The 57,671-nt window shown below is 65.3% G+C and carries 42 protein-coding genes (2 of these 42 cut by a window edge); 20 read left to right on the forward strand and 22 right to left on the reverse strand.

The window, feature by feature from the left end; genetic code table 11:
• The 3 genes from kdgD to ACFPN5_RS23050 all read right to left on the reverse strand — a co-directional run.
• On the reverse strand, nt 1-714 hold the 5' portion of the coding sequence (gene kdgD / locus ACFPN5_RS23040) for a 5-dehydro-4-deoxyglucarate dehydratase (protein ID WP_379786183.1). 201 nt of this gene lie to the left of the window's left edge; the window shows 714 of its 915 coding nt (coding positions 1-714); it begins with the start codon at nt 712-714; its stop codon lies off the left edge, out of view.
• A 268-nt stretch (nt 715-982) separates the two neighbouring features.
• On the reverse strand, nt 983-2,824 hold the full coding sequence (locus ACFPN5_RS23045) for a glycoside hydrolase family 28 protein (RefSeq protein WP_379786184.1): 1,842 nt from the start codon (nt 2,822-2,824) through the stop codon (nt 983-985).
• A 67-nt stretch (nt 2,825-2,891) separates the two neighbouring features.
• Entirely contained in the window at nt 2,892-3,623 is a 732-nt protein-coding gene (locus ACFPN5_RS23050; RefSeq protein WP_379786185.1) for a FadR/GntR family transcriptional regulator, read from the reverse strand.
• A 163-nt stretch (nt 3,624-3,786) separates the two neighbouring features.
• Here ACFPN5_RS23050 and garD point away from each other — a divergent pair, with 163 nt between their 5' ends.
• The 3 genes from garD (at nt 3,787) to ACFPN5_RS23065 (ending at nt 7,944) form a co-directional block, all read left to right on the forward strand.
• Nucleotides 3,787-5,382, forward strand: coding sequence for a galactarate dehydratase (gene garD, locus ACFPN5_RS23055; protein ID WP_379786186.1), 1,596 nt, complete (start codon nt 3,787-3,789; stop codon nt 5,380-5,382).
• Nucleotides 5,383-5,608: 226 nt separating this feature from the next.
• Nucleotides 5,609-7,048 carry an MFS transporter gene (locus ACFPN5_RS23060; RefSeq protein WP_379786187.1) on the forward strand — a complete coding sequence of 480 codons (1,440 nt, stop codon included), beginning with the start codon at nt 5,609-5,611 and terminating at the stop codon, nt 7,046-7,048.
• On the forward strand, nt 7,045-7,944 hold the full coding sequence (locus tag ACFPN5_RS23065; RefSeq protein ID WP_379786188.1) for an SMP-30/gluconolactonase/LRE family protein: 900 nt from the start codon (nt 7,045-7,047) through the stop codon (nt 7,942-7,944). Before ACFPN5_RS23060 ends, ACFPN5_RS23065 begins: the two co-directional genes overlap by 4 nt.
• Nucleotides 7,945-8,065: 121 nt before the next feature.
• Here ACFPN5_RS23065 and ACFPN5_RS23070 read toward each other — a convergent pair whose 3' ends face one another.
• Nucleotides 8,066-8,605 carry a hypothetical protein gene (locus tag ACFPN5_RS23070; protein WP_379786189.1) on the reverse strand — a complete coding sequence of 180 codons (540 nt, stop codon included), beginning with the start codon at nt 8,603-8,605 and terminating at the stop codon, nt 8,066-8,068.
• A 283-nt stretch (nt 8,606-8,888) separates the two neighbouring features.
• On the opposite strand from ACFPN5_RS23070, the gene ACFPN5_RS23075 reads away from it, so the two are divergent.
• Complete coding sequence (locus ACFPN5_RS23075) at nt 8,889-9,707, forward strand: class I SAM-dependent methyltransferase (protein ID WP_379786190.1); 819 nt, start codon at nt 8,889-8,891, stop codon at nt 9,705-9,707.
• Between the two features lie 53 nt (nt 9,708-9,760).
• On the opposite strand, the gene ACFPN5_RS23080 is transcribed toward ACFPN5_RS23075, so the two are convergent.
• Nucleotides 9,761-12,610: a M16 family metallopeptidase gene (locus tag ACFPN5_RS23080; protein WP_379786191.1), complete on the reverse strand. Its 2,850-nt coding sequence runs from the start codon at nt 12,608-12,610 to the stop codon at nt 9,761-9,763.
• A 565-nt stretch (nt 12,611-13,175) separates the two neighbouring features.
• Here ACFPN5_RS23080 and ACFPN5_RS23085 point away from each other — a divergent pair.
• The gene (locus ACFPN5_RS23085; RefSeq protein WP_379786192.1) at nt 13,176-13,874 is read left to right on the forward strand and encodes a PEP-CTERM sorting domain-containing protein; all 699 of its coding nucleotides are present in this window, start codon (nt 13,176-13,178) and stop codon (nt 13,872-13,874) included.
• Between the two features lie 67 nt (nt 13,875-13,941).
• Here the strand turns inward: ACFPN5_RS23085 and ACFPN5_RS23090 are convergent, their stop codons facing one another.
• Nucleotides 13,942-15,156: a DUF4861 family protein gene (locus tag ACFPN5_RS23090; RefSeq protein ID WP_379786193.1), complete on the reverse strand. Its 1,215-nt coding sequence runs from the start codon at nt 15,154-15,156 to the stop codon at nt 13,942-13,944.
• 16 nt (nt 15,157-15,172) lie between these two features.
• Complete coding sequence (locus ACFPN5_RS23095) at nt 15,173-16,579, reverse strand: glycoside hydrolase family 88/105 protein (RefSeq protein ID WP_379786194.1); 1,407 nt, start codon at nt 16,577-16,579, stop codon at nt 15,173-15,175.
• A 158-nt stretch (nt 16,580-16,737) separates the two neighbouring features.
• Here ACFPN5_RS23095 and ACFPN5_RS23100 point away from each other — a divergent pair, with 158 nt between their 5' ends.
• Genes ACFPN5_RS23100 through ACFPN5_RS23110 form a run of 3 tightly spaced genes read left to right on the forward strand, consistent with a single transcriptional unit; the run spans nt 16,738 to nt 19,471 of the window.
• Nucleotides 16,738-17,559: an NAD-dependent epimerase/dehydratase family protein gene (locus ACFPN5_RS23100; RefSeq protein WP_379786195.1), complete on the forward strand. Its 822-nt coding sequence runs from the start codon at nt 16,738-16,740 to the stop codon at nt 17,557-17,559.
• 17 nt (nt 17,560-17,576) lie between these two features.
• On the forward strand, nt 17,577-18,461 hold the full coding sequence (locus tag ACFPN5_RS23105) for an aldose 1-epimerase (RefSeq protein WP_379786196.1): 885 nt from the start codon (nt 17,577-17,579) through the stop codon (nt 18,459-18,461).
• Nucleotides 18,462-18,478: 17 nt separating this feature from the next.
• Nucleotides 18,479-19,471 carry an alpha/beta hydrolase fold domain-containing protein gene (locus ACFPN5_RS23110; RefSeq protein WP_379786197.1) on the forward strand — a complete coding sequence of 331 codons (993 nt, stop codon included), beginning with the start codon at nt 18,479-18,481 and terminating at the stop codon, nt 19,469-19,471.
• Between the two features lie 55 nt (nt 19,472-19,526).
• Here the strand turns inward: ACFPN5_RS23110 and ACFPN5_RS23115 are convergent, their stop codons facing one another.
• From ACFPN5_RS23115 to ACFPN5_RS23125, 3 genes are all read right to left on the reverse strand, one after another.
• Nucleotides 19,527-23,012 (reverse strand): pectinesterase family protein, encoded by a 3,486-nt coding sequence (locus tag ACFPN5_RS23115; protein WP_379786198.1) that lies wholly within the window; start codon nt 23,010-23,012, stop codon nt 19,527-19,529.
• 59 nt (nt 23,013-23,071) lie between these two features.
• Entirely contained in the window at nt 23,072-23,875 is an 804-nt protein-coding gene (locus ACFPN5_RS23120; protein WP_379786199.1) for a rhamnogalacturonan acetylesterase, read from the reverse strand.
• Nucleotides 23,876-24,027: 152 nt separating this feature from the next.
• Nucleotides 24,028-26,853, reverse strand: coding sequence for a TonB-dependent receptor plug domain-containing protein (locus tag ACFPN5_RS23125; protein ID WP_379786200.1), 2,826 nt, complete (start codon nt 26,851-26,853; stop codon nt 24,028-24,030).
• A gap of 443 nt (nt 26,854-27,296) precedes the next feature.
• Between ACFPN5_RS23125 and ACFPN5_RS23130 the strand changes: the two genes are divergently transcribed.
• The 3 genes from ACFPN5_RS23130 (at nt 27,297) to ACFPN5_RS23140 (ending at nt 33,508) form a co-directional block, all read left to right on the forward strand.
• Nucleotides 27,297-27,878, forward strand: coding sequence for a PEP-CTERM sorting domain-containing protein (locus ACFPN5_RS23130; RefSeq protein ID WP_379786201.1), 582 nt, complete (start codon nt 27,297-27,299; stop codon nt 27,876-27,878).
• Nucleotides 27,879-27,949: 71 nt separating this feature from the next.
• A complete protein-coding gene (locus ACFPN5_RS23135) occupies nt 27,950-31,492 on the forward strand; it encodes a pectinesterase family protein (protein ID WP_379786202.1) in 3,543 nt (1,180 codons plus the stop codon).
• A 183-nt stretch (nt 31,493-31,675) separates the two neighbouring features.
• Nucleotides 31,676-33,508 carry an ABC transporter ATP-binding protein/permease gene (locus ACFPN5_RS23140; RefSeq protein WP_379786203.1) on the forward strand — a complete coding sequence of 611 codons (1,833 nt, stop codon included), beginning with the start codon at nt 31,676-31,678 and terminating at the stop codon, nt 33,506-33,508.
• A gap of 22 nt (nt 33,509-33,530) precedes the next feature.
• Here the strand turns inward: ACFPN5_RS23140 and ACFPN5_RS23145 are convergent, their stop codons facing one another.
• The 4 genes from ACFPN5_RS23145 to ACFPN5_RS23160 all read right to left on the reverse strand — a co-directional run bounded on the left by ACFPN5_RS23145 (nt 33,531) and on the right by ACFPN5_RS23160 (nt 39,287).
• Nucleotides 33,531-34,229, reverse strand: a complete 699-nt coding sequence (locus tag ACFPN5_RS23145) for a FadR/GntR family transcriptional regulator (RefSeq protein WP_379786204.1) — start codon at nt 34,227-34,229, stop codon at nt 33,531-33,533.
• Nucleotides 34,230-34,346: 117 nt separating this feature from the next.
• Nucleotides 34,347-35,099: a FadR/GntR family transcriptional regulator gene (locus ACFPN5_RS23150; RefSeq protein ID WP_379786205.1), complete on the reverse strand. Its 753-nt coding sequence runs from the start codon at nt 35,097-35,099 to the stop codon at nt 34,347-34,349.
• A gap of 188 nt (nt 35,100-35,287) precedes the next feature.
• Nucleotides 35,288-37,501 carry a S8 family serine peptidase gene (locus tag ACFPN5_RS23155; protein ID WP_379786206.1) on the reverse strand — a complete coding sequence of 738 codons (2,214 nt, stop codon included), beginning with the start codon at nt 37,499-37,501 and terminating at the stop codon, nt 35,288-35,290.
• A gap of 385 nt (nt 37,502-37,886) precedes the next feature.
• Nucleotides 37,887-39,287, reverse strand: coding sequence for an aminotransferase-like domain-containing protein (locus ACFPN5_RS23160; protein WP_379786207.1), 1,401 nt, complete (start codon nt 39,285-39,287; stop codon nt 37,887-37,889).
• Between the two features lie 183 nt (nt 39,288-39,470).
• Here ACFPN5_RS23160 and ACFPN5_RS23165 point away from each other — a divergent pair, with 183 nt between their 5' ends.
• Nucleotides 39,471-39,656: a hypothetical protein gene (locus ACFPN5_RS23165; protein WP_379786208.1), complete on the forward strand. Its 186-nt coding sequence runs from the start codon at nt 39,471-39,473 to the stop codon at nt 39,654-39,656.
• A 178-nt stretch (nt 39,657-39,834) separates the two neighbouring features.
• Here the strand turns inward: ACFPN5_RS23165 and ACFPN5_RS23170 are convergent, their stop codons facing one another.
• Nucleotides 39,835-44,172, reverse strand: a complete 4,338-nt coding sequence (locus tag ACFPN5_RS23170; RefSeq protein ID WP_379786209.1) for an Lhr family helicase — start codon at nt 44,170-44,172, stop codon at nt 39,835-39,837.
• A gap of 139 nt (nt 44,173-44,311) precedes the next feature.
• On the opposite strand from ACFPN5_RS23170, the gene ACFPN5_RS23175 reads away from it, so the two are divergent.
• From ACFPN5_RS23175 to ACFPN5_RS23190, 4 genes are all read left to right on the forward strand, one after another.
• Entirely contained in the window at nt 44,312-46,687 is a 2,376-nt protein-coding gene (locus tag ACFPN5_RS23175; protein WP_379786210.1) for a DNA polymerase II, read from the forward strand.
• Between the two features lie 57 nt (nt 46,688-46,744).
• Nucleotides 46,745-47,548, forward strand: a complete 804-nt coding sequence (locus tag ACFPN5_RS23180; protein ID WP_379786211.1) for a ferritin-like domain-containing protein — start codon at nt 46,745-46,747, stop codon at nt 47,546-47,548.
• Between the two features lie 53 nt (nt 47,549-47,601).
• Nucleotides 47,602-48,189, forward strand: a complete 588-nt coding sequence (locus tag ACFPN5_RS23185) for a flavin reductase family protein (protein WP_379786212.1) — start codon at nt 47,602-47,604, stop codon at nt 48,187-48,189.
• 185 nt (nt 48,190-48,374) lie between these two features.
• Entirely contained in the window at nt 48,375-49,076 is a 702-nt protein-coding gene (locus tag ACFPN5_RS23190) for a pirin family protein (RefSeq protein WP_379786213.1), read from the forward strand.
• Nucleotides 49,077-49,092: 16 nt separating this feature from the next.
• Here the strand turns inward: ACFPN5_RS23190 and ACFPN5_RS23195 are convergent, their stop codons facing one another.
• The 3 genes from ACFPN5_RS23195 to ACFPN5_RS23205 all read right to left on the reverse strand — a co-directional run bounded on the left by ACFPN5_RS23195 (nt 49,093) and on the right by ACFPN5_RS23205 (nt 51,920).
• Nucleotides 49,093-50,004, reverse strand: coding sequence for a LysR substrate-binding domain-containing protein (locus ACFPN5_RS23195; RefSeq protein ID WP_379786214.1), 912 nt, complete (start codon nt 50,002-50,004; stop codon nt 49,093-49,095).
• Nucleotides 50,005-50,062: 58 nt separating this feature from the next.
• The gene (locus ACFPN5_RS23200; protein WP_379786215.1) at nt 50,063-50,665 is read right to left on the reverse strand and encodes an outer membrane beta-barrel protein; all 603 of its coding nucleotides are present in this window, start codon (nt 50,663-50,665) and stop codon (nt 50,063-50,065) included.
• Between the two features lie 157 nt (nt 50,666-50,822).
• Nucleotides 50,823-51,920 (reverse strand): branched-chain amino acid aminotransferase, encoded by a 1,098-nt coding sequence (locus tag ACFPN5_RS23205; protein WP_379786216.1) that lies wholly within the window; start codon nt 51,918-51,920, stop codon nt 50,823-50,825.
• Nucleotides 51,921-52,077: 157 nt separating this feature from the next.
• Between ACFPN5_RS23205 and ACFPN5_RS23210 the strand changes: the two genes are divergently transcribed.
• Both ACFPN5_RS23210 and ACFPN5_RS23215 read left to right on the forward strand, forming a co-directional pair.
• Nucleotides 52,078-52,944: a MaoC/PaaZ C-terminal domain-containing protein gene (locus ACFPN5_RS23210; RefSeq protein ID WP_379786217.1), complete on the forward strand. Its 867-nt coding sequence runs from the start codon at nt 52,078-52,080 to the stop codon at nt 52,942-52,944.
• 96 nt (nt 52,945-53,040) lie between these two features.
• A complete protein-coding gene (locus tag ACFPN5_RS23215; RefSeq protein WP_379786218.1) occupies nt 53,041-53,517 on the forward strand; it encodes an acyl-CoA thioesterase in 477 nt (158 codons plus the stop codon).
• A 13-nt stretch (nt 53,518-53,530) separates the two neighbouring features.
• Here ACFPN5_RS23215 and ACFPN5_RS23220 read toward each other — a convergent pair whose 3' ends face one another.
• The 4 genes from ACFPN5_RS23220 to ACFPN5_RS23235 form a co-directional block, all read right to left on the reverse strand.
• Nucleotides 53,531-53,920, reverse strand: a complete 390-nt coding sequence (locus tag ACFPN5_RS23220; RefSeq protein WP_379786219.1) for a c-type cytochrome — start codon at nt 53,918-53,920, stop codon at nt 53,531-53,533.
• Nucleotides 53,917-54,540 (reverse strand): TetR/AcrR family transcriptional regulator, encoded by a 624-nt coding sequence (locus tag ACFPN5_RS23225; RefSeq protein ID WP_379786220.1) that lies wholly within the window; start codon nt 54,538-54,540, stop codon nt 53,917-53,919. The genes ACFPN5_RS23220 and ACFPN5_RS23225 overlap by 4 nt, the downstream gene beginning before the upstream one ends.
• A gap of 15 nt (nt 54,541-54,555) precedes the next feature.
• The gene (locus tag ACFPN5_RS23230; protein ID WP_379786221.1) at nt 54,556-55,038 is read right to left on the reverse strand and encodes a hypothetical protein; all 483 of its coding nucleotides are present in this window, start codon (nt 55,036-55,038) and stop codon (nt 54,556-54,558) included.
• A 101-nt stretch (nt 55,039-55,139) separates the two neighbouring features.
• A complete protein-coding gene (locus ACFPN5_RS23235; RefSeq protein ID WP_379786222.1) occupies nt 55,140-55,511 on the reverse strand; it encodes a hypothetical protein in 372 nt (123 codons plus the stop codon).
• Between the two features lie 230 nt (nt 55,512-55,741).
• Between ACFPN5_RS23235 and ACFPN5_RS23240 the strand changes: the two genes are divergently transcribed.
• Both ACFPN5_RS23240 and ACFPN5_RS23245 read left to right on the forward strand, forming a co-directional pair.
• Nucleotides 55,742-56,887, forward strand: coding sequence for a branched-chain amino acid ABC transporter substrate-binding protein (locus ACFPN5_RS23240; protein ID WP_379786223.1), 1,146 nt, complete (start codon nt 55,742-55,744; stop codon nt 56,885-56,887).
• Nucleotides 56,888-57,025: 138 nt separating this feature from the next.
• Nucleotides 57,026-57,671: the 5' portion of a putative bifunctional diguanylate cyclase/phosphodiesterase gene (locus ACFPN5_RS23245; protein ID WP_379786224.1), read on the forward strand. It continues 1,472 nt past the right edge of the window; 646 of the gene's 2,118 nt are visible here — the first part of the coding sequence; its start codon is at nt 57,026-57,028; its stop codon lies beyond the right edge, outside the window.

Consider the following 57,671-nt stretch of genomic DNA (forward strand, 5'->3'; position numbering starts at 1 on the left):
GGTGGCGAAGTCGTCGGTACGGACGGCTTCGTAGAACTCGATGGCGGTCTTCGGGATGAAGTTGAACACGGCCGACGAGTAGACCGGCACGCCCAGCGCCTTGTAGGCTGCTGCGTAGACTTCCGCGGTCGGCAGGCCGCCCAGGTAGGTGAAACGGTCGCCCAGCTTGCGGCGGATGGTGACCATCGATTCGATTTCGCCGACGCCGTCCTTGAAGCCGATCAGGTTAGGGCAGCGGTCGGCCAGCTTCAGCAGCGACTCCGCGTTCAGCTTGCAGCGGTCGCGGTTGTAGACGACGACGCCGAACTTCACTGATGCGCAGACGGCAGCGACGTGCTCGACCAGGCCATCCTGGCTCGCTTCGGTCAGGTAGTGCGGCATCAGGAGGATACCGTGGGCGCCCAGGCGCTCGGCTTCCTGTGCGTACTTGATGGCCATGCGGGTCGGGCCACCGGCGCCGGCCAGGATCGGCACCTTGCCGCGGCAGGTTTCAACGGCGACCTTCACCACCTGCGTGTAGTCTTCCGGCGTCAGCGAGAAGAACTCGCCCGTGCCGCCGGCCACGAACAGCGCGGTCGCGCCGTACGGCGCCAGCCACTCGAGACGATGGACGTAGCCTTCAGGCTCGAAGTTGCCCTGTGCGTCGAAGTCCGTGATCGGGAACGACAGCAGGCCGGAGGAGAGGATTTGTTTGACGTCTTGTGGAGTGAACATGATCGCGTGCCTTGAAGGTTGAGGTAAAGGGCGAAGGTCTTTTGCCTCGCCAGTTATCAGTCATCGTACAACATAAAAACCAGGACAGCAAGTGGTCAGGCCAATTAATTCTGGCGGGTTTTCGTAGATGGGCTCTGCCCACGCGGTATGGCACCGGGGAGTGTCGAATCGCGGGCCAGAAACGAAGAACGCCGAAGCAAACGCGTTTGCTCCGGCGTGTCGACATGCCAGGCTGCCATGCAGTGTGGACTCACGAGTCCACCCTACGTTACGTCGACAGGGTCGTGTTATGCACCTTGCCGCCGATGGTCACGTTGGTGAGCTTCACGTTCTTCACGTTGTAGGTGAACCATGGCTGGGCCGCGTTCACCGGCGTGCCGAAATCGCAGTCGGTAATCGTCACGTCGCGAATCGGCAGGATCTCGGCCGGCTTGTCGCCGTTGTAGTCGAAGGCGACGGGGCCGAGCAGCAGCAGCGCCTGGAAGCACGAGAACGAGCCATCCTTCGTTTTGACGTTGCCGACCTTGACGCCCGAGATGTGGATGTTCTCGACGACCGGCGGGCGGGTGCGCACGTTGTCGGCGTTCGGGTCGTAGTCGCAATCGATCGTGACCACCGCGCCGGACGAGGAGCCGACGGACTTCGGCTGAATCGGCGAGCCGGGCAGGGGCTTGTAGTAGCCCGGTTTCAGGTTCACGCCGTTCGGCATGGTCACGTTGCGCACGTAGAAATGGCGCAGGAAGCCGCCGCGGTTCATGTTGGTCTTCATGCGGATCGCGGTGTTGAGCGGGTCGGTGGCCCAGTTCGCGTTGCGGAACTCGATGTTCTGCGCATACACGTGCTGGATGCCGCCCGACATCTCGCTGCCGAGCGTCACGCCGCCGTGGCCGCTGTTCATGACGCAATTCTGGATCACCACGTTCTGGGTCGGGCCGAACTGGATGTCCTTGTTCTTGCCGGCCTTGATCGCAATGCAGTCGTCGCCGCTATTGAAGGTGCAGCCGTCGACCAGCACGGTGTTGCAGGCTTCCGGGTCGAAGCCGTCGCTGTTCGGTCCCAGGCTGTCCAGGAGCACGTTGCGGAACTCGACCCTGGTGCAGTTGACCGGGTGGTGCAGCCAGAACGGCGCGTGGTTGATCTGGTAACCCTGCATCAGCACGTTGGTGCAGCTGATGAATTCGACCATGCACGGACGCAGGTAGTGGCCGCGGCCGAAAATGCGCTTGGCCACCGGGACGCCCGCTTCCGACAGCGTCGGCAGGAAGACCTCGTCGGTACGCCATCTGTCGGTCGTCCCTTCCATCAGCGCGACCTGGGCCGGGGTCAAGCTTGGCACGATCGCCTTGATCGAGGTTGGCGTGCGCGGGTTGACGATGGTTTGCGCCTGGTTCTGGTTGGGGCCGGGCTTGCGCTTGCCCTTCCAGTCCCACCAGGTGTCGCCATTGGCTTGCGGGACACCGCCCTGGCCGTCGAGGATACTGGTCCAGTCTTCGCCGGTGAGGGCGATATTCGTCTGGTTGTAGGCGTACACCAGCGGCGAATAATTCAGGCAGTCGTTGCTCTGCCAGCGCGAAATCACGAGCTTGCCGTTCGGGCCGCAATCGTAGTCGCCGTACTTGGCGAAGTCGTTCGGATCGTTGCTGAAATAGACGTGGGCGCCCTTGGCCAGGTGCACGTTGACGTTCGACTTGAGCACGATCGGGCCCTTCACCAGCCAGTTGCCGGCCGGGATGACCACGCGCCCGCCGCCGGCCGCGCTGCAGGCGGCGATGGCGTCGCGAATGGCTGCATAGCAGTCCGGTGCGTCGGCGGCCGGGGTGCTGACCTGGCCTTCTTCGTGGTGGGCGACGTAGCCGCTCACCATCCGCGCCTGGCACGGTTTGGCGCCGTAGGCGGTGATCACGAAGTCCTGCTTGCGGAAGGCCAGGGGTTTGCTGAACTGCTTGATGATGCCGTCGGCACGGCCCCAGGCGTCTCCCGCGGCGGCAAGGCTGGTCGCGCCAGTGGCTGCGCAGCCCACCGCGCCGGCGCCGAGGCCCAGGCCGGCGGCCGATACGGATGCGGCGCGCAGCAGCGAGCGGCGTTGCGGGTTCATTTGCTTCAGTTTCATTCTGTCTCCAAGTAGTGGTGCTTCTTCTGCTCGGGCCGCCAGGGCAGCCGGTCTTATTCTAATGTGTCTATCCGCGCGAGAAAGTGCGCGTCACCCGCTCCAGGTGGGCCCGCATCGCGCTGCGCGCGGCTGCCGGGTCGTGGCTGGCGATCGCGCTGAAGATGCGGCGATGGTCTTTTAGTGTCTCCTTGCGCAGTTCCTCGGTCTGGAAGTGTTCTTTCAGGCGGTTCCAGAGCCGGCCGCGCTGTTCCCACAGGTAGGCGACGGTGCCGACCAGGGCACTGTTGCCGGTAGCGCGCGCAATGGCGAGGTGGAATTCGCGGTCCGCGGTTTCGTTGCTGGCGTAGATGTCGTGGTTGCGTTCCATCTCTTCGACCGCTTTCAGGATGGCGTCGATGGCGCTGTCGGTGGCCATGCGCGCGGCAATCGCGCACACTTCGGCTTCGATCAGGCGGCGCGCGGCCAGCACCTCGAAGGGGCCCGGGCCGGCCTCGACGATGACGGCAGGGGCACTGGCGCAGAGGTAGACACCGGAGCCGCCGCGCACTTCGATGCGCCCGCCGAGTTCCAGGGCAATCAGGGCTTCGCGCAGCGAGGCGCGGCTCACGCCGAGGCGGGCGGCCAGCTCGCGCTCGGCCGGCAGCCGCGTGCCGGGGGCGAGCCCCTCGCTGCGGACCAGGGCTTCGATGCGGTCGGCGACGACGCGATAGAGACGTGGCTCAGGACGCGGCTCGGAACGCAGCTGAGCCAGTCCTGTCTCCTGCGCGCCATGTGGTCCAGCCGGTACTCGCTTAAGCATGAGGGTTCGATCGCGTTTTTGGTCAGGCCATTCTAAATTGGTTTGACCAATTGTGCAATGCGGACTAGCCAGATCGTTTTTTTGGTGTCATACTCGATCCGACTAAACAAGGTCGGTGCCCCTATTCCCTCCGGCCATATCCATTACTCTGGGCAGGTCCACTATGCAAAGCATTCAAATCGTCCGCGCCGGCCAGGACGGCGCGGCGGCGGCAAGCGCCGACACCCCGCGCTATATCCGCATGCACGCCAACGACAACGTGGCGATCGTCGTCAATGACGGCGGCCTGCGGCCGGGCGCCACCTTCGCCGACGGCATCACCCTGCTCGACGCCGTGCCGCAAGGGCACAAGGTGGCCTTGAGCGCGATTCGCGAGGGCGAGGCGGTCACGCGCTATAACGTCACCATTGGCTACGCCGCACGCGACATCGCGGCAGGCAACTGGGTCTCGGAAGCGAACCTGCGCATGCCCGACGCGCTCGAACTGGCCGGCCTGCCGATCGCCACCCGCGCCGCGCCGGTGATGGAGCCGCTCGAGGGCTTCACCTTCGAGGGCTACCGCAATGCCGACGGTTCGGTCGGCACGCGCAACATCCTGGCCATCACCACCACCGTGCAATGCGTTTCCGGCGTGGTCGACCACGCGGTGCGCCGTATCAAGGAAACCCTGCTGCCGCTGTACCCGAACGTCGACGACGTGGTCGGGCTCGAGCACAGTTACGGCTGCGGCGTCGCCATCGAGGCGCCCGGCGCCGACATCCCGATCCGCACGCTGCGCAACATCAGCCAGAACCCGAATTTCGGCGGCCAGGCCATGGTCGTCAGCCTCGGCTGCGAGAAGCTGCAGCCGGCGCGCCTGTTCCCGAAAGGCTCGATCCCGATCCTGAACGGGCGCGAGCCGGCCACCGTGTGCCTGCAGGATGCGGGCCACGTCGGCTTCATGTCGATGATCGACTCGATCGTCGCCACTGCCGACGAGCAGCTGAAAGTGCTGAACGCGCGGCGCCGCGAAACCTGTTCGGCGGCCGACCTGGTGGTCGGCGTGCAGTGCGGCGGCAGCGATGCGTTTTCGGGCGTGACCGCCAACCCGGCGGTCGGCTATGCAACCGACCTGCTGGTGCGCGCCGGCGCCACCGTCATGTTCTCGGAAGTGACCGAGGTGCGCGACGGTATCGACCAGCTGACCTCACGCGCGGCGGACCCGGAAGTGGCCGCCGCCATGATCCGCGAGATGGAATGGTACGACGCCTACCTGAAGCGGGGCGGAGTCGACCGTAGTGCAAATACCACGCCGGGCAACAAGGCGGGCGGCCTGTCGAACATCGTCGAAAAGGCGATGGGCTCGATCGTGAAATCGGGCTCCTCGGCGATTTCGGGCGTGCTGTCGCCGGGCGAAAAGCTGGGCGGCAAGCGCGGCCTGATCTACGCGGCGACGCCGGCCTCCGACTTCATCTGCGGCACGCTGCAGGTGGCAGCCGGCATGAACATCCACATCTTTACGACGGGGCGGGGCACGCCTTACGGCCTGGCCCCGGTCCCGGTGATCAAGGTCGCCACGCGCAACGACCTGGCGCGCCGCTGGCACGACCTGATGGACGTGAACGCCGGGCGCATCGCCAGCGGCGAAGCGAGCATCGAAGATGTCGGCTGGGAGCTGTTCCGCCTGATGCTCGACGTGGCCAGCGGGCGCCAGACCTGGGCCGAGCACTGGAAGCTGCACAACGCCCTGACGCTGTTCAACCCGGCGCCAGTGACCTAATCCACCGTGCATGCACACACCGCCGGCGCGCACCAGCAGGAGCCGCCGGCGGCGTTTCAATCACCTGAATGATCCGATCCGATCACAGAATAGTTGCCCAATCAGGGATGCTGTTGTACGATGACTTATGACTTTCCGAACAGACCGATCGAGTCCACCGGCAAGCCAGAGCAGCCCGCAGTAGCCAATACGCCAGTAGCAAATACAACGACAACGACGAGACTCCATGCGAACCGAGACCATCAAGCAACCGGCCGCAGCCGGGCAGGCAAACCAGTCCACCCAGGCAGACCCAGCAACGACCGGCAAGATCGGCGGCTATCGCTGGACCATCTGCGCACTCCTGTTCTTTGCCACCACCGTCAACTACCTCGACCGCCAGGTCCTGAGCCTGCTGTCGCCCGAACTGTCCAAGGAATTCGGCTGGTCGAATACCGATTACGCCAACATCACCGCCGCCTTCCAGTTCGTCTACGCGATCTCGATGCTGTTCGCCGGACGCGTGGTCGACCGCCTCGGCACCAAGGCCGCGTTTGCGCTGGCGATCGTCGTCTGGTCGATCGGCGCCATCATGCACGCCGGGGCCATCGGCATGGGGAATGGCGCCAACTCGATTCTGACGACGCTCGGCATGGCCGCGGTGCCGGTCTCGGTGATTGGCTTCATGATCGCCCGCGCCGTGCTGGCCCTGGGCGAAGCCGGTAACTTCCCGGCCGCGATCAAGGCCACCGCCGAATACTTCCCGAAGAAGGACCGCGCGTTCGCGACCGGCATCTTCAATTCCGGCGCCAACGTCGGCGCCGTGCTGGCGCCGCTCACCGTGCCGCTGATTGCCGCCACCTGGGGCTGGCAGGCGGCATTCGTCATCATCGGCGCGATCGGTTTCGTCTGGCTCGGCCTGTGGATGGTCTTCTACGAGAAACCGACCGAGCAGAAGCGCATGGGCGCCGCCGAACTGGCCTACATCACCCGCGACGACGCACCACTGGCCGCCGACGGCACCGAGACCGGCCGTGCTCTCTCGTGGTGGGCACTGCTCGGCTACCGCCAGACCTGGGCCTTCGCCTTTGGTAAATTCATGACCGACGGCGTCTGGTGGTTCTTCCTGTTCTGGCTGCCGAAATACCTGGCCGCGCAGTATGGCATGTCCGGCAGCGAACTCCAGTGGCCGCTCGCCATCCTGTACAGCATGACCATGATCGGCAGTATCGGCGGCGGCTGGTTCCCGACCTATTTCATCAACAAGGGCGCTTCGCCGTATGACGGCCGCATGAAAGCCATGCTGCTGATCGCCCTGTGCCCGCTGGTGGTGCTGCTGTCGCAACCGTTCGGCTACCTCAGCTTCTGGGTCCCGGTGATCCTGGTCGGTGTCGGCGCCGCGGCGCACCAGGCCTGGTCGGCCAACCTGTTCACCACCGTCTCGGACATGTTCCCGAAACGCTCGGTCGGCTCGGTGGTCGGCATCGGCGGCCTGGCCGGCGGCATCGGGGGCGTGCTGGTGACCAAGATCGGCGGCTGGCTGTTCGACCACTACGGCGCGCTGGGCCAGATCCAGACCGGCTACACGATCATGTTCACGTTCTGCGCCGTCGCTTACCTGATTGCCTGGGGCGTGATGAAGACCCTGGTGCCGCGCTACGACGAAATCCGCGAGCCGCAGGCATGAGTGGCGAAACCCGCGACATCCACCTGGAACGGGTAAGCAAGGGCCGTAGCCTGGTGGGCGAGTGCCCGGTGTGGAGCGCGGTGCAGGGAGCGTGGTACTGGGTCGACATCCCGGCGAAAACGATCTGGTGCCTGGACTTCGGCGGCGAGCTGGCCAGCTGGTCGGCAAGCGAGATGGTTGCCTGCATCGCACCGGCCGCCGACGGCAGCATCATCGCCGGCATGGAGACGGGCATCTTCCGCCTCCAGCTCGGCGCGGGCGGCACGGTCGGCCAGGAACGCCTGGCGACGCCAAGCGCACTCGGCGAGGGCATGCGCTTCAACGACGGCCGCTGCGACCGCCAGGGCCGCTTCTGGAGCGGCACCATGTTCATGGACATGTCGGCGAAACGGGCGATCGGCCAGCTGTACCGGTATTCGCTTGAGGGCGGTCTGTCGGAGCCGGTGGTGTCGAACCTGCTGACGCAGAACGGGCTGGCGTTTTCGCCCGACGGACGCACGATGTACCTGTCGGACTCGCATCCCGACAGCCAGCAGGTGTGGGCTTTCGACTACGATACGGACACCGGCACGCCGTCGAACCAGCGCCTGTTCGTCGACATGCGCAGTCATCCGGGGCGGCCGGACGGCGCGGCCGTCGACGCCGACGGCTGCTACTGGACCTGCGGCAACGACGAAGGCTGCATCCTGCGCTTCACGCCGGAAGGGAAGCTGGACCGCAAGATCGACCTGCCGATGGCCAAGCCGTCGATGTGCAGCTTCGGCGGGCCGGGGCTGGATACCTTGCTGGTGACCTCGATCAGCGCCGGGCAGGATCCCCTCGATCCGTGGGCCGGCGCCACCATCCTGCTGCGCCCGGGCGTGCAGGGCGTGGCGGAGACGCCGTTCGGCGGATAAGACGGTTTCAGAAGCAAAACAACAAAAAAACGCCGGCGCGAGCCGGCGTTTTTGCGTGAGCCAAGCCGTTTGCATTCCCCAGGCTCGGTATGGCACGGGGAGGCGCATCGGCCGGGCCTTGTCAGCGCTTTTCCCTGCTGATCGTTTGCACAAGCTTGAACGCTTCATGCTGGATCATCGGTTCCGCATCCGCGAGTTCCTTGCTCGCCAGGACATAGGCGGCTCGCTTGCGCTCTTTCTTTTCTTCCGGGGGAACCGCTTCCTTCGTGCCCGGCCAGACGACGCCCGCGCTGCTGTTGTACTTCCTGTGGATGACCTGCTTGCCATAGGGGGACTTGTAGAAACGGGTCATCTCGATGGCGGTATCGGCCGAAATGACGCGCGCCAGCGCTGGCGCCAGGCGCTGGTGCACCTCTGCAGGCGGCATCTTCTGGAGCCTGGCGAATACGGCCTTGCGCTGGTCTTCGCTCGGGAAGCGGCTGCGGGCGGCGACGCCGCGCAGTGCGTACTCGACGTGGATTACGCCAAGCAGGTCCTGCACGGCTTGCACGTGCGCGGCGCCGGGCACCCCGGCCTGCGATGCGGGCGCGGCAGCGGCCGCCAATCCCGGTTCCACGAAAGCCAGCGATAGGCCGAGTACGGCCTGGACTACGAACTTCATACGTTTCCCTTCGAATGACGAATGTCGATTGAGGCCATACCAGGCGACACGACAGCGACAGTCTGCGCCTAGCTGGCGTCTACTTTTGGTAAGCGAAGAGTGTAACGGATTTGTTGCCACTGAGTAAATAACTATTTGGCGGCGTTGCAATTGAGCATTTTTTTCTGTTTCCCGCCCCTGCCAATCTCACTTGACCTGCCTCAGCCAAGCCGACTTCGACTATGTGAACATGCACAGCCGAGTGTCGACATGGCTCGACCACCAATAACCAGGAGACAGGCGCATGACGACGCTGACAAACGAAAATTTTCAGCAAGAGATGAAGGCGGGTGAACGGTTCGCGTTCGGGGAAAACTGGAGCCGGTTCTTGCGCGTCCTGGATGAGGAACGCATCGTCCAGGCCATCGACAGCCTCAAGAACATGCTGGAGGTCGATGACTTGAAGGGAAAAACCTTCCTCGACATTGGCAGCGGCAGCGGTTTGTTCTCCCTTGCCGCCAAACGACTGGGAGCGAAGGTATTTTCTTTCGATTACGATCCGCAGTCTGTCGCCTGTGCGACGGAACTGAAAAGGCGCTATTTCGACAACGACCCTGACTGGCAAATCCAGCAGGGTTCCGTACTCGACCTGGACTACATGAAAAGCCTGGGTAAATTTGACATCACCTATTCGTGGGGCGTGCTCCACCACACTGGAGCCATGTGGCAGGCGCTGGGCAACGCCAGCGAAACCGTCGGCGAAAACGGAAAGCTGTTTATCGCCCTATACAATTTCCAACCCTTCCTGAGCAAATACTGGACCTTCGTTAAGCGCACCTACAACAAATTCCCGATTTCACGGCCCCTGTTTGTGGCGATCTATACGCCGAACATGTTGCTGCTGATGTTGCTGAACGCTCTTCGAAATCGACAATATGCCCGCGGGATGAGCGTCCGCTACGATTTATACGACTGGCTCGGTGGTTACCCCTTCGAAGTATCCACGCCCGAGGAGATTTTCGACTATTTCAAAGCCAGGGGCTATCTGCTCGGGAGGATCAAGACGGCTGGCGGAAGGATGGGCTGCAACGAGTTCGTTTTTCAGCGCCAGGATGATGCTTGAGGGAGATATCAATAGAAAGGTCGTCGTCAGCAACGCTCGCATCGTAGCCATGCTCATTCCGGTTGGCCTGAGGTGGATTGCCACCACTTCTCGGGATTCATCACGACCTGTACATAATTGCCGGTGTTGAAGTACAGCCGGGCGGCGGCCTTGATGTCGTCCACGGTCAGCTCGCCGATCTTGCTGTCCTGTGCCAGCCGCTCGGCAGGATCGGTGTCCGTCAACAGTGCTCCCTCCAGCAGGGCGGCCCAGGCACCGTTTTCCTTGAGCGAGCGCTGGTGCCCTTGCAGCGCGGCTTGCTGTACCTTCTGCAGATCCGACGCATCCGGTCCCCTGGTTTTGAGCGCCTCGATTTCGGCAAACAGCATGGCCAGCAGCCGGTCCACCTTGTCCGGCGCGGTCGGCAAGCGTGCCGCCACCTGGTAGTGGCCATAGGGAAGGTGCGACAGGGTGCCGTTCAGGTTGACGCTGTAGACCAGCGACTTGTCCCGCAACACAGCCGTGAGGCGCAGCCTGGCGATCTCGACCAGGGTGCGAAAGCGTACCCGTTCCGCGCTGGAATAGGTGGCCGGACCGGTAAAGTTCAGCGCAATCACGCTCTGATCGTTCTTTCCGCGCCGCACTTCTTTCTTGACGACTCCCGTGACGGGACGAAAGCCCAGATCCCTGAACCCGACTGCGATCTCGCCAGTCGGCAAGCTGCCCAGGTAAGTGGCCAGCAGCGGCTTGAAAGTGACCGGGTCGAAATTGCCTACAAAAATGAACGTCATGTCCCTGGCGCTGGAAAAACGCTCCTTGTACAGAGCAATCGAGCGGTCGAGCGCGACGTTCCTGAGCGCCTCCGGAGTCGGCATGCGCGCCACGCGTGGGTGCCTGTCATACAATGTCATGCGCATGGCGTCGTCGATCACCATGGCCGGGCTCGCCATGGCGTCGCGGGTGCCTTCGATCTGCTTGTTGATGAAGGACTTGAACAGATCCTCGTCGCGCCGCACGGTAGTAAAGCGCAGGTAGATTGCTTGCAGCAGCGTTTCCAGGTCGGCCGGGGCGGCGCCGCCGGTGACGTGTTCGGTGTGTTCGCCCATGTTGATGGCCAATCCCAGCGACTTGCCGGCCAAAATATGGTTCAGTGCCACGGGTGAATGGGCTCCCCAGCCCATGGTCGACACGAGCGCGGTGGACAAGCGACCGTTCAGGTCGTCCTCCGGCTTGTACAGTGTGGTGCCGCCGAAGCGGACCGCACGCATGACGACCTGTTCATTGCGAAAGTCGGTCTTCTTCAGAATCACCTTGACGCCATTCGACAGGGTCAGGCGTGTGAGGCCCACTGCCGCATCCTGCGTTTCGACAGCGATCGTGCCTCCTGTGGGGGTGGAGTCGAGCAAGCTGCTGGCAAACCCCTTTTCTTCACGCGCGGTGACAGGAGCCTTGTCGGCCGCAGCCAGGGCAGCGAGCAGCTCGTGCCTGCTCGGCGCCGGCGCCTCCGGTTTGTCCTTGCCCGTGAACGCCAGGATCCGTGGGGCATTGGCCGGCAGCGTGGCGCGCGCATATTGCTGAATTTCAGCCAGGTGAATCGTCGGCAGCAGTTCGCGGGCGAACCGGTAGATATCTTCCAGGCCAGGCGACACCTCATCATTGAGGAAGCTGCCGACGTAGGCGCCGACAAAGGCGGACGAGCTCACCTTGTCGCGGTCGGCATACTGCAGTTCCACGTTGCGCGACATGCTTTTCCTGGCGGTGTCCAGTTCACTCTGGCTGAAGCCGAACTCACGCACCCGCGCGCTTTCCTGGGTCAATGCAGCGATGGCCGGAGCGGCCCCGCCCCTGGCCAGCGTCGCATCGATCGCGAAGGCCTGATGGCCTTTTCCCATGGGGTGGTACGCCGTCTGCGCTCTCAGGAAGGGCGGCTCGGGCAGCTGTGTCAGTTGCTGAAGGCGCCGGTTCAGCATGAAGTTAAACAGGTTGCGGACCTGCAGTGCGCGATAGTCGCCCACGGTGCGCCGCGGCGGCCGTTCAGCCAGCGGATAACGGATACTCAAGCTGTTGGTCGTCGCTTCCACATCAGTGGCGACCCTGGCGTTGGTACTGCGGTGCGCGACCATATTGGTGTAAACGCGGGGGCGCGGCTTGGCGGGCATGGCCATCGCACCAAAATGGGTTTCAATCATTTTCTCGGCAGCGGCCGGATCGATGTCGCCCACCACGATGACCGCCATCAGGTCGGGACGGTACCAGTCCTTGTAAAAGCGCCGCAGCGCTTCCGGGGGCGCGTTCCTGATAATGTCTTCCTGGCCAATCGGTGTGCGTTTCGAATAGCGTGATTCTCCGATCCCGAACCAGTTGGACGACAGCGAGCGATGCATGCGGTAGGTCGCGCCATTGCGTTGGCGCGCTTCTTCCAGGATCACGCCACGTTCGGCGTCGATGGCTGCGGCGTCGAGCGTCATGCCCTGGGCCCAATCCGACAGGACCAGGAAACCCTTGTCCACATGTTCCTGCCTGCCGGTGGGGATCAACAACTTATAGACGGTTTCGTCGTAGCTGGTACGCGCGTTCAGGTCGGGCCCGACCTTGACACCGATCGATTGCAGATAGGAGAGAAGCTCCGTTTTCTTGAAGTTGGCCGATCCATTGAAGCCCATGTGTTCGACGAAGTGCGCCAGTCCCTGCTGATCGTCGTCTTCGACGATCGAGCCGACCTTGACCACCAGTTGCAGCTCCAGCTGCTTTTCCGGCCGCGCATTGCGTTTGATGTAGTAGGTCAGGCCATTTGCCAGTTTGCCGACCTTGAGCTCGCGCTCGAACCGGAGCGGTTCGGTCAAATCGACAGCCGCGTCGGCGCTGCCCAGGCACAGGGAAAGGGCTGCGATCGAGCAGACGTGGCGCAGGACAAGAAAGGGCATCGGCAACCTTACCAAAAGTTAAGTTGGCAGATTCTACGCTGCTTATTTACTTACGCCATTTGTTTTTAGTGTATCGATCAGCAGCCTGATTGATCCTCGCGCAGCTTGTTCATGTTTGCGCGCAAGCGCGCTGGAGCCGGCACCAGCACCACCACCGAGGTGGACCGGCAAACCCTCGAGAATGCACAGATGAGCAACGCCGGTACCAATCACGGGCGCTGACATCCGATGGGCCGTCATGGTCGCCAAAAAAACGCCCGCGTTTTTGCGTTATGGGCACTCTGCAACCGAACGGAAAATCCTCCTCGCCCGAAGCGCAAAATAGTGCTGCGCAATGACAGCCTGTAGTGCCGGGCAACGTATAATTAATACCAGAAATACTGACAACAATGCGACTTGTTGTCGATAAAACTTACACTGTGGGCGCGATCTGCGCCATGCCTGGCGCATATGCCCCGTATTTACAAATGGCACGCGTCTTGCTGCAGAGCCTAGGCCAGCACTGGCAGACAACCCTTGGGAGAGAAACGTGTCAGCTATTACAAAAATCGCGTGCGCAGTCGCTATGACCGTCTTGTTTGCCGGCAGTGCAGCGGCTGTCCCCATCGTGCTTGACTTTGAAGGGGTCGCAGACCGTGCCTCGGTCAATGATTTCTACAACGGTGGCACCGACTCTGCAGGCAATAGGGGAACCAACTACGGGATTAACTTCTCAAGTAGAACCCTGGGTTCGATCGACCTGGATGCCGGCGGTACCGGTAACGTCGCCAACGAACCTTCGGCGAGCACCGTCATCGCTTTCCTGGAGGGTGGTAGTGCGATGATGAACGTGGCGGCCGGTTTCGACACGGGCTTCTCGTTCTTCTATAGCAGCGAGGAGAACGGATTTATCGAGGTTTACGAAGGACTGAACGGTACGGGCAGCCTGCTGGCGTCCCTGGAACTGCATGACAATATCGATAACTGCAGCGGCGATCCGAGTGGCCTCTATTGCCGGTTCAGTCCGGTCGGCGTCACGTTCGCCGGGATTGCGCGCTCGGTCGACTTCCGCGGCGCGACGAACAACATCGCCTTCGACAACATTACATTAGGAAGTGTCAATCCGGGCGCTCCATCCGACCCGGGCGACCCGACCGACCCGACCGACCCGACCGACCCAGGCGACCCGACAGAGGTGCCGGAGCCAGCGACCCTGGCCTTGTCGGCACTGGGATTGATCGCTCTGGCCGCTTCTGGTCGCCGGCGTAACCGAAATAAAGTTTGATTGCTTGCGGGTCGGGGCCGCACCGCCGGCCCCGACTGTTCGGGTTGATGCCTGGGCGGCAGCATGTTCAGCGTGCGCCCAGCGTCACCTTCACCGGATTCTTCGCCCGCGCCGCGGCCTGCGCCACGTAAGCCGTCCACGCCTCTTGCGAGACGATGTGCCCGGCCCGGTCCCAGACCGCGCCCGCGTAGTAGCGCAGCGGCTTGCCTGACTCGACTTTCGCCAGGACCAGGTGGTTCAGCGCATCTTCGGCAAACCCGCTGGCCGAGGGCAGCACGATCGCGGTGCCCATCGCCCCGTTGCTTGCCTGCTGCACCCACTGCAGCAGCGAGGGGTCGCGCTCGTTCTTCACGACCGCGATCTTCGGATCCTGGTTCTTGTCCGACGGGTTCTTGTTCAGCCCGACCGCGACCGTGATCTCGCGCGGGCCCGCGAACGTAAACGTGCTGTCGATCTGGTCGAGCTGGTGGCCGGCGTCGACGGTGAAGCGTTTTACTTCCGTCACTTTGGTGCCGCCCGCGTCCCAGCCGTCATAGGTCAGCTCGAAGACGGCGCGCACCGGGCCGTTGGCCAGCACCTTCCACGACTTGTAGTTAATGCTGGTGAAGAGCGCGCTGCCGTCCCAGACGCCGGTGCCGCCGCAACCACGCGACTTGCCGACCTGGTACATGTCCATGCCTTCGCCTTCATCCTTGTGGTAGTGGTCGTGGCCCTTGTTGTACCAGCGGTCGACGACCGGGTAATCCACCCGCTTGAACCAGACATCGAGGCCGCTCGTGACCAGCACTTCCTTGCCGCTGCCCGGTTCCGCCGGCGCCGCGAGGGCAGGGCCGTAGGTTCGGTGCGCAACGCGGTCGTTTTCCCAGGCGAAGTCGTCGAGGCGCTCCTGCACGTAGCGCGCGGACACCTTGGCCGGGAACACCGGCGCCAGGGTCTCGCTCTTCTCGACGGTGAAGGTGGCCGCCTTTTCGCCGGCGGCGAAGTTGTGCTGGAAAATCAGCTCGCCATAGGCCGCGCCGATGTTCTTCGGGTCCTTCGCCTGCGGCGCCACGTTGGTGACCTGGTGCGGCAGCACGCGCCCCTTGCTGTCCTTAACGACGATGCGCTGGATCAGAGCGCCGGGCAGGGCGCGATTGACCTCGGTCCAGGGGATCGTGATCGTTTCCGATGGACGCGCAATTGCCAGGTCGTGGCTGACCGTAACGTTCAGGCGCTCGGCAGCCAAAGCCGCCGTCGGCAGCAACAACGTGCCGAGGGTGAAATGCAAAAGCATCGAATTCATGCAGCTCTCCGGTGGATCAGTGATGTTCGCGGTAGTTGGTCTGCCCGCCCTTGGGCACGAAATGGTAGGTACGCACGCGGTGCTCGATGTTAAAGGCCGGGTTCTTCACCAGCTTGATGATTTCGGCGCCGGCCAGCAGCGTGGGGCCGTAGCCGTGCAGGGCGGCGGTGCTGGTCGGGCGATTGTAGTAATACACTTGGTCGCTGGCGAAGGTGGTGCCGACGCAGGTACCTTCGACCTGGCCCTTGTCGTTGATCTTCGTCGACAGCCCGGCCCAGCCGGCCAGTGCGATCGAACCATAGGTGGTCGGGCTGATCCAGCCTTCGTTGATCGCGTGTGCGTAAACGTAGGTGAAGATGGCGCTGGCCGAGGTCTCGAGGTAGGAGTCGTTCCGGTCCAGCATCTGGTGCCACAGGCCCGTGCCCGACTGCAGCTGGGCGATGCCCTTGAGCGACTTGCGCAGCTGTTCCAGCACCTTCGGATATCCCGGGTGGTCCTTCGGCAGCACGTCGAGCAGGTCCGACATCGACAGCACGGCCCAGCCGTTGGCGCGGCCCCAGTAGAACTGCGGCGCGTCCGGGTGGTTTGCGTTCCAGCCATGCGTGTAGAGGTTGAGCTGCGGGTTGAACATGTAGCCCGACATCTGCAGTACGTTCTTGACGGCGTCGTCATAGTAGGCACGGTCGCCCGTCATGCGGCCCAGTTCGGCCAGCGCCGGCACGCCCATGTACATGTCGTCGGCCCACAGCGACACAGCCTGCGGCCGCTCGCGCGCCAGCGTGCCGTCCTTCAGGCGGAACTGCTGCTTCGCCACCCAGTTGCCGCAGACCTGGATCTGCTTCGACAGGTCCGGGCCGATTTTTGCCACGCGTGCGCGCATCATCGCCGCGCACATCGAACCGGCGTCGTCCAGCGAGCGCGGGTCGATGAAGCGCGAGAAGGCGTTGGCGCGCTCGAGCTTGAATTGCTGTTCCTGCGCGCGGAAGTAGGGCAGCTTGTCGGCGAAGAACTGGAAATGGCGCGCGGTCATGGCGGTGAAGCGCTTGTCGCCGGTGACTTCGGCAGCCTTCAGCATGCCGGCGTGGACCACGCCCATCTCATACACCTGCAGGCCGAAGTCGGCATCGCCCTCGGCCATCACGGCGTCCTTCACCGGAACCTTGAAGTCGGTGATCGGGGCGCGCGTGGACTTGCTGACCACGTTTGACGGCGTCTGCGCTTCCATGTAGCCGCGGATGCGGTGCAGGGCGGCGGTGATCTCGGCTTCGACCGGCTTCTTGTACGGCACCGGGTACGTGCCTTCGCCCGCGTCCTTGAGGGCATTCTTGTTGTCGGGATTGCGGTAAGGGCCGTCGGCGAGGGCATCGCCATTGAACACGGCAAGGGCAACGAGGGTAGCAAGCAGCTTGGTCGGCAGGTTCACGGTGGTCTCGGTGGTTGTTTTAATGTTGATCGGTTAATTTGGTCAGGCCATTCTAATGTGGTCTGACCGCATGTGCAAGGCGGACTAGCCGGTTAGTGTTTTTTCATGGCATACTTCCGGCACAGGCATTTTTACCTAACCCGACAGGAAGAACCGGCATGACTCAATCCCCACCCTCCAAACCCTTCAAGCGCATCCTGCTGACCGGCGCTGCTGGCGGCCTCGGCCGTATCCTGCGCGAGCGCATCAAGCCGTGGGCCGAGATCGTCCGCCTCTCCGACGTGGTGGACATGGGCGAGCCGGGCGCCAACGAGGAAATCGTGCGCTGCGACCTGGCCGACAAGGCCGCCGTGCTGGCGCTGGTGGAAGGTGTGGACGCGGTGCTGCACTTCGGAGGTATCTCGACCGAGGCGCCGTTCGAAGACATCATGCAGGCGAACATCCTGGGCGTCGCCAACCTGTACGAAGCGATCCAGAAGCACAATGTGAAGCGCGTGATCTTCGCCAGCTCGAACCATGCGGTGGGCTACTACAAGACCACCGACATGCTGGATGCCAGCATGCCGGCCCGTGCCGACAGCATGTACGGCATCAGCAAGTGCTTCGGCGAGACCATGTCGCGCTACTATTACGACCGCTTCGGCGTCGAGACCGTCTGCATCCGCATCGGCTCGAGCTTCCCGGAGCCGGCCAACAAGCGCATGATGTCGACCTATTTCAGCTACGACGACCTTACCGAGATGCTGCGCTGCTCGCTGTTCGCACCGCGCGTCGGCCACACCATCGTCTTCGGCATGTCGGACAACCCGAGCGTCTGGTGGGACAACCGCTATGCGCGCCACCTCGGCTACAAGGCCAAGGACAGCTCGGAGCAGTTCGCGGGCAAATTCCCGGACACGTCCGAGTTCCCGGAAAAGGATGACGTCACGACGATCTTCCAGGGCGGGAAGTTCCTGCTCGACGGTCCGATGTACCGCTAAGGCCTCAGGGATCCACTATGCAGGTCATTACCCTGCGCAGCAGCGTCCTGCATGCGGAGGTGCTGCCCACGGCCGCCGGCGGACTCGCGCGCCTCGACTGGTTGCACGGCGGCGCTGTGCACTCGCTGCTGCGCCCCTATGTGCACACACCGGGCGCCGCGGCGCCTACCACCTCGCAGCTGGCCTGCTTTCCGCTCGTGCCATGGTCGAACCGCATCGACCCAAGCGGTTTCGTCTTCGAAGGACGCGCCGTGACGCCGGCGCCGAACCGGCCGGGCGAGCCGTGCGCGATCCATGGCGACGGCTGGCAGCATCCCTGGAGCGTGCAGGCGCGGTCCGACTCGGGCGTGAGCCTGCTGCTGGACCAGCGCGACGGATCGCCTTTTTCCTATGTGGCGCGCCTGCGCTACATGCTGCTCGACAGCGCCCTGAACGTGACGCTCGAGGTGACCAACACCGGCAGCGCGCCGCTGCCGTTCGGCCTCGGCCTGCATCCTTGGATCGAGCGCCGCGACGGCGTGGTGCTGCGCGCCCGTTCGCGCGGCACCTGGACCCGCGGGCCGCTCGGCCTGCCGGAAGATGAAATCGCGGTGCCGCCCGAGTGGGACTTCAGCGCCGGGCAGGCGCTGCCGCAGGGGCAGGTCGACCACGTGTTCTGCGGCTGGGACGGCGAGGCCGAGATCAGCTGGCCGAATACGGGCGTGAAGCTCGCCGTGCAGGCGGACATGGCTTACTACATCCTGTACGCCCCGGCTGGCGCGAATTTCTTCTGCTTCGAACCGGTCGACCATGCGATCAACGCGCACAACCTGCCGGGAGGGACCGCGCGCAATGGGCTGACCACGCTTGCCCCGGGACGCACGCTTGCGCGGCGGGTCAGTTTCCGCGCCGGCGCTGTTTAGGAAAGGACGGACTTCCCATGCGCTCGACCGGTTCAAAACTGTTCTTCGGCTTGTTCGCAGGCTCCGTCTGCGCTGCCTCTCCTGCGCAGCCTGCGGCGCCCGCGGCCGACAGCTACACGGCCCACACCACTTTCGCCAAACTGGTGCCGAAGTACCCCTTCATCAAGGTCGCCAGCGCCGAGGTGCCGCCGTCGGTACAAGCGTACCGCGACATCACCTATACCAGCATCGGGGCTCGGCCGCTGCAGCTCGACCTGTACCTGCCGGCCCGGCGCAGCAGTAAAATGGTGCCCGGCGTCGTTTTCGTGCACGGCGGCGGCTGGCGCACGGGCGTGCGGGCCAATTTCGCGCCGATGGCGATCCGGATGGCGCAGCGCGGCTACGCGGCGGCAACCGTCAGCTACCGGCTCTCGCCCGAAGCGCCATACCCGGCGGCCATCCACGACGTCAAGGCGGCCGTGCGCTGGATGCGCGCCAACGCCGCGCGCCATGGTATCGATCCCGGCCGCATTGCGGTCGGCGGCGGCTCGGCCGGCGGTCAGATCGTCAGCCTTGTGGGCGTAACGGGCGGCATGCGGGCCTTCGATCCGGGTGCGGGAGATGGCGCCGTATCGAGCGCCGCCCAGGCCATCGTCAACATCGACGGGCTGTCCGACTTCACCTCGGAGGCGGCGCGCAAGTTCGAGGACGATCCTGCGAAGCAGCCTTCGTCGGCCGGCGCGTGGTTCGGCGGACGCTATGCGGAGAAGACGGCGCTGTGGCACGAGGCGTCGCCGACCTTCTACGTGAATGCGGCGATGCCGCCGATCCTGTTCATCGGCAGCGGGCAAACGCGTTTCGCCGTCGGGCGCGAGGAAATGATCGCGAAGATGGACGCGGTGGGCGTCGCCAGCCGGGTAGTGCTGTTCCCCGAGACGCCGCACAGCTTCTGGCTGTTCGATCCGTGGCTGGAGCCGACGGTGGAGGCGACGGTGCGCTTCCTGGATGAGCATATGGGGCCCAGGCAGTAAGTCCTAACAAAAAGCCGGCCACATGGCCGGCTTTTTTCATCGATCCATCGCCTCATCACGGCGCCGGATTCCAGCCCTGGCCGCCAGCGAACCCGCTGAAAATCACCGCCCGGCTGCCGAACCGCTGCTTTACCTCGTCCGCGCTCAGCAGATATCCGCCGGCGCGCCCCGACAGGTCGAGGCGCTTGCCCGCCAGGTCCATCGTCCCATGCTCGCGCCACCCGTGCGCAGCGTTCGGCACCACAGGATTGGGTGCCGGCTCGCGGTGCACGCCGGCGCCGGCCCAGCCGGCCGGCGCAACGTGCTCGCCCATCCTGCAGTGAATGAAGGCGACGTTATCCCATGTGGAGGCGGTACCCGGGCTGCGGGCGAGGTAGGTCGCCCCAGGCGGCACGCCGTTCCCCTTCGGTCCCGGGCCGTGCGTCAGGCTGCTGTTCAGGAAGACGAAGCCCGGGTCGGTGCTGGAGACCGTACGCGCCTGCACCACGTAGCCGCCGGAGGCCGGGTTGGCGCTGTCGCCCACCGAGCGCAGTTCGCTTTCTTCGAACAGCGCTGCGCGGTTCGCGCCCCAGATGAAGTCGACGTTCCCTTCGATCAGCGTGCGGTAGAACCAGGCATAGCCCTTGACCTGGATCGTGTCCTGCTCGCTGAAGAAGCTGGCGTTCTTCGCGACCAGGCGGCCGCCGTCGCTATTGAAATACACCGTCTCGGCCTGGGCGGAACGGGTGTTCGAGCGGAGCGTGGTGTTGCGCAGCGTGAGGTTGTCGAGCGTCAGCAGGTCCGCATCTTCGACCATCAGCAGCGAGCGGCCACCCGAGAACGAGGGCGAACCGGCGCCCTGGGTAGTGCCGGAGCCGGGATTGATCCCGTCGCTATTGGTCGCATGGATGACGACGCCGTCGCGGCTCTCGCCACGGATCGTCAGCCTGTCCTTGCCGAGCACGAGCAGCAGTTCCTCGTAGCGCCCGTTGCGTACCTCGATGGTGACGGGGGTCGCCTTGTCGAAGGCGCTCATCGCATGGTTCAGCGCACCCTGCACGGTGCGAAAGTCCGCCGGGCCGTCATCGTCCACGCTCAACGTGGTGCCGCGCGGCGCCGCTGGGGCGGTGCGAAACGCCCACGCGCCTGCCTGGCCGATGCCGTGGAAGGCCTGCCCCTTGAGGGTGGCGCCGGTAAAGACGCCGTCGCCGACCACCACGTAGTACTCGGTGCCGTAGGCGAGCTTGCCGCTGTGCGGTCGGATCAGCGCCGTGTTGCCGCTCACCGTGATCCCATGCATGCGCACGTGGCGCGAACGCGGCTGGCCGGGATAGCCGATGTCGCGTACTTCCTCGCCGACGCGGATGATGTCCACCAGCGCGCCATCGGACTGGCGATGGATGCGTACCGAGCCGGCGCTGCCGATGCCTGGTGCGCCGTCGAAAGTGATGCGCAGTGGCGTATCGGCCGGCACCGCGTGCGCCTGCGGGGCAGGGGAGACTGCCGGTCCGAGGGCCAGCGTCCTGCCCGGCACCGAGAACGGCGCGGTGATCGTGGCCACCATCGTGCTTTGCAGGGCGGGGTCGTCGACGCTGGAGAGGACGATCTCGGCGACGCCCGCGGCCTTCGGCACGATCGTCAGGCCATCGGCGCCGACGCTGACGCTGGCAACCGCCGGGTTGCTCGAGCGCGCGGTAACGCCGAGCCGGGTCACGCCATCGCTGGCGACGGCGCTGATCCCGATGCGCTGCGCTGGGTCGCCCGCTTGTGCGGTAAAGACCGGGGCGGCCAGGGCCGGGGCCAGGCGCGCCGGTTGCACGCCGGGGACGCCCGCGCGCAGGTCGTCCAGCTCGAAGCTTCCCTGGCTGTACAGGCCAATCCGGGCCCGTTCCTGGGCGAACGCCGGCTGCGGCGCCGTCGAGATCTTCTCGCCGTCGAGGTAGACCGCGAGCATACCGGCCGTCATCTCGAGGCGCAGCATGGCGAAACGGGCCTGCGGCAGGCGCGCGCGCGGCACGTTCTTCAGGCGGCTCAGGACGCCGTCCTGCATCTTCACGAGCTGGATGTTGACCGTATCGCCGCTCGCGGGCAGGTCGACGCCGGCACCGACCCAGTTGCGCGCATCGACGTAGCGGCCGACGAGATAGAACTGGCGCGCACCACCGGCGGGACCCGAGGGACGCACGCGCGCCTCGACGAAGGCATTCGCGGGGGCCAGGCCGTTCAGCTGCGCGCTGGTGGACAGCGCCAGCAGCGGACCTGTCCCGCCCAGTTGCAGCATGCCGCCGCGTATGGCGGGAGCCGCGCCTTTGCTAACGGCTTCCCACGCGCCGCTGCGCGCGCGCCCGAAACTGTCGCAAACGAGGAAGTCGGCCGTCGGGCAGCCCGGCGCCGTCGTGCGCTGATTGATCTTGCCGGCGCCGGCGTTCGCCAGGACATGGGCGCGCACGGTGTCGGCGGGACGCGGCGTGAACGGATAGGGCACGGTCCAGGCAGGGGTTGCGGCCTGGCCGCAGGGCGCGAGCGGACGTCCGTTCAGGAGCGAGCCGGTGTCGGTGAACACGCCGGCGTCGGGCGCCTCGGTCTCGAAGGGGCGCACCGCATCGGTACAGCTGCGGGCGCCGGCGATGTCGAAGGCATTCGCGTGCGAGACGATGCGCGCCTGCTTGGCCACCCCGACGCCGTATTCGTGCTGGTAGACGGGGTGCTTGCGGTCTCCCACGTGGTAGTTGTTGAAGAGGTGGACCTGGCCGAAGCGCACCCGCGGCGCGCGGCTGGCGACGTTCTCGAACAGGTTGTTGCTGAAGGTGACCCGCAGGTGGCCGCTGTCGCCCAGCGCCTTGTCGCTCGAACCGATCAGCGTATTTTTCTGGTGCAGCGCGAAGTGGTTGTACGAGACGGTCACGAAATCGGAGCCGCTGCTGATATCGAGCGCGCCATCGTGGCACTGCTTGTGCTTGCCGTTCTCGACAGGCTGCTGGTCGTCGGTGACGGGCGCATCGGTGAAGCTGTTGTGGTCGATCCAGACGTGGCGCGCGCCCGAAATCGAGATGGCGTCGAAGTCCGCGTTCCAGTTGCCCTGTGCCCCGTCCTTCGGGTCCCAGGTCGGAGCGACGTCGCAGGGGTTGCGAAGGCGCAGGTTGCGGACGATCACCTGCGACACTTTCGATATCTGCACATGGGCGTTGATGAAGCCGGCGTTCGGCCCCAGTCCGACCAGCGTCGTGTTGCTGCCCAGGCGCACGAGCCCGCGCTTGGCCTGGTCCTCGCTGCTTGCAAACGGCCGTCCTTCGCTCATGTCGATGAGACCATCGACCTGGATGATGCGGCTGGTTTTATGGGCGAGCGCGGCGCGCAGTTGCGCCGGGGTGCTGACGGTCAGGATGTCGGCAGGGCCGGCGTCGGCGCCGCCGCGGGTGCCGCCGGCCTGCGCGGCCCAGCCGTCGAGCGGCGCCTGCTGGCGTGCGATGCTGGCCGCTGCGGGTGCCGGCCCCGGTGCGGCAAGGGCGGCGGCACCGGAAAACGACGCGAGTAGCGCCAGGAGGAGGGAGGTATGTTTCATGTGCGCGCGAGGAGGAAGACGGAGGTGGCCGGTGCGCCTGCCCGGCGCGCCGGGAAGACTTACGGTAGCGACGCGGCCTGTGCCGCCGGCGTCTTGAAGCTGTGCTTCATGCCCGGGAACAGGCGTTCGAGTTCGGCCGCCACCATGCTCGAGAACAGTGCGGCGCCCTTGGCGCCTACGTGGGTGCGGTCGAAGGCGCTCTTCGGGGCGCCCTGCGGTTCGACTCCGGCTGCGGAGGCTGGGGCGCCATAGTTGGCCGGCCGCGGCGCCTGCGCCAGCGTATCGGCTTCGTCCTGGCCCATCTTCTGGACGGCTGCGGCGCTGGTCGCATTCAGGTCGATCAGGGCGGCCTTGCGCTGCGCTGCGATGCGGCGCGTCGCCGCGGCCCACGGCGCCAGGTCGTCCTTCAGGTAGTCGCCCTTGAAGCTGCGGCGGGTAAGTGGCGTCACCAGTACCGGCACGCCGCCGAGCGCGGTCGTCTCGCTGACATAGCGGTCGATATTCTGGGGAAACTGGGTAACGAGGTCGGTGGAACGGCCGGGTTTGCCAGGCTGGTCGTTGTGGCCGAACTGGACCAGGACATAGGTGGTCGAGAACGACGCGCCGTCCTTCAGCAGCGCCTGCACTTCATCCCAGCGGCCCTCGGCACGGAAGCTGCCGGAGCTGCGCCCGCCGCGCGCCAGGTTGATGCAGCTGACCTCGGGCTGGAAGCGGGCGCAGAGCGCGTCGCCGTAGCCGGTGCGCGTGGCCATGGTCGAGTCGCCGACGAGGATGATGCGGATGGGTTTGACTGGGGCGGGATCGGTAGCGAACGCCGGGGCGGCAACGAGCGAGAAGGACAGGAGCGCAACGGAGTGCTTCATTCGAGACCTCGATAGATGAAATGAACGTAGGGTGGACGGGTTCCCCGTCCACGCGGTGATCGGTACCGGCTCCGTCATCCGACCGGATGATCTTGCCGCTAATTACCACCGCGTGGACGGCAGAGCCGTCCACCCTACAAAAACACCAGTATTTAGAACGTGTAGTCAGCACGCACCGTGAAGGCGCGGCCGATCGGCTTGGCGATGTTCTGCGCAAACACGACGCGCGAGGACAGGCGCTGGTTCGACAGTGGCGGATCGGTGTCGAACAGGTTGTTCACGCCGGCGCCGACCTTGAAGTTCTTCGAGACCTTGTACGTGGTCGACAGGTTGTACACGCGGTACGGCTCGATCACGTTGTAGAACGGCTGGCCAGGCTGCTGGGTCGGCAGCGCGTTGGTGTCTTCGTAGCTCGACGAGTACTGCTGCGTCAGCTGGGCGAAGAACGGACCGTAGTTCCAGTTCACGCGCGCCGTGTGCTTCCACTTGAAGATGTAGGTGTTGGCCGAGGTGGAGCCGGTCGACAGGGCGCCGATCCTGCCGACGCTGTCGACCCACGGGCTGCCGGCGTCGTTCTGGCCTTCGTACGTATCGGTGAAGGTGCCGTCGATCGAGGCGCCGAAGCGGCCCCAGCTCTTGGTCGGCAGCGAGTAGGCCAGGCTGAGGTCGATACCCTGGGTCTTCAGGCCACCCATGTTCAGGCGCGTCTTCGTGATGTACTGCAGCGTGCCGTCCGGGTTACGGACGAACAGGTCCTGGTAGCGGCCGAGGTTGTCGAAGATCGAATCTTCGTTGATCTGGGCGATCGTGCCATCCATGACGATCTTCCAGAAGTCGACCGTGGCATAGAAGTTCTTGAACGGCTCGACCACGAAACCGACGGTATAGGTCTTCGATTCTTCCGGCTGCAGGTCCGGATTGGCGCCGGTGAGCGTCGTCAGTCGCGTGTTGCAGACGCGCTCGGCGTCGAGGCCAAGGCCGGCGTAGCGCGGGTCGGTGGTCAGGGTGCCGGAGCCGGCCACGTTCGGAGTGCGGCTCGGGCACAGCAGCGGATCGTCCCAGCTTGAGGTCGACGGCGTCAGCGTGCGCGGGGTGCCGTACAGTTCAGGCAAGGTCGGCGCGCGGAAGCCGGTGCTGACCGTACCGCGGATCATGACTTCCTTCAGCGGCTGGTAGCGGAAGCTGGCCTTCGGGTTGAAGGTCGAGCCGAAATCGCTGAAATGGTCACCGCGCACGGCGAAGTTCAGGTTCAGGTTTTTCGTGACCGGTGCGTCGAGCTCCGCATACATGCCGGCGACCCGGCGCTGGCCGCTCGGGTTGTTGCCCGGCGTGCCCGACACCCGCCACACCACCTCGTTGCCGATCATGGTCGCGTTTTCCGCGTAGGTCTCGCGGTGCCAGTCGCCGCCGACAGCCACGCCCAGGGCGCCGCCCGGCAGGTCCATCAGGGTGCGGGAGAGGTTGAAGTCGACACCGTAGTGGCGCACGTCGGCGACGCGGAAGTCCTGGCCGTCGGCCGAAATGCTGTCCAGGTACGCTTTGCCGGCAGCATCCTGGGCGCCGAATGGATTCAGGGTGCCGTTGGCGACCCCGGCATAGACGGCCGGCGTGCGCACGAAGTTTTCCTTGAAGCCGCTGTCGCGGTGGCTGTAACCGTAGGACGCGCCGACGCGGTAATCCCAGCCCTTGAACTCGCCTTCATCGGCAACGACCAGGCGGTGGTTGGTCTGCACGTCGTGCAGGGTAGCGGCGCCCAGTTCGTCCAGGCTCCAGGTCAGCGCAAGGTCTTCGCCATTCAGGCCGGCCACGGCCGGCACGCCGCCGCTGCCGCCCGGGTACCACTTGCTGGCGCGGGTGATCATCAGCGGACGGCGCGAGGCCGTCAGGCGGTCATAGTCGGTATTCGCGCCGAACGGCTGCGGCGGGCTGACGGCGTCGATGTACGACTTCGACAGGTTCAGTTCCACCGACAGCACCTTGCCGTCGCCGTGCGCCAGACTGCCCTTGGTGAACAGGGTCACCTGCTGGTTCTCCGGCAGCAGCTGCGGGTAGATGGTCGGATCGGTAATGCAGGTCTTGCCGCCGTTGGCGTTGGTGCGGGTCGAGGGCACCGTCGTCTGTGGCAGGCCCGGGGCCACGCAACCGGACGCAAAATACGGATTGCCGGTGATGTTCGCCGAGCGGCCGTTACGGTAGATCGTGTAGTTCGCGGGCGATGCGGAGCCGCCCGAGGTGTTCGCGGTGAACGGGGTGCCGCCGAGCGCGGCCAGCTTGGCCGGGTCCCAGATGTTCGGGCGGTCCTTTTGCATCAGCGACTCGCGGCGCTGGGCGCTGAAGGCGGTGTAGACGTTCCAGCCGTCGTTCGACAGGTCGCCCTTGCCGGCGACGAGCGTCACGCGCTTCTGGTCGCCGCCGCCGGATTGTTCCGGCTGCACCACGCTTGCATGGACCGTCACATCCTTGATCGTCTTCTTGGTGATGAAGTTGACCACGCCGGCGATCGCGTCGGTGCCGTACAGCGCCGAGGCGCCGTCGCGCAGCACTTCGACGCGGTCGATGGCGGCCATCGGGATGACGTCGACGTTGACCGAGCTGGCGCCCAGCGCTTCATTGGCCAGGCGACGGCCGTTGAGCAGTACCAGGGTACGGTTCGTGTTCAGGCCGCGCATGTTGATCATGGTGCCGCCACCGCCGCCGCCAACCGGTTCGTTGGTTGCGGCAACGGTCAGGGCGACCGCGACTTCCGACATCGTGGTCAGGCCCTGGTTGGTCAGCTCTTCCGCTTTGTAGGTGGTCAGCGGCAGGGCGTTTTCGGTGGCAAGGCGCTTGATCGAGGAGCCGGTGACTTCAACGCGTTGTATCGGGGCTTCCTGGGCGGCGGCGCCGTTGGCCAGGGTCAGTACGGCGACGGTGACTGCGGACAAAAGGAAGCGTGGTTCGGCCAGGCGGGACCGGGTAATACTGTTCAGCTTTTTCACTACGTGTCTCCTGCGTGTGATCGTGAATCGCGTTCGGGTGTGTCCCCGGTTCGCTCGAATAGCGCGCCATGAGGCAAATGCACATGGCACATCAATGTCTGGCGGATTGTACTTTGGTCTGGCCAGTTCTGCAATCTGGACGAGCCAGTTATTTTTCCGGCCTGATCGCTGTAGACAAAGCGGCAAGGCCACTTTGCCCTTGGCTGCCCGTTGCCCGACCGCGAGAGCCGGATGTAGCAAAAAGTTAAAAAACTTGTATTTAAGCGGGCATACCAATTGCCATACTGGTTAGACCAATCTAGAATCGCTCAGGCAATATTCTGTACTTACCGGTTTCGACCCCGGCCCCGCAGCTTCGGGTCTTCGTCGCGCCGGCGCCGGGCACGCAAGGTGTCCAGAACAAGGGCGACACTGCCCATCCTAAAAATAATCCGGAGACGATTTTGAAAACCAAGAACATCCTTTGCCTGCTGGTCCTCGCCGCCAGCGCCACCGGCGCCGCCACGGCCCATGCCGTGCCGCTGTCACTGCAGGACGCCGTCATCACCGCTAGCTACAACGGCGCGGCGGACGGCATGCTCGGCCTCGACCACCTGTTCGCGCAGGAACCCGGCTCGAATACCACCAGGCTCGATCCGACCGATACCGGCGTCGAGTTCCTCACCAGCGACTTCCTGTTTGGCGTCGATTTCTCGCGCAGCGGCGCGTTGACCGTCTTCGCGAATGGCGCCGTCACCCCGGGCGCTTACAGCATGCGCTTCGACTTCGGCAACACGCTGGCAGGCCGGATTGGCGCATTCCGTTTTGTGGGCACGAATGGCGCCAGCGGCGTGCCCGGCCTGTCGATCGTCGACGCCCACACCATCGCGCTCGACCTGGGCGCTGTCGCATGGAGCGAGTTCGGTTCGTTCACGGCCCAGCTCGACGCCCCGAACGAAGTGCCCGAGCCCGCCAGCGCGGCCCTGGCCCTGGCCGGCCTTGCCGCGATGGCCTTTGCGGCGCGCTCGCGCAAGCCGCACGCCTGATAACGGGCGGCGCAGGGGCGGCGCGGGCCGCCTCGTTTGCGCCATTCCTTTCCTGCACACAGGAGCACAACATGCGACATACCACTGTCAAGGCAGCGATCTGCCTTGCATTCATGACTGCCGCCGGCCTTGCCGCCGCAGCGGTCGATCCGGCGCGCCAGAGCGCCCCTGCAGACGGCTGGGCCAGCCAGGCCGGCGGTACCGTCGGCGGCGCGAACGCCGTCGACTCCCAGATCTACACGGTCACCAACCGCGCCCAGCTGCTTGCGGCCATCCAGAACGGCGGCATCAACAGCAAGATCATCAAGCTCTCGGGCGTGCTCGACATGAGCGAAGGCCAGCCTTATACCAGCAGCGCGGACCAGGCAGCACGCGGCGCGGTGCGCTTGAAAAGCAACACCACGCTGATCGGCGACGCCAATTCGGGCATCGTCAACGGCCACATCATCCTGTCGAACGTATCGCAAGTCATCATCCGCAACCTCAAGTTTGTGAATCCCTGCGACGTGGCGCCCGTCTGGGACCCGAACGACGGCGCGACCGGCAACTGGAACAGCGCTTTCGATGCCATTTCCGTGACGGGGTCGACCCATGTCTGGATCGACCACAACAGCTTTACCGACGCCCCGCGCACGGACAACTTCCTCGCCGTCGAGAACGGCAAGGTGAAGCAATGCCACGACGGCGCGGTCGATATCACCAATGCTTCCGACTATGTGACGGTGTCCTATAACGTGTTCGGCGAGCACAACAAGAACAACCTGGTCGGCGGCGGCGACAGCGCTACCGGCGACGAGGGCAAGCTGCGCGTCACGTTCAGCAACAACGTGTTCCGCGACGTGGCCAGCCGCGCGCCGCGCGTGCGCTATGGCCAGGTGCACCTGTTCAACAACTACTATGCCGGGTCGAAGTCGCACCCGGTCTACCGCACCAGCTACTACGTCGGCGTCGGGCACGCCGCCAAGATCCTGTCGAACAATAATGTGTTCGAAGTCGCGGGCGCCACCACCTGCGCCGACGTCGTCGACAATTTCGGCGGCACCATCCCCGGCGCTTTTAAGGACACAGGCTCGCTGCTGAACGCCAAGGCGCTCGGCGCCTGCGGCGTGCCGACGACTGTCACCTGGACCCCGCCGTACCCCTTCAGCGCGCGCCCGATTGCGCTGGTCAAGGCAAACGCGCTGGCGCAGGCCGGCGGCGGCAAGCTCGTGACCACGATCAGCGGCAGCGGCAAGGTCGTCATCGACACCGGCCCGAGCCTGGCTTGCCCGGCGACCGGCCTGTACTTCTGCGACGACTTCCAGAACGGCAGCAGCGCCAAATGGGACCTGAAGCCAGTGCCCGGTCCGAACGGGAGCTTCAGCGTGCTGGCGGAAGTGGCCGGCAGCGCCAACAAGGTGATGCAATACACCGCGGCCACCACCGGCGGCGTGCTTGCATTAATCAAGGACAGCGAGATGGGTGCCGTCCCGTCGGGCGACTACTTCGTGGAAGCGCGTATCCGCCCGATGACCAATGGCACCACCGGTAACAAATTCCTGTTCCTCGTGACCCGCTACGTCGATGTCAACAACTGGTACGCCGCTGGCCTGAACGTGCAGAATGCCACCACGAGTACCCAGGTCGAAATCGCGAAGATGCTCGCCGGGGCGCTCACCCGGCCGCGCGCGGTGCGCAAGCCGATCGCGATGGATGCCCAGTTCTACACCGTGCGCTTCGAGATGATCGGCGCCACGCTGACGGTCTATCTCGACGGCGAAAAGCTCGGGTCGGTCACCGACAGCAGCTTTGCCGCACGCGGCCGCGTTGGCCTGTACACGGCAAACAAAAGCTTCCAGATCGATGACGTGCGCATCGGCGATCCTGCTTTGAAGCCGGTCCAGCTGACCCTCAACCCGGGCGCCACCACCTACTCGGCCGAAGCAGGGGACACTCCGCTGCAGGTACGGGTGAATGCGGTGGCGGCCGACGGCACGCCCGACAGCTTCACCGCTGAGTCGAGCAACCCTTCGGTCGCCCGGGTCACGCTCGACGGCACGCTGGCCACCATCACGCCGGTGGGTGCGGGCACGGCCGATATCCTGTTCCGGGCCGGCTCGGACGCGACCATGACGCGTTCGATCGCAGCGACCATTGCCCCGCAATTCGTCCAGCCGACCCAGGTGTACCGGCTCGAGGGGGTCGCCGTTCCGGCCGCGATGGAAGGCGCCGCCTACGTCGACAGCACGCTCAAGCTGGTGTTCGACAAGCCTCCGGTCCTGGGCACGGGTGGCACGATCCGCGTGTTCCGCCAGGCGGACGACGCGCTGGTCGATGTGATCCGGCTGACCGGTGAAACCGACATGCTCGGTTACCCCGGCCAGGACCTGGTCCGCAAAGTGAATACGACGCCGATCCAGATTTCCGGTAACACGGTGACCATCAAGCTGCACAGCAACAAGCTGGACTACGACACCGCCTATTACGTGGCGATCGCCGATGGCGTGTTTACCGGTACCAGCCTGGGCGGTGTGCCGTTCGCCGGCATCGGCAAGCTGGGCGGATGGTCCTTCACCACCAGGGCGGCTGTGCCAAGCGGCTCGACCGTGACCGTGGACGATGACGGCGCGGCCGACTTCCGCACCGTGCAGGGTGCGCTCAGTTACGCGATGAAGCACTTCACCAAGGCCGAGCCGGTGACGATCAAGGTCATGGACGGCGAGTACGAAGAGCTGCTCTATTTGCGTGGCAAGGACAATGTCAGCATCGTGGGCCAGAGCCGCGATGGCGTGGTCATCCGCTATACCAACCACAACACGCTCAATCCCTTTACGGGCGGCAGCCAGGTGGCCAGCGCCACCGCGGCCGCAACCGGTGGACGGGCAGTGATGCTGGTCGAGTCGTCGGACATGCTCAGCCTCGATACCCTCAGCATCAACAACACGACGCTGCGCACGGCCGCCACCGGCCAGGCCGAGACGCTGTACTTCAACAACGATGGCGGGCGCCTGATCGCCAAAAACAGCGCGTTCTACAGCGAGCAGGACACGCTCAACCTGAAAGGGTTCAACTGGTTCTACCGCAGCCTGGTATCGGGCAACGTGGACTTCATCTGGGGCGGCAGCCGCGCTGCGCTCTTCGAAGAAAGCGAGATCCGCACGATCGGCGACACCTCCAGCCCGACCAGCGGCGGTTACGTACTGCAGGCACGGGTGGTCAACCCGACCGACAAGGGCTTTGTCTTCCTCAACAGTTCGCTGACCCGCGGCCCGGGACGGGGCCCGCTCAAGAGCGAGGTGCCGGATGGCGCCACCTGGCTGGCGCGCAGCCCGGGCGGTACCTCGAGCTTTGACAACATCGCCTTCATCAACACCAGGATGGACAAGCATGTGGCCCCCGCAGGCTGGGCCGGACTCGGCGTGAACAGCCAGCCGGCACCCAATCCGGTAGTGCCGAATGCGACCAGCGGCTGGCGCGAGTACGGCACGACCGACCTGGCGGGCAATCCGCTCGACCTGCGCCTGCGTGTCGGCGGCTACCTGCTCAGCACCGACGAGGTGGAAGCCGGCTTCTCGACCCGGGCCAAGGTGTTTGCCGGCTACGGCAACGGGGCAGGGTGGAATCCGCAGCCGTAATGGGAGATAAGTAGGGTAATAAGGGTAGTACCACCGGCCCCCGCCTCGGCGGGGGCCGTGTCGTTTTAAACGCGCAATGCGTGCTATGTCCGTTTCCGCACTGAACGGTTTCGTGCCGGGTCGTATGCTGGGGGTATGGCTCAGGACACCTGCATCCTGGCCGACCACTGCAAGTTACCGAATATGACCACGCCACCATCCGCTACCGCCGCCCCTGCAACTGACGAGGCCCCGCGGGCATCCAAAGAACGGCGCCGCGCCGCGCCCCTGTCGCTCGCCGCATGGAAGCAATTCGTCAATGTGGCAAAACCCTACTGGCTGGAGGACGAGAGGAAGAAGGCCTGGACCTTGCTGCTGCTCCTGATCGTCCTGATGCTGGTCGAGACCAAGTTCGCCGTCATGCTCAACAACCAGGCCGGCGAGATGACCTCGGCGCTGGCGGGCAAGGATGGCGGCCGCTTCTGGACATCGGTGCGCGCCTGCCTGTTCATCCTGGCCTTCGCGATACCGATCTACGCCTTCTATTACTACATGCGCGACCTGTTCGCCAACCAGTGGCGGCGCTGGCTCACCCGCCGTTTCCTCGACAGCTACCTGAAAGGGCGCAAGTACTACGAGCTGGGCACCGGCAGCGAGATCGACAACCCCGACCAGCGCATCAGCGAAGACATCAACAGCTTCACCGGAAGGTCGATCCACTTCCTGCTGATCTTCCTGGGCTCGATCATGCAGCTGGTGGCGTTCAGCGCCGTGCTGTGGTCGATCTCGCATGTACTGGTTGGGGTGCTGGCGGTCTACGCCCTCGCGGGTACGGTTGTCGCCCTCTGGGTATTCGGCAACCCGCTGATCCGCATGAATTTCTGGCAGCTCCGGCTCGAGGCGGATTTCCGCTTCAGCCTGATGCGCCTGCGCGAAAATGCCGAGTCGATCGCCTTCTACCGCGGCGAAGCGCAGGAGCGCGCGCACATCGACGGCAAGTTCGACAAGGTGATCCATAATTTTGCGCTGCTGATCAAGAAGCAGCGCTCGCTCAACCTGTTCCAGCGCACCTTCAGCCAGCTCACCCTGGTGCTGCCGTTCGTGATCCTGGCCAATGGCGTGTTGTCGGGCGAACTGGAAGTGGGGCGCGCGATCCAGGCGGCCGGGGCGTTTACGGCCGTGCTCGGCGCTGTGGGCGTCATCGTCGACAATTTCGAGAGCCTGAGCCGCTTCGTGGCCGGCATCGACCGCCTGCAGGGATTGTCCAAACTCGTGCTGCCCGATGCCGGACCCGGGGCGGCTACCGACAACAAGCACCCGCGCATCCAGCGGCGCCAGGGCGATCACCTTGCGCTGGACTCGCTCACCCTGCATCCGCCGCAATCGGAGCGGGTACTGATCCGGGAGCTGAGCCTGGCCCTGAAGCCGGGCGACGCGCTGCTCATCACCGGCGACAGCGGCTGCGGCAAAAGCTCGCTGCTGCGTGCGATCGCGGGCTTGTGGCATACCGGCAGCGGCGAGATCCATCATCCGCCCGTGGAGGATTTCTTCTTCCTGCCCCAGCAGCCCTACCTGCAGCACGGCAGCCTGCGCAGCCAGCTCATTTATCCGAGTGCGCAGTCCAGCCTGAGCGACGAGCAGTTATTGGACATCCTCGAGCAGGTTCACCTGCCGCTCCTGGCCGAGCGCGTGGGCGGCCTGGATGCCGTGCAGGACTGGGAAAAGCTGTTGTCGGTCGGCGAGCAGCAGCGCCTGGCCTTCGGCCGCGTGCTGGTGCATGAACCGCGCATCGTCATCCTGGACGAAGCGACCAGTGCGCTCGACAGCAGTAACGAAGCCTCGCTCTATGGGCGCCTGCGCGCCGGCGGCACCACATTGATCAGCATTGCCCACCGGGCCGCGGTGCTGCGCCACCATACCCACGTGCTGCACCTGATGGGCGAGGGCGCGTGGGAATTGCATGAAGCGAACGGCTATCAGTTCGACGGACAGGTGGCCGCCGCGCGCAGCGGCGCTACCGACCCGCAACCGGCCTAGCCGGATCGGTTCAGTGGCCCGATCAACCGCGCGAGAACGTGCGGGTGACGCGGTCGAGGTGGGCGCGCATCGCGGTGCGGGCGCCGGCCTGGTCATGCGCGGCGATCGCCGCGAAGATGTTGCGGTGGTCGATCAGCGTCTGCTGGCGCAGCTCTTCGGTCTGGAAGTGTTCCTTCAGCTTGTGCCAGAGCGAGCCGCGCTGGCTCCACAGGTATTCGATGACCCCGACCATGGCGCTGTTGCCGGTCGCGCGTGCGATCGCGAGGTGGAAGTTGCGGTCCGCCTGCTCGTTGCCGCTGCGGTCTTCGTGGTGCTGCTCCATCTCGAGCACGGAAACAAGGATGGCATCGATCGCCGAGTCGCTCGCGTGCTTGGCCGCCAGTGCCGCCATTTCGACTTCGATCAGGCGGCGCGCCGCCAGCACCTCGAACGGGCCCGGACCGGCCGTCGGCACCTCGGCCACCGGCGTGGCCTGCTCGCTGACATACACGCCGGAGCCGCCGCGCACTTCCACCGTGCCGCCCAGTTCGAGGGCGATCAGGGCTTCGCGCAGCGAGGTGCGGCTCACGCCGAGCTTGAGGGCGAGGTCGCGTTCGGACGGCAGCCGCTCGCCCGGCTGAATGTTTTCGGCCCGGATCAATTCTTCGATCTTGCTCGATACCACCCGGTACAGGCGCGGCTCATTGGCACCGGCTTCGTTCGGCGCGGGGGTCTTCTTCATGTATGCGTTTGTCCTGATCAGGTGGTGGCGGTGCCAAAACTAGCGAATCTTAGTTTGGTCCGTCTGATGTTGCAAGTGACCCAACGAAATATCGGCGTGATTTCGTCTTCTTTGCGCTTAACTCGCGGCGATGGCGCCTTCGCCCAGCTCCTGCGCGCGCCGCAGGCGCTCGCGGCTGTTGCTGAGGTGGGTGCGCATGGCCGCGCGCGCGGACTCCGGATCGCGCCGCGCGATGGCGCTGAAGATGTCCTCGTGCTCGTGGATCACGCGCTCGAGGTAGTGGGCCGGATCGTCCTGCGCCAGGCGGGCGGAATTGAGGCGCGCGCGCGGGATGATGTTGGTGCCGAGGTGGCTCAGGATGTCGTGGAAGTAGCGGTTGCTCGAAGCCTGCGCGATCAGCAGGTGGAACTGCATGTCCGGCTCCACCGTCTCCACGCCCTTGCGCGCGCATTCCTCGAAGCTGTCGAGCGCCGTGCGCAGCTGCACCAGCTGCTCGTCGCTGCGGCGGTTCGCCGCCAGCCCGGCCGCCTCGGTCTCGAGGCTGATGCGCAGCTCCAGCAGGGCCAGCACGTCTCGCATCGTGACCACGGTCGCCGGGTCGAGCCCGAGGGTGGGCGGCGGCGGCGCCAGCACGAAGGTGCCGATGCCGTGGCGCGTCTCGACCAGGCTCGCCGCCTGCAGGTGCGAGATCGCCTCGCGCACCACGGTGCGGCTCACACCCAGCAGGCGCATGATTTCGGACTCGGTCGGCAGCTTGTCGCCAGGCTTGAGGCTGCCGCTGCGGATGCTGTCGCCCAGGTGCGCGACAACGCCCTGCGCCAGGTTGCGGTGTTTTTTCAGGGGCGCTTGTGCGGACGGGGTCGGGTTCATGGTCAGGGTAGAGGGGCACGGGCCGTGAATGCGGCATCGTGATTATACGCGGACGGCTTGTATGATGACAGACGACAATGAGCACTGCATGTCAAGCCTTGTTGCTCTACATCACAAGAAAAAGGCCTGGATCCTGTTCAGTACAGGACCCAGGCCTGGGCTGCCTGGCAAACTTCGCCGTCCAGCTGTTACTTGCGCCCGATAGTCGCCTGCTTCACCACCTGCTGCTCGCCGTCGTCGGCGGCCCGCACCTCGACCGTCCACGGTCCCTTGCCCGACAGGACGACCGGTTTCGAGAACACCAGGGCGTCGCCCTGCTGCACGAAGGCCGATTTGTCGAAGCTGTGCAGCACCTTGCCGGCGCTCGTCACCACCTGCACGCGCGCTTCGGAAACGGTCCCCACGCCATTCGCGTCCTTCACCCTGGCATTGATCGTCACCGGCTGGCCGCTGCTGACCTTGGTGGCGCTGACCGTCAGCTCCGCAGTCGGCGGCACGTTGTCCGGCACCGTCACCTCGTACTTGCCGCTGTAGTCGGTCGATACCAGGTTGACGCGCCCGTCGACCCGCACATGCCATTCGCCCGCCTGTGGGAACTTCACTTCGACCGAACGGTATTTCTGGACCGTCGTCAGGCCCGCCGATTGGGCAGCGAAGTTGACTCCGGCGGCCGGGTCCACGCCAGGCGCATACAGGGTGATGTAGAGGTTGTTCGCTTCGAGCGCCCACGAGGCGTCGGCGAACAACTTCACCGCGCCCGGTTCGACCATGACTTTGTGCAGGCCGTAACCCGTGTTGGTCTGGAACGAATTGAGCGTGGCCGCGCCAGCGTAAGTGCCGCCGGTCACGCGCATTGGGCCCGGGTTGAAGCGCACCAGGTCGTCCTGCGTGACCGCGGTCGGGATGGTGCCGGCGTTGACCATATCGACGGCCTTGCGGGTGTCGACGAAGCCGGCGCCCGCATCAAAGGTGTCATAGCCGTTCATGACCGTCTTGTTGGCGCTCACTTCGAGCAGGCGGATGACGTCGAGCGGCGCCAGGCGCGCACCGCCTTTTTTGTCCTGGGCCTGGTGCACCAGGGCGGCGATGCCGCTCACGTGCGGGGTGGCCATCGAGGTGCCGGACGCGGCGCCGTAGTTGGTGCCGCTGGCGGTCATCGGATGCACCGGATTCTGGGCCGAGACGATGTTTTCGCCCGGCGCCACGATGGCCGGGCGGTCGATGCCGAGCGGGCGCGCGGCATGGTCCCATGCCGCCTGCTCGTCGGCGCTGGCGGCCAGAAAGAGTTGCAGGTTGGCCAGCGCCAGCTCGCGGTCGTGGTTGCCCTCGGGGCGGCCGCGCGACGAGAAGCCGGTCATCCCGTAGGCCTTGTTGGTGGCGCCGATACCCAGGCCATACGGGGAGTTCGAGTACGGGTTCATCGTGTTCGGGCTCGGGCCGTCGTTACCGGCCGCGAAGATCGACAGGATGCCGGCCTCGAACGCCAGGCGCGAGGCGACGTTGGTCGAGCGGTTCGGGTTGAAGGGCTCGTAGGACGAGCTGCCCCAGGAATTGCTGAGGATGCGGATGTCGGCTTCGCCGTTGCGCACGCTGGCGATCACGTGGTCGTAGGCTTCCAGGGTAAAGGGCAGGTTGATGCCGGTACTGGCGCCGTAGCTGATGATGTTGGCCTTGGGCGCCATGCCGCGCAGGTTGCCGTCGGAGTCGACGCCGGTGCCGGCGATGGTGCCGATGCAGTGCGTGCCATGCCCGTATTCGTCCGTGTTCCAGTGGGTGCCGAGCGTCGTGTGGCGCTCAACGATCGAGGTCTCGACGTCGATGCCGTCCGGCGTGAGCGATACATAGACCTGGCTCGGGTCGTTGCCGAGCGCGCCCACTGCTTCGTAGTTCTTCTTCACGTTCCCGAGGTCGGGGTGCAGCGCGTCCGCCCCGGTATCGATGATCGCCACCGTCACACCTGAGCCATCGAGCCCGAGCACCTTCTGCACCTCCTCGGCGCGCGTCAGGGCCCGGCCCTCGGCGTTGAACAGGCGCTGGGTACGGCTCGGCTCGATGAAGCGGGTCTCGGGCCATGCGGCGACCTGCCGGATCTGGTCTTTCGTCAGCAGCACGCGCGCCATCGGCAGCACCTTGTAGCTCTTGACCTTGCGCACCAGCGTGGCAAGGCGCGAGGCGCTTTCCTTTTTGTCGAACACGACGATGACGTCGTAATAGACATTCCCGAGCTGCTTGTTCAGTTCCTCGGCAAACAGGGAATCGATCCTGGCCGAAGCGAGGGTGCCTGAGGTACCTGAGGTGCCAGGCAGGATGCCGGTGATGGCCGCGTTGGCGAGCGGGCCTTGTGCGCCCAGGGCCATGACGAGTGCGGCAACCAGGGTAAAACGACGACGATTTGTACTCACGACGATGCTCCTTGTTCTCTATTGTTATCGGATGCTCTTGGTGAAGCACGGCATTTCCGTGTGCCGCCTGATGAGTATTTCGTTGACATAAGAACAGGTCAAATGTGCATACATGTGTCACGTGTTTATTTTCATAAGTTGCAAAAATGCGTTGCATTTTCGCCAGTGCGCAATCGTGTGCGCAACTTTTTATGCTAGGCGTCAAGGAGGGGCTTGGAGCATGAAGAGGACGGACGAAAAAAGCCCGCGAGGCGGGCATGGGAGGCAGGCGGATTCAGGGCTCCTCATAAAAACCTCGCCTGCCTCCAGGAGATGAGGGAGGAGGCAAATTAGCCGGAAGCGGCGCCAGGTTACGAAAACACCCGGCCCCGTGCGTCCTGGACAGTTAAACCACAGCAGCGCTGAACGACTCGGGCCGCCGCGCAAGCAAATGAGACAGCCGTTGAAGACCCGCCTGCAAGCGTCCACGGTCCTTGATGCTGCCCAAAGAGATCCGAATTGCATTCACGGATCCGCTAGCTGTTGCGAATGCCTGCGCCGGCGTGACTGCGATGCCCTCGCTGTCGGCTGCACGCGCAAGCTGTGAGGACTTCCAATACGCCGGCAACTCGAGCCATACATGCAGGCCGTCTCCGGCGCCGCTGTAGCGCCCCGCCAGAATATCCCGCGCCATCCGGTGGCGCAGGCGCGCCTCCTTGCGTACGCCCTCCATCAATCTGTCAGCCGAACCGTCGAGGATCCACTGGGTGGCCAGTGCGGCCGTCAGGGGAGCGACCATCAGCGCAAATGATCTTAGCGCAACCAGGAAACGTTCGCGTTCGTGCGGGTTGCGTACGAGCACGAAGGCGACACGCAAGCCGGGCGTCAGGCATTTCGACAGGGTTGAGATGTAGACGACCTGTTCCGGGGCAAACGAGGCAATAGGTGGTGGCGGGTCATCGGCAAGGAGCCAGTAGGGATCGTCCTCGAGGATGCGTACATTGTAGCGCTTCGCGATGCTGGCGAGCTCCTTGCGCCGGCGTTCCGGCATGGTGATGGCGGTCGGGTTCTGCAATGTCGGATTGAGGTAGACCAGCCCAGGCTTGTGCTGGCGGCACGCTTCCTCAAGCATCTCAGGCACCATTCCGTGCTTGTCTGCTTCCACCGCAATGATGTGCCGGCCGAATTGGGTCGCTGCAGCACGCAAGCCGGGATATGTCGTTGGCTCTGCGAGGATAACGTCACCCGGCGCCGTCAGCGCAAGGATCAATGCGGCGATCGCCGCTTGCGCACCCGGACAGACAACAAGCTGCCGGGAATCCAGGTGTCCAAACATCGGTTCGAGCCATTTGGCTCCAGCGGTACGGTCGGAGTCGCTTCCCCCGCCCAGGTGGTAAGTCATCAGCAATTCATTATCTGTCCTCATCAGTACTTGAGCCAGACCTTGTTTCAACATGTCGTCGAAGTCCACGCCATCCGGTGGTGGCGGGGTATTCATGCTCAGGTCGAGGATCGAGGTCAATTCGACTTTCGGCGCTGCGACATAAGTGCCTCGAGCACCGCGGCCCTCCAGCAAGTTGCGGCGTCTGGCTTCGTCGTATGCGCGCGTGATCGTCGTCAGGTCGACGTCCAGCTGTGCTGCCAACTGGCGCTGCGTAGGTAGACGGTCACCGGGTTTCAGCGATCCGTCTACGACCGCCGCCTGCAACGCATCTGCAATCTGCAAAAAACGTGGCCCTTTGTTCCCGGCCAAGCGCGGCAACCAGACTGGCAAATTGTCATCTTGTATGGTTTTCAACTGGGACATTTTGTCTCAATGTATGGAAATTGCTTTTAAGTAGAATGCCTCAGAACGTGCAGCAACACCATCCTCCCATGGCGGTCGCCAGCGTTTTCTCCTCTCTCAAGTAATAGCCTGGAAAGACTCAACATCATGGATTGGTTCCCTATAGTCGCCGGTACGTTCAAGGTTCTCGCCTTAGGCACGGCCATGTTCTTCGCTATCAAGTGGCATTACGATCAAGGGAAGAAGGCGCAGGATAAGGAGAAGGGGAAGCGCGCGGTGCTAGGCGCGGCCGGCAAGGTGGCCGCAGTCTTCGTGCTATCGCTCCTGGCCTTGGGGCTCGTCACCTTCGCCCTGATCAGGACGCTCAGTTTGGACTTGAGCTTGCCATGATGGCAAAGAATAGTCGGCCGATATCCAGTGATGCGGCAGCAATTCCCCGATGCGGCTATTGGGCAGCATCGGCAGGCGGGTCAGAGCTCGAACGATTACTGATCGTTCGAGATTAATGATTGATGATGGCAGGCTGAATCCGGAATATGGTGCCGCCGAATTGCCGCGTCCTGCTCGACTAATAACGCCCAACCAGATGCGCGTGGAACAAGTCGCGCTCCGCCCCCGGATCGCCCAGGTAGTTGATCTTGCCCGCGACGACATTGGCCACCGCCACCCCGTCGCGGAACAGGATGCGATTGCCGCCAAGCGCCGGCACCTTCTCGCCCGGCAGCAGCGTGCCGCACAGGTTGAGCGGATCCACGCCTGAGATGGCGACCAAAGACCCGTCCAACGGGCGGCGCCGCACTTCGCGCAGCAGGGGAATGGCCTCGGGCAGGGCGAACTGTTCGCCCGAGAAGCCGGCGACGAAACGCCCGCCGCGGATCTCGCCACGGGCTTCCAGCCGGTGGTAGACCGGCAGTAGTTCGCGCCACGAGGGCAGCCAGCCGGCTTCGCGCTCGAGCAGGCGCCAGAACATCACGCCGTAGCGGCGCAGCAGGGTCATGGCGATGTGTTCCAGCGTCTCCGGATCGATGCGGCGCCGGCGCGCGGGCCTGCCGGTGTCCTGCGCCTCGGCCTCCAGCGCGGCGCGCCGCACCAGAGCCCAGCGCCCGGCTTCCTCCATCGTCGGGCCGGCGCCGCGGCGACGTTTACGGTCATTACTCGTGCGCTTGGCGGCCGGCAGCAGCATCGCGCGCAGGCCGGCAAAGCTGTCGGCGTTGACCAGGCCCGTGGCCACCAGCTCGCCCAGCGCCGTTTCCACCTCCACCGGCAGCATGCGCGCATCAAACTGCAGCTCGTCGAAGAACATGGCGCCGTCGCGGCGCAAGGTGTCCAGTACTTTGGCTGCGCGCGGCGAGATCTCGGGCGGGCCGGCAGGCGCAGGCAGTGCGTGCCACAGCGCCGTCTGGCGGCGCGGCAGCAGCACGATCGGCGTGCTGCGCACCGGTCCGCCGGAGGCGGCCAGCGGGGCGTCGATCCGCGTCCAGACGATTTTTCCCGAGCGGCACAGGTCGTCGAGCCAGAGGATCGAATAGTCGCGCAGGCGCAGCGCCAGCAGGTCGCTTTCCCAGGCGCCTGCTGCCGCCTCGTAGCCTTCGAGCTGGGCCAGCAGGAGCGGCAGCGCGTCCTGGCCCTGCCATTGGGTGTCTGGCGTTAGGTGCTGCCAGTCGCACAGGAAGCGCATGAAGTCACGCAGTTCGACCGGTTCGATCTCGCGCCGCAGCCGCTTGATGGTGTAGCGGTGGATGCGCGCCAGCAGGTGGCGTTCGCACCATTCCTCGTCCTGTGCGCCCGGCGTAAAGCGGCCGCGCATCACATAGCCCTCGGCTTCCAGCTGCGCAAGGGCGATGGCGGCACTGCTCTCCGGCAGGGCCACGCTTGCTGCGATCTCGGGCATTGGCTGGGGGCCGAAACCGGAAAGGCGGGCGCGCATGAGCTCGACCAGGGCGGTGTCAAACGTCCACGGTTCGTCGCCATTGCCGCGGTGGCTGTCAGGGATACTCAAAGGCGGCTGCGCCACCGCCTGCGGGTATGCCGCCTGCATGAGGTCGAGCCGTTCGAGCGCCACCCAGGCGTCAAAACCGCCTTTGTCCCGCAGGCGGGTCGCGCGGCCGGCGGCTGCGAGCTGCGCCAGCCAGGCCGGCCAGCCCTCGCGCGCCTCGGCTTCGGATTGCGTCACGCAGGCCAGCGCCACCAGCGCTTCCTGCACCTCGTCGGCATTCCTCGCCTGCGGCCAGGCTTCTTCCGCGACGCCGGCAATCGCATCGAGGTCGAGCGCGCCCAGATCGTCAGTCGATGCGGGATCGGTCCAGCGCCGGTTCATGACGGCCTGGGTACGCCGCTCTTCCAGCGGCGCGTCGTCGAGGAAGGCGTAGGGACGCGCATTCAGGATCTCGGTCGCCAGCGGCGAGGGCGCCGGCAGGTCGCGCGCCACCAGCCGGATGTCGCCGCTTTCGATGCGGCGCAGCAGGGCCAGCCAGCCTTCGCTGTCCATCGCCTCGTGCAGGCAGTCGTCCAGGGTCTGGTCGACCAGCGGGTGATTCGGCAGCTCGCGGTCCCCGGCGATGTTCTCGAGGCAGGCTGCGCCGTCCGGGAACACGGTCGCCAGCAGGTCGTCGCTCTTCATGCGCTGCAGTTGGGGCGCCACCTTGCGCCCGCCGGCAAAGCGCGGCAGGGCCAGCGCCGTAGTCGCGTTCCAGCGCCAGCGCACGTTGAACAGGGGCGCATCCAGCAGCGCCTGCACCAGGATCGGTTCGGCGGTGGCGGCCTTCAGGTAGCGCCAGACTTCGTCGAGCGGAAAACTGTGGCTGGTCGAGAGCGACAGGATGATCGCGTCCTCGGTGGCCGCCGCCTGCAGCTCGAAGTTGAAGGTGCGGCAGAAGCGTTTTCGAAGCGCCAGGCCCCAGGCGCGGTTGATCCGGCTGCCGAATGGCGTGTGCAGCACCAGCTGCATGCCGCCGGACTCGTCGAAAAAGCGTTCCATCACCAGCGTGTCCTGGGTCGGAAGGGCGCCCAGAGCGGCGCGCGAGCGGGCCAGGTAGTCGACGATCTGGCGCGCCGCGTCTTCACTCAGGCCGAGGTGTTCGTCGAGCCAGTCCACGGCACGGTCCAGCGCAGCCTCGCCGTCCCCCGGAGCCAGCTGCGCGTCAATCTCCGCGCGCAGGCGGGCGACGCCCATCGACAGCTCGTCGCTGCGCCCGGGCGCCTCGCCATGCCAGAACGGGATGTTCGGTGCGGCGCCGTGCGCGTCTTCGACCCGTACCTTGCCCGCTTCCACCTTCATGATGCGGTAGGAGGTGTTCCCGAGCTGGAAGACGTCGCCGGCCAGGCTCTCCACCGCGAAGTCCTCGTTGACGGTGCCGACCGAATGGCCTTGCGGCTCGAGCAGCACCGTGTAGTCGGCGTTCTCGGGAATCGTGCCGCCGGAGGTGACGGCGGCCAGCTTCCCGCCGCGGCGCGCGCGCAGCGACTGCGTCGCCGCGTCGCGGTGGATGTAGGCGCCGCGCACGCCGTTGCGCGTAGTGTAGCCTTCGGCCAGCATGCGCAGGATGGCGTCGAAACGCTGGCGTTCAAGCTCCGCATACGGCTGCGCGCCGCGCACGAGGGCGAACAGCGCGGCCTCGCCCCATTCGCGGCAAGACACTTCGGCCACGATCTGCTGGGCCAGCACGTCGAGCGGCGCGCGCGGGATGCGTAGCAAATCGAGCTCGCCGCGCCGCACGCAGTCGAGCAGGGCGGTGCATTCGACCAGGTCGTCGCGCGAGGTCGGGAACAGCCGTCCTTTCGGCACGCCGCCCACGAAGTGGCCGGAGCGGCCCACGCGCTGCAGGAAAGCGGCGATATTTCGCGGCGAGCCGACCTGGCAGACGAGGTCGACGTCGCCGATGTCGATGCCCAGTTCGAGCGAGGCGGTGGCTACCAGCACGCGCAGTTCGCCGCGTTTCAGGCGCTGCTCGGCGTCCAGCCGGTATTCCTTGGCCAGGCTGCCGTGGTGGGCGGCCACGTGTTCGTTGCCGAGGCGGTCGCCGAGGTGGCGCGCGATGCGCTCGGCCATGCGCCGGGTGTTCACGAAAATCAGGGTGGTCCGGTGCAGCACGACGAGTTCGGCCATGCGGTCGTAGACCCGGTCCCAGACTTCGTTCGCCATGACCGCGTCCAGCGGCACCGGCGGCAATTCGAGCGCCAGGTCGCGCGCCCGCACGTGGCCGACGTCGACTACGGCGCAATCGCCGGCGCCTCCGACGAGGAAGGCCGCCACTGCGGACAAGGGCTTCTGGGTCGCCGACAGGCCGATGCGCACGACGCGCCGCCCGCACAGCGCGTCCAGCCGTTCCAGGCTGAGGCTCAGGTGGCTGCCGCGCTTGCTGCCGGCGACCGCGTGGATTTCGTCCACGATCACGGTGCGCACGGTAGAGAGCATCGCGCGGCCGCTGTCGGAGCCGAGCAGCACATACAGCGACTCAGGCGTCGAGACCAGGATGTGCGGCGCCCGTTTGCGCATCGCGTTGCGCTCGGCGACCGTCGTGTCGCCGGTGCGCACGGCGGTGCGGATGCCGTGCTCCGGCAGGCCCATGGCCGCAAGCTGGGCGCCGATGCCCGCCAGCGGTCCTTCCAGGTTGACGCGGATGTCGTTCGACAGGGCCTTGAGCGGCGACACGTAGAGCACCTGGGTTGCATCCGGCAGCGGGCCGGCCTCCCGCTGGCGCACCAGGTCGTCGATCGCCGCCAGGAAGGCGGTCAGGGTCTTGCCGGAACCGGTAGGCGCGGCCACCAGCGTCGCGCGGCCCGCCTGGATGAGCGGCCAGGCGCGCAGCTGGGCCTCCGTCGCGGCCGGGAAGCTGGCGGCGAACCAGGCGGCGACGGCCGGGTGGAATTCATGGCGGATGCTGTCGAAAGGGGCGCGGTCGTTCATGGATAAATAGATGAGGGCAGGGCGACCAATGGCAAGCCGGCCGCAAGAGTCCGAGGATACCCGAATCCCGACAATCAGCCAGTTTGATAAACTGCCGCCTTTACCCCAATGGATCGCACCGTGCCGTACCCTCCTCGATATGCGTGATGTAAAGCAGGGCTTCCTGCTGACGCGCCACTGGCGCGACGTGGATGACGGCGTCGAAGTCGAGCTCTGGCTCGCCACCGACGACGGCCCATGCCGCCTGCGGCTGCCGGCGGCGGAGGCGGTCGCCTTCGTCCCGGCCGAGCAGGAGGCGGCCATAAAAGCCTTGTTGCAGCGCGAACGCGGTGTCGAATTGCGTCCGCTTTCCCTGTGCGACTTCCGCCAGCGGCCCGTGCTCGGCCTGTACTGCCGCCACTACCGCCAGCTGTTGCGCCTGGAAAAGCGCCTGCGCGAGCACGGCGTCGACGTCTACGAGGCTGACATCCGCCCACCCGAGCGCTACCTGATGGAACGCTTCATCACGGCGCCGGTGGCCTTTACGGGCACGCCGGCGGCCGGGGACCCGGCCCTCCTGCTGGACGCGCATTTGAAACCGGCGCCCGGCTACCGCCCCCGACTGCGCACCGTCTCGCTCGACATCGAGACGACCATGCACGGCGAGCTCCGCTCGATCGGGCTGGAGGGGTGCGGCCAGCGCCAGGTGTATATGTTAGGACCGCCGAACGGCGGCCCTGGCAGCCTTGACTTCGACCTCGAATATGTTGACACCCGCCTGGCCTTGCTGGAGAAACTGGAAGCGTGGATGGCCCGCCACGACCCCGACGCCATCATCGGCTGGAGCGTGATCGGGTTCGACCTGCGCGTGCTGCACGAGCACGCCGAGCGCCTGCAGCATCCCTTGCGCATCGGCCGCGGCGGCACCTCGATGGAATGGCGTACCAATGCCGGTGCCGACCGCCAGGGACCGTATTTTGGAGGCCTGCCCGGCCGCCTGGTCATCGACGGCATCGAGGCGCTGCGCTCGGCGACCTGGAGCTTTCCTTCGTTCAGCCTGGAGAACGTGGCGCAAAGCCTCCTGGGCGAGGGCAAGGCCATCGACAACCCCTACGACCGCATGGCCTCGATTGACCGCATGTTTGAACAGGACAAGCCGGCGCTGGCGCGCTACAACCTGAAGGATTGCGAACTGGTCACCCGCATCTTCGACAAGACGAACCTGATGACCTTCCTGCTGGAGCGCGCGAGCGTCACCGGCCTGGCTGCGGACCGCAGCGGCGGTTCGGTCGCCGCTTTCGAACATGCCTACATTCCGCTGATGCACCGCCTTGGCCGGGTGGCCCCCAACATCGGCGACGTGCCGGGCGCGGACAGCCCGGGCGGCTTCGTCATGGATTCGCGCTCGGGCCTCTACGATTCGGTGCTGGTGCTCGACTACAAAAGCCTGTACCCGTCGATCATCCGCACCTTCCTGATCGATCCGGTGGGGCTGGTGGCCGGGCTGGAGGCGCTGGAGAACGACACCGTGCCGGGCTTTCGCGGCGCGCGCTTTTCGCGCAGCCGGCACTGCCTGCCCGGCATCGTCACCCGCGTGTGGGAGGGAAGGGAGGCCGCCAAGCGCGCCGGCAACCAGCCGCTGTCGCAGGCATTGAAGATCATCATGAATGCCATGTACGGTGTGCTCGGGACCACCGGCTGCCGCTTCTTCGATGCGCGCCTGGCCTCGTCCATCACCATGCGCGGCCACGAGATCATGCACCGCACGCGCGAGCTGATCGAGGCGCGCGGCTACCAGGTGATCTATGGCGACACCGACTCCACCTTCGTCTGGCTCGGCGGGAGCCATGCCGAGCTTGACGCGCTGCGCATTGGCCAGGAGCTGGTCGACCACGTCAACGACTGGTGGCGCGCCCACCTGCGCGAGGAGTTCAAGCTGGAGAGCGCGCTCGAGCTTGAGGTCGACACCCACTTCCGGCGCTTCCTGATGCCGACCGTGCGCGGCTCCGACGAAGGCAGCAAGAAGCGCTACGCCGGCCTGGCGGGCACGTCCGGCGGCGGAGAGGAGATCGTGTACAAGGGCCTGGAAGCGGTCCGCACCGACTGGACCCCGCTGGCGCAGCAGTTCCAGCAGGGCCTGTACGGGCGCATCTTCCGGCGCGAACCCTACGAGGATTACGTGCGCGACTATGTAGCGCGCACGCTGCGCGGGGAGCTTGACGACCTGATGGTCTACCGCAAGCGCCTGCGCCGGCCGCTCCAGGAATACGAGCGCAACGTGCCGCCCCACGTGCGCGCCGCGCGCATCGGGGACGATTTCCACATCGCCCAGGGCCGCGGGGCGCAATACCGCAACGGCGGCTGGATCCGCTACCTGATGACCACCGCCGGGCCGGAGCCAATGGAAGCCCTGCGTTCGCCCATCGACTACGCGCATTACCTGGAAAAGCAGCTGGAACCCGTCGCCGACGGCATCCTGCCTTTTGTAGGCGACAGCTTCGCACGGCTTACCAGCCCGCAGGGCGCACTGTTCTGAGCGGGCAGCCCTGCCGGGTTTGATACACTGCGGCCTTTACCCCCGATGGATAGCACGATGCCGCACCCGATCGAACTGCGCGCCCAGGCCCTGCAGTGCCTGCTCGAGCCCGACCCGCACGCCAAAACCGCCGGCGTCGCCGCGCTGGCGCAGGCGCATGCCGAGGGCAGCGCCGTCCTCGACACGGAGGCGGCGATGGAAACCTCAGGCACCATTCCCGGCCGCCCCGCGCGTCCCGAGCTGGTCCACCCGCGCCTGGTTGGCCGCCGTTCGATGGCGACCATCGAAGGCCGCGCCATGCTGGTGCACGCGCTTGCCCACATCGAGTTCAACGCCGTCAACCTGGCGCTCGACGCGCTGTGGCGCTTTCCCGGCATGCCCGACGCCTATTACCTCGACTGGCTGCAGGTAGCGAAAGAGGAGGCCTACCACTTCTCGATGCTGGCCGGGCACCTGGGCGTCCTGGGCTATGCCTATGGGGACTTCACGGGCCACGACAGTCTGTGGGAGATGGTCGAAAAGACGCGCGAAGACATCGTCGCGCGCATGGCCCTGGTGCCGCGCACGCTGGAGGCGCGCGGGCTGGACGCGATCCCGCCCCTGCGCGCCAAGATCGCGCAGGCCGGCGACCTGGCGGCCGCCGCCATCCTCGACATCATCCTGCGCGACGAAGTCGGGCATGTCGAGATCGGCAACCGCTGGTATCAGTACCTGTGCCAACTGCAGGACCTCGAACCACGCGCCACCTATGACGAACTCGTCGTCAGGTACAGGGCGCCGGTCCTGAAAGGCCCGTTCAACCTCGAAGCGCGCCGCCGCGCGGGCTTCAGCGAGGCCGAACTGGCGCGCCTGGCGCAGTAAGAGAAGCACGCCGGCCAAAGAATGCCGGCGCCATGAACACATTGGAGTAATGCATGCACGAACACATTCAACCGGTCGCGCTCGAGAAAGCCTACCGCCTGCTGAACCACGGGCCGACCGTCCTGGTATCAAGCCACCACGATGGCGTGGACAACGTCATGGCCGCAGCCTGGGCCTGCGCGCTGGATTTCGCGCCGCCCAAGCTCACCGTGGTGCTCGACAAGGCGACGAAAACGCGCGAGCTGATCGAAAAGAGCGGCCGCTTCGTGATCCAGGTGCCGACCGTGAAATTGCTGCGCTTGACGCACGAGGTGGGCACGCGGAGCCTGGCCAACGAGCCAAGCAAGCTGCAGGACACCGGCGTCGAGCTGCTGCACCTGGCCGGCGATACGCTGCCGTTCGTCGCGGGTTGCTCGGGCTGGCTGGAATGCAGGCTGGTACCCGAGCCGCACAACCAGGCGACCTATGACCTCTTTATTGGCGAGGTGGTCGCCGCATGGGCCGACGACCGGGTGTTCTACGACGGTCACTGGCACTTCGAAACGGCAGGGCGCGAGTGGGGCAGCATCCACCACATCGCCGGCGGCCATTTCTACGCGATCGGGGAACAGATGAGCGCGCGGCCGAAGCGGGGCGGCTGAACGGCAGCAAGATTCGAAAATTTCGACGATAGCCCTGCAAATTACTCGCTTTTTGTTGGCGATTGGTTACCGCATAATTCAACACATGCAAACGACGGCCAAGTTTGACGCAGGAAACCACCGGTTCTCCCCTAGCGCAAACGATATTCGAACGGTTCGAATGGCCCAGAACAAAGGAGCGCATCATGTTGAAAGTACGTAAAGCAGAAGACCGTGGCGTCGCCAATTTCGGCTGGCTGGACTCGAAGCACACCTTTTCGTTCGGCCACTACCAGGATCCGGCCCACATGGGCGTCGGCCCGCTGCGGGTGATCAACGAGGACCGCGTGGCGGCCGGTCGCGGCTTCGACTCGCACGGCCACCGCGACATGGAAATCATCAGCTATGTGCTGGACGGGGCGCTGGAGCACAAGGACAGCATGGGCAATGGTTCGGTGCTGCGCCACGGCGATGTGCAGCGCATGAGCGCCGGCAAGGGCGTGGTCCACAGCGAGTTCAATGGTTCGCGTACCGATCCGGTCCACTTCCTGCAGATCTGGATCCAGCCTGACGAGATTGGCGGCCCGGCCGGCTACGAAGAGAAGCATTTCGATGCGGCGTCGAAAACCGGCCAGTTGCGCCTGGTGGCCTCGAAGGATGGCCGCGAAGGCTCGGTGACGATTCGCCAGAACGCGGCGATCTATGCCGGCATCCTCGGCGGCGACGATGCGGTGAGCTTCCCACTGCAGCCAGGGCGCATCGGCTACGTGCACGTGGCGCTCGGTTCAGTGAGCGTGAACGGTGTAGCCCTGAAGGCCGGCGACGCGGTGCGCATCGATGACGAAGCGACGGTGAATTTCGCCGACGCGACGGACGCCGAAGTGCTGCTGTTCGACCTGCCGCGGTAAAGGTCCGCAGTGTGAGCTATAACGGCGCCGCCATCCGTGCAAACGCGGCGCCGTCCGCCATGCGCTCGCGCCACCACGCCAGCGCTGCGCCTTCTTCCCCGGTGCGCCAGGCCAGGTACAAGGTTTCGTCCGGCTTCGGCTCTTCCACCGCTTTGGCGATGAAGCGGCCTTGTTCGATGTCGGCGCGTACCCAGGGTTCGGGCAGGAAGCCGAAGCCGAGTCCCGCGCGCTGGAAATTGTATTTGGCCTGCATGTCGGGCACGGCCAGCGTGTCCTGGCCGAACAGCAGGCCGACGGTGCGCGCCGCCATGTGGCGCGCCGAATCCGAGACCGACACGGCGCGCCAGGCGGCGAGGTCGCTCTTCGACAGCGGGTGCTCTACCGCCGCCAGCGGATGGCCGGGCGCGACCACGAACACGAAGGCGATCGAGCCAAACGGCACCGCGCTGTAGCCGCCGCCCGAAGGACCGCTTCCGGCCGCGCCCACGAGCAGGTCGGCGCGGCGGTCGATGAGCGCTTCCCAGGTGCCGGACAAGGCTTCCTTCATCAGGCGCAGCCGCGTCTGGTCGGCCACCTGGTAGAAGGCCTCGATGTCCTCCATCAGGCCGCAAGGCGAGAGCATCGAATCCAGGGCGATGGTGAATTCGGTTTCCCAGCCGGAGGCGACGCGCCGCACGCGCCGTTCGAGGTCGCCTGCGGCTTTCAAGAGGTAACGTCCTTCCTTGAGCAGTTCTTCGCCGGCCTTGGTGAGCACCACGCGCGGTCCGAAACGCTCGAACAGCTGCACGCCGAGGTCTTCCTCGAGTTTCGAGACGGTGTAGGAAATCGTCGAAGGCACCCGGAACAGTTCTTTCGCGGCAGCCGCAAAGGAGCCGCGGCGCGCGATGGTGTCGACGGTGAGCAGGGCGTCCAGGCTGAGTTTGAGCATGTGGTCCAAATAAAAAAACCACGATCGCTCGTGGTTTGTCGCAGGGTTTGACCCGGCTTCAGAAGTAGAAGTTCGCCAGCAGGCCGACGTGGTCGCCCTTGACCTTGTAGTTCCAGTCCTTTTCCTTGAACTGCTCGTTCACGTAACGCAGCTTGAAGCCGACACGGGGCGTGTACAGGTATTCCAGTTCGGCGACGGCGCTTGTGGTGTCGTCGAACCCGGTGTCGCCGAAGCGGCAGGCGCCGCTGCAGCGCAGCGCCGCATTCGTGACGAAACGCAGGCCGCCGCCCGCGCGCACCTTGTCGTTCACGTGGTAATAGCCGAGCAGCTCGAAGGGCACGCGCTCGAAGCGCAGGTCGCCATTCCAGGCGTTGGCGCTGTCGACGTGATAGCCGACCGTTCCCTGCACCGAAAACTGAGGGCTCACGCGATAATCGACGCCCACATGCATGGCAAGGCCCGCGCCGGCATCGATATCGATCTCGACACCATCGTCATAGACCGCGGTGGCCAGCTTGTCGCCGCCAAAAGTGAAGCCCGCACCGAACACGAAGCGCAGCGGCCGTGCTTCGATCGGTTGCACGACTTCATAGGTCTGGGCATGTGCAGTGCCGAGCATGGACACGGCAGCCAGGGAAAATGCGAGTGCGATTTTTTTCATGTCGTTGTCGTTGGTTTCTGATGCGGAGGGCGCAGGTGTCCGCGGTCGGCAGGAGAACATGATAAAGATGCAATTGCTTGTTCGCAAACGGTTGCCAGCATATGTTGGGCCTATGCAACACATGCCGGCAGGACGCCGCATGGCGCCCCGTTCATGCTTAGAACACGCGCTTCATCCAGCCGTGCTTGTCTTCGGCGCGGCCATTCTGGATGTCGAGCAGGGCCGACTTCAGGCGGGTGGTCACGGGACCTGCGTCGCCGCTGCCGATGGCGGCTTCGAAACCCTTGCCCTTGACCTTGCCGATCGGGGTAACGACGGCCGCGGTGCCGCAGGCGAAGGCTTCGGTCAGGCGGCCGCTGGCGGCGTCCGCTTTCCACTGGTCGATTCCATACTGCTCTTCGCGCACGGTCAGGCCCATGTCGCGCGCCAGCACGATCAGAGAATCGCGCGTGATGCCCGGCAGGATGGTGCCGGTCAGCGGCGGGGTCTGAATCGAGCCGTCCTCGAACACGAAGAAGATGTTCATGCCGCCCAGTTCTTCGACCCACTTGCGCTCGACGGCGTCGAGGAACACGACCTGGTCGCAGCCTTCGCGGGTCGCTTCGGCCTGCGCCGCCAGGCTGGCGGCGTAGTTGCCGCCGCACTTGGCGTCACCGGTGCCGCCGGGCGCGGCGCGGATGTAGTTCTCGGACACCCACAGCGTCACGCCGGCGGCGCCGCCCTTGAAGTAGTTACCGGCAGGCGAAGCAAACACGCAGTACAGATATTCGTTGGCCGGGCGCACGCCGAGCGCCGCTTCGGTGGCGATCATGAACGGGCGCAGATACAGGGCCGAACCTTCGGCCTGCGGGATCCAGTCACGGTCCTCAAGAACCAGCGCATGCACGGATTCCAGGAACAGCTCTTCCGGCAGCGGCGCCATCGCCAGGCGGGTGGCGGACTTCTGGAAGCGGCGCGCATTGGCTTCCGGGCGGAACAGGGCAGCGCCGCCGTCCGGCTGCGGATAGGCCTTCATGCCCTCGAAGATTTCCTGCGCATAGTGCAGCACCATCGTCGACGGATCGAGCGGCAGCATGCCGCGCGCCTCGACTTTGCCGTCGTGCCAGCCGCGCCCTTCGGTATAGCGGATCGTGACCATGTGGTCGCTGAACGCGCGGCCGAAACCGGGGTTGGCAAGCAGTGCCGAACGGTCGGCGGTTGGAAGGGGCATCAAACTTTTCTGGATCGACAGGGTCGATTGGCGGTCATTGCTCATACGGTCTCCGGGATACGAAATGTGCGTCAGTGCGTGCGCGACAGTGCGGTAGTGCGTCGTCAGGCAGTATTATCAGCCAATCACGGCTTTTTGGTGACGTGAATATTGCGCCGCCATCGATAAAGCAATGCTTGTTCGGTCATTTACGGAGGAATACTTGTTTCGTTCGCTCGACAAGGGGCAATCCGCGCCTTCGCTGCTGCCCCCGTCCTTGCCGCCGATGGGGGCGGCCCTGCTGCTGCGCGCGTTGTTCAAGCGCCCGCATGGCACGGGTGCTGCGCCCTCGGCGCCGCTGCGCTCCGAATTCCTGGCCGATGCGTTCGAGCGGGCCGACGTCGAACGCTATAACGCGGCGCTCGGTTTCGCGCCCGGCGCCACGCCCGTCACGTATTACTACCTCGCCGTGCAGCGCGCCCACATGGTCACGATGCTGGCGCCCGCTTTCCCTTACCGGATCGCCGGTATGGTCCATGTCGAGAACGTGCTGGTGCTGCACGGCGGGCCAATGCTCGGGCCGATGCGGCTGTCCACCCGCATCGACATGCTGCCGCCCACCGCGTCGGGCGCCGTGTACTGCGCACTCGAGACCGAGGGCAGGTGCGGCGATGCGCGCGTCTTCACCTGCACCAGCAAGTACCTGGCGCTGCGCGGACAGCGCCGCGGCGGCGCGGCGCCCGCGGTTGTCGAACCGGGTTCCACGATCAGCGAATGGACACTGTCGCCCTCGGCCGGGCGCGCGTATGCGCGCGTCTCGGGTGACTGGAACCCGATCCACCTGGGGCGCTGGACGGCGCGACTGATGGGGCTGCGCGAGCCGATCATCCACGGCATGCACTCGGTCGGCAAGGCGGCCGCGCAACTGGAGCAGGCCTCGGGGCAGCGCGTGACCGCGATCTCGGTGCGTTTCCGGGCGCCGATCCCGCTCGGCGCCACCGTCGTGCTGGCGAAAGGGTTCGAGCCTGGCAGCTATGCACTCTACTGCCAGGGCCGGCTTGCGGCCGAGGGGAGCTTCCAGCTGGAGTGAGTCGTTCTCGGTGATTGCAGAAATGAAAGTAAAGACGCGCGAATCGCCGTAGAATACTTTTTCAAGCGCCTGCCTTCACCTACCTTAGGACCTGCAATGAACGACAACCAAGGACGACCGGTCCACGAACTGACGATGACGGTCCTGATGACGCCCGACATGGCAAACTTCTCGGGCAACGTCCACGGCGGCACCATCCTGAAATTCCTCGACAGCGTGGCCTATGCCTGCGCCAGCCGTTATTCCGGTTCCTACGTCGTGACGCTGTCGGTGGACCAGGTGATGTTCCTGCAGCCGATCCACGTCGGCGAGCTGGTGACCTTCCTCGCCTCGGTCAACTACACCGGCACGAGTTCGATGGAAATCGGCATCCGCGTCGTCACCGAAAACATCCAGCAACGCACCCAGCGCCACGCCAACAGCTGCTATTTCACGATGGTCGCGGTGGACGCGAACCGCAAGCCGCAGGCGGTGCCGCCGCTGGTGCCGGAAACGGAAGAACAGAAGCGGCGCTGCGAGAAGGCCGAGGAGCGCAAGCGCTCGCGCCAGGCGCTGCATGGAAAGAAGCGTTAGGGCCCGTGACCGCTCAGCGCGCCTTCGTGCCCTGGTGACTGCGCAGGTATGCCAGCAGGTCGGCCACCTGGTTCGCGTTGCCCATGCCCCAGAAGCGCATCCTGGTGCCGGGTACGACTTCGTCCGGCTCGTCGAGGAAGGCGGCAAGATTCTTGTCGTTCCAGACGATGTTCGACTTCGCCATCGCCGGGGAATAGCGGAAGTCGGGGGCGCTGCCGGCGCGCCGGCCGAATACGCCATTCAGGTGCGGTCCGAAGCCGGCGTGCGCCGAGGGGCCAATGCTGTGGCAGGACGCGCAGCGCGAGCCGAACAGGCGTGCGCCGCGGACCAGGTCGGCAGCCAGGGCCGACAAGGGTGCGCACAGCAGCAGGGCGATGCCGATGTTCTTGGAGATGGGTTTCATTCTTTTTCCAGCGTCGCCGTCCCCGGCAGGCCATAGGCCGCCATGAAGACCGACAGAGCGCTCGCCGTGGTGCGCTCGATCTGTTCCGGCGTCGGGGCCGGCGGCGCCTCGAAGAGATAGCGCCGGCTCCATTCGGCCTCGAGCAGGCTTTTGAGGTGCAGGGCGGCCCGCGCGGGGTCGGCTTCGCGCAGGCGGCCGGCGTCCATCTGGCTCCTCAGGAAGCGGGTCAGCAGCGCCATGGTGCGCGCGGCGCCGAGATCGTAATGCCCGCCTTCGAAGCCGGGGCGCCCCGCCTGCGACACGAGCAGGCGCCGCAGCAGGGCAACCCGCGGCGAGAAGCTGTGGGCGAGGTAGGTCCGCGCGAAGTGTTCGAGCGCGGCATTCAGGTCCGGCGCCGGCGCGGCCAGGGTGTCGTGCACGGCGTCCAGGCCGGCCTGGGTCGCGGGGCCGACCAGGTCGAGGAACAGGGCTTCCTTCGAGGCGAAATAGTTGTACAGCGTTGCTTTCGAGTAGCCGACACGTGCGCAGATGTCGGACATCGATGCCCGGTCGTAGCCCGATTCCGCGAACACCTCGAGGGCGGCCGCCAGGATCGCTTCGCGCCGTTCGCTCTTCTTCATCGCTATGCAGTCACGCTACTCGACCCGGCGCACCTTGGCCGAGCTGTTGGTTCCCTCAACACTCAGGAACAGGGTGCCGAACAGGTTGCGTTCGATTCGCACTTTCGTGTTGCTGCGGCGCGGCAGCACGGCCGAGCTGTCGTCGATCACGCGCCAGACCTGGCCGTTGGCCAGCCTGATGCGCGTATTCGGGCCCCAGCCCTCGAAGTCGCCGACGACGGTGCTGTCCATCGACTTCGGCAGGTCGTCCACCTTCTTTTTCACAGTTTCGCTGCCGAAGCCGGCAATGGCGGGAGGGGCGGCAGGCGAGGGCATGCGCGGACTTGCCGCCACGGCTGTGGCTGCGGCCGGCGTCGCCGCTGTCGCGCCGAGCGGCATGGCATCGTAGCAGGCAAGGCGGCTGGCGGCGTCCGGCAGGGCGCGGCATTGCAGGACGGCGGCGTCGTCGGCCAGCGCGGCGCTCGACACGAACAGCAGCAGGGACAGGGTTTTCTTCATATGCTTTCCAGGGTCGCTTTCCAGATTCGGCGTGCCGGGCAGGCGTGCGCGGCTGCGCAGGATTATATCGGCAGTCGCGTTCGCTGTGCGGGGGCCGCCCGTCACGGCTGCTGCGGCTGCGCGAGGAAAATCCAGGCCACGATGATGACGACGGCGCCGGTCGCGGTGATGCACGACCAGGTAAAGAACCAGGCCGACAGCAGCGTCGCCTGCAGGGCGCGCTCGACCAGGCAGCCGAGCGCGAAATCGAGGACGGTGAGGAAACTCCAGCGGCGCAGGTAGACCGGCAGGTATTTGCTCATGCGGCGGTTGTGCTGGGTCGCGGCGTGGCGCTCGATGGGTGTGCAGGCGCGACCGACATCGGCGAACAGCCAGTCGAAGAAGATGAAACGGTAGAGCAGGGTGCGGAACCGGAGTTGCGCGGTGTGCGCAGGTTGCGTGTGGCCGGGCTGGCCGTTCGGCTTGCTGGTCATGGTCCTCTCCCTGAACACAGCGGGGCGGACCCGCCAACCTGCCCGAGGCTGCTGTCGATGCGCGAGCCTCCGGCGGCTCCAGTATGCCCCATGCCCGCCTGGAGCCGGGGGACGTGGCGTCAATCGTGCGGCCGGGCTTGCGGTCGACGCCCCGCGCCCATCCTTGATATAGTTGCTCCTTTGCGCCGGAGAAAAACCGGCGCCGCCGTCATCGCTATCAAGAGGAATGCATGAAGAAGCAAGCAGTCGTGGCCACCGCCGCAGTGTTATTGTCATCCAGCGCCGGCCTGGGCCTGGCATCGGCCCAGGAAGTCGTGAAGATCGGCCACTCGGCCGCCGTGACCGGCCCGGTCTCGTATTTTGGCAAGGACACCGAAAACGGCGCCCGCATGGCGATCGAGGCCCTGAACAGCCGCGGCGCGGTCATCGGCGGCAAGAAAGTGCGTTTCGCGCTGATGGCCGAGGACGACGGCGGCGACCCGAAGCAGGCCACCAACGTGGCCCAGAAGCTGGTCGACGCGAAGGTGAACGGCGTCATCGGCCACGAAACCTCGGGCACCACGATCCCGGCCTCGAAAATCTATCACCAGGCCGGCATCCCGCAGATTTCGCCGTCGAGCACCAGCCCGAAATACACGCAGCAGGGTTTCAACACGGCCTTCCGCGTGGTCGCCAATGACGTGCAGCTGGGCCAGGCGCTCGGCCGCTATGCCGTCAGGAACGTCGGCGCGCGGCGCGTGGCCGTGATCGACGACCGCACCGCCTATGGCCAGGGCCTGGCGGTCGAATTCGCCAAGGGCCTGCAGCAGCAGGGTGCCAAGGTGGTCGCACGCGAGTTCACCCACGACAAGGCGACCGATTTCAATGCCATCCTGACCAAGATCCGCGCAACGAAACCGGACCTGGTCTTCTTTGGCGGCATGAGCTCCGTGGCCGGCCCCATGCTGCGCCAGATGAAACAGCTCGGCTTCAACACGAAAATGATGGGCGGCGACGGCATCTGCTCGGACGAGATCCACAAGCTCTCGGGCGGGGCGATGGCGGACGGCCAGGTGTTCTGCGCCGAGGCCGGCGGCGTCGACGCGGCCGGCAAGGCAGCAATGGACAATTTCCGCGCCGCCTATAAAAAGCGTTTCGGGATCGAGGTCCAAATCAACGCGCCCTACGCCTACGACGCCGTGATGACGATGGCCGAGGCGATGACGAAGGCCGGCTCGACGGCTCCCGCCAGATACCTGCCGGCGCTGGCGAACATCCAGTACAAGGGCGTCACCGGGCTGGTCGCGTTCGACGCCCGCGGCGACATCCGCGACGGCACCATCACCCTCTACACCTTCAAGGGCGGGCGCCGCACGGTGCTGGCGGTCACCAAGTAAGCGCAATGCCTTCCCGGCACGGACACGCCGCAAGCGGCGGCAATCGGGCTACACTGGGGGCACTACTGCATGCGGCGCATGGAACGGGCACCACTTGCCAGCCGCGCGTTGCAGCCAGGCCGATCCCAGGGAGGCAGCATGGAAACACCCCGCGACGCGGGTGCGCCCGGCACCGCGCCCGATACTGCGCTTGACACCGATACCGGCGAGCCGGTCGGCATCGAGCAGTTGCGCAACCTGTGGACGCTCGTCGACACGCTCGAGGCCTGCTTCTACGTCAAGGATGTGGATGGACGGTATCGGTTCGTGAACCAGTCGCTGGCCGCCGCGCTGGGCGCCCCGGCGGCGCAGATTCTCGGAAGCACCGACGACGCCTTCATGGACCTCGCGCGCTCCGCCACCCCCCACACCGACCGCCAGGCCCTGCAAGGCGAAAAGGTCGATGCCGACGAGCTGATCACCCTGCGCAGCGGCGAACGCCGCACTTTTCGCACCGTCAAGCTGCCGCTGTTCGACGCCGAGCGCCGCGTGGTCGGGCTGTGCGGCATCTCGAGCGACATCACGGCGCAGCGCCGTGTGGTCGAACAGCTGGTCGAGCGCAATGAGCTGCTCGACACCATTCTCGAAAACGTGGACGCGGCCATTTACCTGAAGGATATTGAGGGCCGTTACCTGTACGCCAACCAGCCGGTACTGGACCTGTATGGGCGGCAACTGGACGACCTGATCGGGCGTACCGACCGCGACCTGATGCCGCCGGAACTGGCGGCGCGGGTAACGGAGT

The sequence above is a fragment of the Massilia niabensis genome (genome assembly GCF_042655085.1).
In the GTDB taxonomy this organism is placed as follows: domain Bacteria; phylum Pseudomonadota; class Gammaproteobacteria; order Burkholderiales; family Burkholderiaceae_D; genus Telluria; species Telluria niabensis.

Coding starts and splice junctions, on each gene's coding strand:
- ACFPN5_RS23235 (WP_379786222.1), bottom strand. CDS start 55,511: ATGACCAGCAAGCCGAACGGCCAGCCCGGCCACACGCAACCTGCGCAC.
- ACFPN5_RS23135 (WP_379786202.1), top strand. CDS start 27,950: ATGCGACATACCACTGTCAAGGCAGCGATCTGCCTTGCATTCATGACT.
- ACFPN5_RS23075 (WP_379786190.1), top strand. CDS start 8,889: ATGACGACGCTGACAAACGAAAATTTTCAGCAAGAGATGAAGGCGGGT.
- ACFPN5_RS23185 (WP_379786212.1), top strand. CDS start 47,602: ATGCACGAACACATTCAACCGGTCGCGCTCGAGAAAGCCTACCGCCTG.
- ACFPN5_RS23220 (WP_379786219.1), bottom strand. CDS start 53,920: ATGAAACCCATCTCCAAGAACATCGGCATCGCCCTGCTGCTGTGCGCA.
- ACFPN5_RS23150 (WP_379786205.1), bottom strand. CDS start 35,099: ATGAACCCGACCCCGTCCGCACAAGCGCCCCTGAAAAAACACCGCAAC.
- ACFPN5_RS23145 (WP_379786204.1), bottom strand. CDS start 34,229: ATGAAGAAGACCCCCGCGCCGAACGAAGCCGGTGCCAATGAGCCGCGC.
- ACFPN5_RS23180 (WP_379786211.1), top strand. CDS start 46,745: ATGCCGCACCCGATCGAACTGCGCGCCCAGGCCCTGCAGTGCCTGCTC.
- ACFPN5_RS23175 (WP_379786210.1), top strand. CDS start 44,312: ATGCGTGATGTAAAGCAGGGCTTCCTGCTGACGCGCCACTGGCGCGAC.
- ACFPN5_RS23120 (WP_379786199.1), bottom strand. CDS start 23,875: ATGAAGCACTCCGTTGCGCTCCTGTCCTTCTCGCTCGTTGCCGCCCCG.
- ACFPN5_RS23140 (WP_379786203.1), top strand. CDS start 31,676: ATGACCACGCCACCATCCGCTACCGCCGCCCCTGCAACTGACGAGGCC.
- ACFPN5_RS23105 (WP_379786196.1), top strand. CDS start 17,577: ATGCAGGTCATTACCCTGCGCAGCAGCGTCCTGCATGCGGAGGTGCTG.
- ACFPN5_RS23090 (WP_379786193.1), bottom strand. CDS start 15,156: ATGAATTCGATGCTTTTGCATTTCACCCTCGGCACGTTGTTGCTGCCG.
- ACFPN5_RS23070 (WP_379786189.1), bottom strand. CDS start 8,605: ATGAAGTTCGTAGTCCAGGCCGTACTCGGCCTATCGCTGGCTTTCGTG.
- garD (WP_379786186.1), top strand. CDS start 3,787: ATGCAAAGCATTCAAATCGTCCGCGCCGGCCAGGACGGCGCGGCGGCG.
- ACFPN5_RS23240 (WP_379786223.1), top strand. CDS start 55,742: ATGAAGAAGCAAGCAGTCGTGGCCACCGCCGCAGTGTTATTGTCATCC.
- ACFPN5_RS23165 (WP_379786208.1), top strand. CDS start 39,471: ATGTTCTTCGCTATCAAGTGGCATTACGATCAAGGGAAGAAGGCGCAG.
- ACFPN5_RS23205 (WP_379786216.1), bottom strand. CDS start 51,920: ATGAGCAATGACCGCCAATCGACCCTGTCGATCCAGAAAAGTTTGATG.
- ACFPN5_RS23110 (WP_379786197.1), top strand. CDS start 18,479: ATGCGCTCGACCGGTTCAAAACTGTTCTTCGGCTTGTTCGCAGGCTCC.
- ACFPN5_RS23190 (WP_379786213.1), top strand. CDS start 48,375: ATGTTGAAAGTACGTAAAGCAGAAGACCGTGGCGTCGCCAATTTCGGC.
- ACFPN5_RS23215 (WP_379786218.1), top strand. CDS start 53,041: ATGAACGACAACCAAGGACGACCGGTCCACGAACTGACGATGACGGTC.
- ACFPN5_RS23200 (WP_379786215.1), bottom strand. CDS start 50,665: ATGAAAAAAATCGCACTCGCATTTTCCCTGGCTGCCGTGTCCATGCTC.
- ACFPN5_RS23225 (WP_379786220.1), bottom strand. CDS start 54,540: ATGAAGAAGAGCGAACGGCGCGAAGCGATCCTGGCGGCCGCCCTCGAG.
- ACFPN5_RS23050 (WP_379786185.1), bottom strand. CDS start 3,623: ATGCTTAAGCGAGTACCGGCTGGACCACATGGCGCGCAGGAGACAGGA.
- ACFPN5_RS23160 (WP_379786207.1), bottom strand. CDS start 39,287: ATGTCCCAGTTGAAAACCATACAAGATGACAATTTGCCAGTCTGGTTG.
- ACFPN5_RS23085 (WP_379786192.1), top strand. CDS start 13,176: ATGACCGTCTTGTTTGCCGGCAGTGCAGCGGCTGTCCCCATCGTGCTT.
- ACFPN5_RS23195 (WP_379786214.1), bottom strand. CDS start 50,004: ATGCTCAAACTCAGCCTGGACGCCCTGCTCACCGTCGACACCATCGCG.
- ACFPN5_RS23065 (WP_379786188.1), top strand. CDS start 7,045: ATGAGTGGCGAAACCCGCGACATCCACCTGGAACGGGTAAGCAAGGGC.
- ACFPN5_RS23080 (WP_379786191.1), bottom strand. CDS start 12,610: ATGCCCTTTCTTGTCCTGCGCCACGTCTGCTCGATCGCAGCCCTTTCC.
- ACFPN5_RS23230 (WP_379786221.1), bottom strand. CDS start 55,038: ATGAAGAAAACCCTGTCCCTGCTGCTGTTCGTGTCGAGCGCCGCGCTG.
- ACFPN5_RS23170 (WP_379786209.1), bottom strand. CDS start 44,172: ATGAACGACCGCGCCCCTTTCGACAGCATCCGCCATGAATTCCACCCG.
- ACFPN5_RS23045 (WP_379786184.1), bottom strand. CDS start 2,824: ATGAAACTGAAGCAAATGAACCCGCAACGCCGCTCGCTGCTGCGCGCC.
- ACFPN5_RS23100 (WP_379786195.1), top strand. CDS start 16,738: ATGACTCAATCCCCACCCTCCAAACCCTTCAAGCGCATCCTGCTGACC.
- ACFPN5_RS23060 (WP_379786187.1), top strand. CDS start 5,609: ATGCGAACCGAGACCATCAAGCAACCGGCCGCAGCCGGGCAGGCAAAC.
- ACFPN5_RS23115 (WP_379786198.1), bottom strand. CDS start 23,012: ATGAAACATACCTCCCTCCTCCTGGCGCTACTCGCGTCGTTTTCCGGT.